52 protein-coding genes, 1 pseudogene and 1 riboswitch (1 of these 54 running past the window's edge) are annotated in these 57671 nt (G+C 60.5%); of the genes and pseudogenes, 29 read left to right on the forward strand and 24 right to left on the reverse strand.

The window, feature by feature from the left end; all coding sequences use genetic code 11:
• The 4 genes and pseudogenes from AC07RZ_RS12825 to AC07RZ_RS12840 all read right to left on the reverse strand — a co-directional run.
• Positions 1-305, reverse strand: a pseudogene (locus AC07RZ_RS12825) (MotA/TolQ/ExbB proton channel family protein); the annotation flags it as partial.
• Positions 306-373: 68 nt separating this feature from the next.
• Complete coding sequence (locus tag AC07RZ_RS12830) at positions 374-1027, reverse strand: energy transducer TonB (protein WP_144739089.1); 654 nt, start codon at positions 1025-1027, stop codon at positions 374-376.
• A gap of 351 nt (positions 1028-1378) precedes the next feature.
• Positions 1379-4090 carry a TonB-dependent receptor gene (locus AC07RZ_RS12835; protein WP_494668177.1) on the reverse strand — a complete coding sequence of 904 codons (2712 nt, stop codon included), beginning with the start codon at positions 4088-4090 and terminating at the stop codon, positions 1379-1381.
• A 54-nt stretch (positions 4091-4144) separates the two neighbouring features.
• Positions 4145-4375 (reverse strand): hypothetical protein, encoded by a 231-nt coding sequence (locus tag AC07RZ_RS12840; RefSeq protein WP_494668178.1) that lies wholly within the window; start codon positions 4373-4375, stop codon positions 4145-4147.
• A gap of 305 nt (positions 4376-4680) precedes the next feature.
• Here AC07RZ_RS12840 and AC07RZ_RS12845 point away from each other — a divergent pair, with 305 nt between their 5' ends.
• The 10 genes from AC07RZ_RS12845 (at position 4681) to AC07RZ_RS12890 (ending at position 19590) form a co-directional block, all read left to right on the forward strand.
• On the forward strand, positions 4681-6354 hold the full coding sequence (locus tag AC07RZ_RS12845) for an ABC transporter substrate-binding protein (RefSeq protein ID WP_494668179.1): 1674 nt from the start codon (positions 4681-4683) through the stop codon (positions 6352-6354).
• A 336-nt stretch (positions 6355-6690) separates the two neighbouring features.
• A complete protein-coding gene (locus tag AC07RZ_RS12850) occupies positions 6691-8487 on the forward strand; it encodes an ABC transporter substrate-binding protein (RefSeq protein WP_494668180.1) in 1797 nt (598 codons plus the stop codon).
• Between the two features lie 157 nt (positions 8488-8644).
• On the forward strand, positions 8645-10387 hold the full coding sequence (locus AC07RZ_RS12855; RefSeq protein ID WP_494668181.1) for an ABC transporter substrate-binding protein: 1743 nt from the start codon (positions 8645-8647) through the stop codon (positions 10385-10387).
• Between the two features lie 72 nt (positions 10388-10459).
• The gene (locus AC07RZ_RS12860) at positions 10460-12475 is read left to right on the forward strand and encodes a M3 family metallopeptidase (RefSeq protein WP_494668182.1); all 2016 of its coding nucleotides are present in this window, start codon (positions 10460-10462) and stop codon (positions 12473-12475) included.
• 11 nt (positions 12476-12486) lie between these two features.
• A complete protein-coding gene (locus tag AC07RZ_RS12865; RefSeq protein WP_494668183.1) occupies positions 12487-13425 on the forward strand; it encodes an ABC transporter permease in 939 nt (312 codons plus the stop codon).
• Positions 13426-13434: 9 nt separating this feature from the next.
• Positions 13435-14625, forward strand: a complete 1191-nt coding sequence (locus AC07RZ_RS12870) for an ABC transporter permease (RefSeq protein WP_494668184.1) — start codon at positions 13435-13437, stop codon at positions 14623-14625.
• 8 nt (positions 14626-14633) lie between these two features.
• On the forward strand, positions 14634-16361 hold the full coding sequence (locus tag AC07RZ_RS12875; RefSeq protein WP_494668185.1) for an ABC transporter ATP-binding protein: 1728 nt from the start codon (positions 14634-14636) through the stop codon (positions 16359-16361).
• A gap of 151 nt (positions 16362-16512) precedes the next feature.
• A complete protein-coding gene (locus tag AC07RZ_RS12880) occupies positions 16513-17145 on the forward strand; it encodes a trimeric intracellular cation channel family protein (RefSeq protein WP_494668186.1) in 633 nt (210 codons plus the stop codon).
• 244 nt (positions 17146-17389) lie between these two features.
• On the forward strand, positions 17390-18601 hold the full coding sequence (locus tag AC07RZ_RS12885) for an MFS transporter (protein ID WP_494668366.1): 1212 nt from the start codon (positions 17390-17392) through the stop codon (positions 18599-18601).
• A 38-nt stretch (positions 18602-18639) separates the two neighbouring features.
• Positions 18640-19590, forward strand: coding sequence for an AraC family transcriptional regulator (locus AC07RZ_RS12890; protein ID WP_494668187.1), 951 nt, complete (start codon positions 18640-18642; stop codon positions 19588-19590).
• Here AC07RZ_RS12890 and AC07RZ_RS12895 read toward each other — a convergent pair.
• Complete coding sequence (locus AC07RZ_RS12895) at positions 19587-20969, reverse strand: MFS transporter (RefSeq protein ID WP_494668188.1); 1383 nt, start codon at positions 20967-20969, stop codon at positions 19587-19589. The genes AC07RZ_RS12890 and AC07RZ_RS12895 overlap by 4 nt on opposite strands.
• A gap of 129 nt (positions 20970-21098) precedes the next feature.
• Here AC07RZ_RS12895 and AC07RZ_RS12900 point away from each other — a divergent pair, with 129 nt between their 5' ends.
• Entirely contained in the window at positions 21099-21818 is a 720-nt protein-coding gene (locus AC07RZ_RS12900) for an ArsR/SmtB family transcription factor (RefSeq protein WP_494668189.1), read from the forward strand.
• Between the two features lie 6 nt (positions 21819-21824).
• On the opposite strand, the gene AC07RZ_RS12905 is transcribed toward AC07RZ_RS12900, so the two are convergent.
• On the reverse strand, positions 21825-22742 hold the full coding sequence (locus tag AC07RZ_RS12905; protein ID WP_494668190.1) for a LysR substrate-binding domain-containing protein: 918 nt from the start codon (positions 22740-22742) through the stop codon (positions 21825-21827).
• Between the two features lie 143 nt (positions 22743-22885).
• Between AC07RZ_RS12905 and AC07RZ_RS12910 the strand changes: the two genes are divergently transcribed.
• The gene (locus AC07RZ_RS12910; protein ID WP_494668191.1) at positions 22886-24181 is read left to right on the forward strand and encodes an MFS transporter; all 1296 of its coding nucleotides are present in this window, start codon (positions 22886-22888) and stop codon (positions 24179-24181) included.
• A 49-nt stretch (positions 24182-24230) separates the two neighbouring features.
• On the opposite strand, the gene pdxR is transcribed toward AC07RZ_RS12910, so the two are convergent.
• Positions 24231-25658 carry a MocR-like pyridoxine biosynthesis transcription factor PdxR gene (gene pdxR / locus AC07RZ_RS12915; protein ID WP_494668192.1) on the reverse strand — a complete coding sequence of 476 codons (1428 nt, stop codon included), beginning with the start codon at positions 25656-25658 and terminating at the stop codon, positions 24231-24233.
• Positions 25659-25773: 115 nt separating this feature from the next.
• Between pdxR and AC07RZ_RS12920 the strand changes: the two genes are divergently transcribed.
• The 6 genes from AC07RZ_RS12920 (at position 25774) to AC07RZ_RS12945 (ending at position 29673) form a co-directional block, all read left to right on the forward strand.
• Positions 25774-26211, forward strand: coding sequence for a carboxymuconolactone decarboxylase family protein (locus AC07RZ_RS12920; RefSeq protein ID WP_144739101.1), 438 nt, complete (start codon positions 25774-25776; stop codon positions 26209-26211).
• Positions 26212-26282: 71 nt separating this feature from the next.
• Complete coding sequence (locus AC07RZ_RS12925) at positions 26283-27038, forward strand: SDR family oxidoreductase (RefSeq protein WP_494668193.1); 756 nt, start codon at positions 26283-26285, stop codon at positions 27036-27038.
• 77 nt (positions 27039-27115) lie between these two features.
• Complete coding sequence (locus AC07RZ_RS12930; RefSeq protein WP_494668194.1) at positions 27116-27568, forward strand: GNAT family N-acetyltransferase; 453 nt, start codon at positions 27116-27118, stop codon at positions 27566-27568.
• Positions 27565-28176 carry an FMN-dependent NADH-azoreductase gene (locus AC07RZ_RS12935; protein ID WP_494668195.1) on the forward strand — a complete coding sequence of 204 codons (612 nt, stop codon included), beginning with the start codon at positions 27565-27567 and terminating at the stop codon, positions 28174-28176. Before AC07RZ_RS12930 ends, AC07RZ_RS12935 begins: the two co-directional genes overlap by 4 nt.
• A 315-nt stretch (positions 28177-28491) precedes the next feature.
• On the forward strand, positions 28492-29307 hold the full coding sequence (locus tag AC07RZ_RS12940; protein ID WP_494668196.1) for a polysaccharide deacetylase family protein: 816 nt from the start codon (positions 28492-28494) through the stop codon (positions 29305-29307).
• 60 nt (positions 29308-29367) lie between these two features.
• Positions 29368-29673: an NIPSNAP family protein gene (locus AC07RZ_RS12945; protein WP_494668197.1), complete on the forward strand. Its 306-nt coding sequence runs from the start codon at positions 29368-29370 to the stop codon at positions 29671-29673.
• A gap of 13 nt (positions 29674-29686) precedes the next feature.
• Here the strand turns inward: AC07RZ_RS12945 and arsH are convergent, their stop codons facing one another.
• The 6 genes from arsH to AC07RZ_RS12975 all read right to left on the reverse strand — a co-directional run bounded on the left by arsH (position 29687) and on the right by AC07RZ_RS12975 (position 33859).
• Positions 29687-30409, reverse strand: a complete 723-nt coding sequence (gene arsH / locus AC07RZ_RS12950; protein ID WP_494668198.1) for an arsenical resistance protein ArsH — start codon at positions 30407-30409, stop codon at positions 29687-29689.
• Positions 30390-30821, reverse strand: a complete 432-nt coding sequence (gene arsC / locus AC07RZ_RS12955) for an arsenate reductase (glutaredoxin) (RefSeq protein WP_494668199.1) — start codon at positions 30819-30821, stop codon at positions 30390-30392. Before arsC ends, arsH begins: the two co-directional genes overlap by 20 nt.
• Before the next feature lie 45 nt (positions 30822-30866).
• A complete protein-coding gene (arsB, locus tag AC07RZ_RS12960) occupies positions 30867-31934 on the reverse strand; it encodes an ACR3 family arsenite efflux transporter (protein ID WP_494668200.1) in 1068 nt (355 codons plus the stop codon).
• A 23-nt stretch (positions 31935-31957) separates the two neighbouring features.
• Positions 31958-32299, reverse strand: a complete 342-nt coding sequence (locus tag AC07RZ_RS12965; RefSeq protein ID WP_494668201.1) for an ArsR/SmtB family transcription factor — start codon at positions 32297-32299, stop codon at positions 31958-31960.
• A gap of 97 nt (positions 32300-32396) precedes the next feature.
• A complete protein-coding gene (locus tag AC07RZ_RS12970; RefSeq protein WP_494668367.1) occupies positions 32397-32858 on the reverse strand; it encodes an SRPBCC family protein in 462 nt (153 codons plus the stop codon).
• Positions 32859-32923: 65 nt separating this feature from the next.
• The gene (locus tag AC07RZ_RS12975) at positions 32924-33859 is read right to left on the reverse strand and encodes a LysR family transcriptional regulator (RefSeq protein ID WP_494668202.1); all 936 of its coding nucleotides are present in this window, start codon (positions 33857-33859) and stop codon (positions 32924-32926) included.
• Positions 33860-33970: 111 nt separating this feature from the next.
• Between AC07RZ_RS12975 and AC07RZ_RS12980 the strand changes: the two genes are divergently transcribed.
• Complete coding sequence (locus tag AC07RZ_RS12980; RefSeq protein ID WP_494668203.1) at positions 33971-34828, forward strand: NmrA family NAD(P)-binding protein; 858 nt, start codon at positions 33971-33973, stop codon at positions 34826-34828.
• 187 nt (positions 34829-35015) lie between these two features.
• On the opposite strand, the gene AC07RZ_RS12985 is transcribed toward AC07RZ_RS12980, so the two are convergent.
• A complete protein-coding gene (locus AC07RZ_RS12985) occupies positions 35016-35462 on the reverse strand; it encodes an Lrp/AsnC family transcriptional regulator (protein WP_144739111.1) in 447 nt (148 codons plus the stop codon).
• 142 nt (positions 35463-35604) lie between these two features.
• On the opposite strand from AC07RZ_RS12985, the gene AC07RZ_RS12990 reads away from it, so the two are divergent.
• Positions 35605-36765: a saccharopine dehydrogenase C-terminal domain-containing protein gene (locus AC07RZ_RS12990; protein ID WP_144739112.1), complete on the forward strand. Its 1161-nt coding sequence runs from the start codon at positions 35605-35607 to the stop codon at positions 36763-36765.
• 101 nt (positions 36766-36866) lie between these two features.
• Here the strand turns inward: AC07RZ_RS12990 and AC07RZ_RS12995 are convergent, their stop codons facing one another.
• Together AC07RZ_RS12995 and AC07RZ_RS13000 are read right to left on the reverse strand one after the other, a co-directional pair.
• A complete protein-coding gene (locus tag AC07RZ_RS12995) occupies positions 36867-39593 on the reverse strand; it encodes an autotransporter domain-containing protein (protein ID WP_494668204.1) in 2727 nt (908 codons plus the stop codon).
• Between the two features lie 529 nt (positions 39594-40122).
• Positions 40123-40821: a glutathione S-transferase family protein gene (locus tag AC07RZ_RS13000; protein WP_494668205.1), complete on the reverse strand. Its 699-nt coding sequence runs from the start codon at positions 40819-40821 to the stop codon at positions 40123-40125.
• A 122-nt stretch (positions 40822-40943) separates the two neighbouring features.
• Here AC07RZ_RS13000 and AC07RZ_RS13005 point away from each other — a divergent pair, with 122 nt between their 5' ends.
• The gene (locus AC07RZ_RS13005; protein ID WP_494668206.1) at positions 40944-41894 is read left to right on the forward strand and encodes a helix-turn-helix transcriptional regulator; all 951 of its coding nucleotides are present in this window, start codon (positions 40944-40946) and stop codon (positions 41892-41894) included.
• Positions 41895-41898: 4 nt separating this feature from the next.
• On the opposite strand, the gene AC07RZ_RS13010 is transcribed toward AC07RZ_RS13005, so the two are convergent.
• Positions 41899-42615: a DsbA family protein gene (locus AC07RZ_RS13010; protein ID WP_494668207.1), complete on the reverse strand. Its 717-nt coding sequence runs from the start codon at positions 42613-42615 to the stop codon at positions 41899-41901.
• Positions 42609-43493: an MBL fold metallo-hydrolase gene (locus tag AC07RZ_RS13015; protein ID WP_494668208.1), complete on the reverse strand. Its 885-nt coding sequence runs from the start codon at positions 43491-43493 to the stop codon at positions 42609-42611. Before AC07RZ_RS13015 ends, AC07RZ_RS13010 begins: the two co-directional genes overlap by 7 nt.
• A gap of 114 nt (positions 43494-43607) precedes the next feature.
• On the opposite strand from AC07RZ_RS13015, the gene AC07RZ_RS13020 reads away from it, so the two are divergent.
• A complete protein-coding gene (locus AC07RZ_RS13020; protein WP_144739118.1) occupies positions 43608-44516 on the forward strand; it encodes a LysR family transcriptional regulator in 909 nt (302 codons plus the stop codon).
• 105 nt (positions 44517-44621) lie between these two features.
• A complete protein-coding gene (locus tag AC07RZ_RS13025) occupies positions 44622-45866 on the forward strand; it encodes an MFS transporter (protein ID WP_494668209.1) in 1245 nt (414 codons plus the stop codon).
• 50 nt (positions 45867-45916) lie between these two features.
• Here the strand turns inward: AC07RZ_RS13025 and folE are convergent, their stop codons facing one another.
• Entirely contained in the window at positions 45917-46537 is a 621-nt protein-coding gene (folE, locus tag AC07RZ_RS13030) for a GTP cyclohydrolase I FolE (RefSeq protein ID WP_092400472.1), read from the reverse strand.
• A 229-nt stretch (positions 46538-46766) separates the two neighbouring features.
• Here folE and AC07RZ_RS13035 point away from each other — a divergent pair, with 229 nt between their 5' ends.
• Positions 46767-47348, forward strand: a complete 582-nt coding sequence (locus tag AC07RZ_RS13035) for a DJ-1/PfpI family protein (protein ID WP_494668210.1) — start codon at positions 46767-46769, stop codon at positions 47346-47348.
• 66 nt (positions 47349-47414) lie between these two features.
• Complete coding sequence (locus AC07RZ_RS13040) at positions 47415-47735, forward strand: ribbon-helix-helix domain-containing protein (RefSeq protein WP_061541128.1); 321 nt, start codon at positions 47415-47417, stop codon at positions 47733-47735.
• A gap of 5 nt (positions 47736-47740) precedes the next feature.
• Here AC07RZ_RS13040 and sugE read toward each other — a convergent pair whose 3' ends face one another.
• Both sugE and AC07RZ_RS13050 read right to left on the reverse strand, forming a co-directional pair.
• A complete protein-coding gene (sugE, locus tag AC07RZ_RS13045; RefSeq protein ID WP_494668211.1) occupies positions 47741-48061 on the reverse strand; it encodes a quaternary ammonium compound efflux SMR transporter SugE in 321 nt (106 codons plus the stop codon).
• 103 nt (positions 48062-48164) lie between these two features.
• The gene (locus AC07RZ_RS13050) at positions 48165-49169 is read right to left on the reverse strand and encodes a sodium:calcium antiporter (RefSeq protein ID WP_494668212.1); all 1005 of its coding nucleotides are present in this window, start codon (positions 49167-49169) and stop codon (positions 48165-48167) included.
• Positions 49170-49299: 130 nt separating this feature from the next.
• Positions 49300-49472: riboswitch (yybP-ykoY riboswitch) on the reverse strand.
• Between the two features lie 194 nt (positions 49473-49666).
• Between AC07RZ_RS13050 and AC07RZ_RS13055 the strand changes: the two genes are divergently transcribed.
• The 4 genes from AC07RZ_RS13055 to AC07RZ_RS13070 all read left to right on the forward strand — a co-directional run bounded on the left by AC07RZ_RS13055 (position 49667) and on the right by AC07RZ_RS13070 (position 52212).
• Positions 49667-49984 (forward strand): hypothetical protein, encoded by a 318-nt coding sequence (locus AC07RZ_RS13055; protein ID WP_494668213.1) that lies wholly within the window; start codon positions 49667-49669, stop codon positions 49982-49984.
• Positions 49985-50007: 23 nt separating this feature from the next.
• Positions 50008-50253 (forward strand): hypothetical protein, encoded by a 246-nt coding sequence (locus tag AC07RZ_RS13060; RefSeq protein ID WP_494668214.1) that lies wholly within the window; start codon positions 50008-50010, stop codon positions 50251-50253.
• Positions 50254-50531: 278 nt separating this feature from the next.
• Positions 50532-50813, forward strand: coding sequence for a hypothetical protein (locus AC07RZ_RS13065; protein ID WP_494668215.1), 282 nt, complete (start codon positions 50532-50534; stop codon positions 50811-50813).
• A gap of 481 nt (positions 50814-51294) precedes the next feature.
• Positions 51295-52212: a hypothetical protein gene (locus tag AC07RZ_RS13070; RefSeq protein ID WP_494668216.1), complete on the forward strand. Its 918-nt coding sequence runs from the start codon at positions 51295-51297 to the stop codon at positions 52210-52212.
• A 184-nt stretch (positions 52213-52396) separates the two neighbouring features.
• Here AC07RZ_RS13070 and AC07RZ_RS13075 read toward each other — a convergent pair whose 3' ends face one another.
• The 3 genes in view from AC07RZ_RS13075 to AC07RZ_RS13085 are tightly spaced (at most 46 nt apart) and all read right to left on the reverse strand, a layout consistent with a single transcriptional unit that may run on beyond the window.
• Positions 52397-53317 carry an alpha-amylase family protein gene (locus AC07RZ_RS13075; protein ID WP_494668368.1) on the reverse strand — a complete coding sequence of 307 codons (921 nt, stop codon included), beginning with the start codon at positions 53315-53317 and terminating at the stop codon, positions 52397-52399.
• A 46-nt stretch (positions 53318-53363) separates the two neighbouring features.
• Positions 53364-55589: a bacteriophage N4 adsorption protein A gene (locus tag AC07RZ_RS13080; protein WP_494668217.1), complete on the reverse strand. Its 2226-nt coding sequence runs from the start codon at positions 55587-55589 to the stop codon at positions 53364-53366.
• Positions 55586-57671 carry the 3' portion of a glycosyl transferase family protein gene (locus AC07RZ_RS13085; protein ID WP_494668218.1) on the reverse strand. Its footprint extends 38 nt past the window's final position, so the window shows 2086 of its 2124 coding nt (coding positions 39-2124); its start codon lies off the right edge, out of view — the gene reads right to left on this strand; the stop codon is at positions 55586-55588. The genes AC07RZ_RS13080 and AC07RZ_RS13085 overlap by 4 nt, the downstream gene beginning before the upstream one ends.

Consider the following 57671-nt stretch of genomic DNA (forward strand, 5'->3'; position numbering starts at 1 on the left):
ATCGACATCAGCACCAGGATGATCAGGGTGCCGCGGGCGACGAAGTCGCCGCCTTTCCACAGCGCGTCCAGGCCGTATGGGTTATCCACGGTTTCCTTGGCTGCCGGCTGTGGCGGCGGGGTTGGGGTGTCTGCCAGCGATGCCGCTGCAGCAGTGTCGGCCGCTTTCGGCGCATCTGCAGCTGCTGCTGGAGCCGACGCTGCGGCTGGTGTTTGGGCGATTGCTGCCAGTGGCGCTGAGATCGTCGCGGCGGAGATCATCAGGGCGGTGGCAAGGGCGGATAAGCGGTTACGAGTGATAGACATACTAATACTCCAAATTTTATAAATTAGATTGCTAGGATAACGGACAAGGTAGTGGTTCTACACTTTGATTATTCCAGCTTCCAGACATACTGCATTGTTGTCGTAGACTGCACAGGTTTGCCGTCAGCCATGGCAGGGGTGAAATGGCACAGGCTCCACGCTTTTACCGTGGCCCGGTCCAGATCCTTGAAACCGCTGCCCTTTTGCACAGTGGAATCGACCACGTTGCCGTCGGCTCCGATCGTCAGCTTGACAGTGACAGTACCCTCTTCTTCATTACGCAGCGAAGTTCTCGGATACTCCGGCTTTTCGCAATTGCCAGCAATTTTTGCACTGGTATGCGAAGGCCCTGCCTCACCGGTGGTCGATGGCTGCGCTACCGAAGTAGGCAAGTCATTGGTCGGCGGCTTGACGTTTGTTACAGCTGCAATCACGTTATCTTGTGGCGGCGGCGTTACTTTTACCTCTGGTGGAGGTACGAAAGGCGGCGGTGGCGCAACCGATTTTGGCGGCGGCGGTACTACCTGTTTCGGTGGTGGCGGCGGCGGTGGCGGCTTGATCTCCTCGATGATCTTGGTTTCGACCGGTTGTTGAATGACTTCGACAACTTTACGGGCTAGCCCTGTAATCAACGCATAAACTAGAGCTACATGCAGAAGAACCACCACGCTGATGCCAACTATATTCTTGGAAGGGTTTCTCCCATCCTGCGTGAAATCCATGCCTCTTTCCTCCGATACTACATTATTCAATTGCCAAAACTACATGCAATCTGATGAGTGAACTGCTAGCCTATTTACCTAACGCAAAAAATGTACCAATCAATCAGCGCCTGCTTTGCAAAATGATTTGGCACCGGGATGAACAATCAGACTTCCTTTCATTGCTAATCAAACAAAAGGATGACTGGTCATTCTCCCCTAATTAGTGCGTGCCTGTAAATACTACATCAACGACTTATAAAACAGCAGAAAGATCTTGCAGCTTACTCCATTCGGAAAAGCCAAAACCACCTGGAAAACTTCCCAGGTGGTTTGCTTGCGAAAAGAACTTAAGCCAATCGATTCCTGTGATTAAAAGAATTGATAGTTGGCGCGAACGAAGAACGCACGGCCAATGGCGTCGCCATAACGGGCATCGTAACCATACTGGAAGTTGTCGGTCACGTTGGAAGCCGGCGGGTCTGTGTTGAACAGGTTCTTGATGCCGGCGGTCAAGGTCAGGTTCTTGATGCCGGTATAGCTGCCCGACAGGTTATAACGTGTGTAAGAGCCGACATGATGGTTTTTGTAGGCATCTACAACGTTAGGACCGTTCTGGTCTTGGTAGCCTGTTGTATAGACCTGTTGCAACGCTGCACTCCATGGGCCTTGGCTCCAGTTGAGTGTAGCAGTATGGCGCCAGCGGAAAATCACGCCGCCGGAGGTACCGACGCCGCCGCCGTAGACAGCCAGGTTGTTCAGGTATTCGCCGCCGACTGCAGTTTGATAGTCGTACTGGGTGATGTAAGTGCCATCCAGCGACAGGCCGAAGTTACCCCATGGAGTCTTAGGCACGCGCCATGCAAAGCCAAGGTCGAAACCTTGTGTATGGACATTGCCCAGGTTGACGTTGGTGTTGAGGATATAGTTCAGAGAACCGTCGGCATTACGCACGTAGTCAGCTGCGTACTTGACTGGATCGTTGAAAATATCGGCTTCGGAAACCGTCGAAATCTGGTTCTTGATCTTGATGTTGAAGTAGTCGACAGAAGCTGTCACCGAAGGAATCGGCTCGATCACCATGCCCAGCGTGAAGGAATTCGATTTTTCCGGCTGCAGGTTCTTGTTGCCGCCTTGCAGCTTGAAGAATTGCTGGCCGCAATCGCGCGCTTCAACACCGCCTGCTGCAACAGTACCGCCTGGGCACAAGACTGGATCGTTATATGCGCTGTTGGTAAATGTCTTCGAGTTTGGATCATTCAGCTCGTACAGGCTAGGTGCGCGGAAACCAGTGCTGTACGAAGTACGGAACATGATTTCTTTAGCTGGCTGGAAACGCAGGCCAACCTTAGGATTGAGCGTGCCGCCGACATCGCTGTAGCGGTCGTAGCGTGCTGCCAGTTGCGCTTCCAGGCTCTTGAAGATAGGTACGCTCAGCTCGGTGAACAACGCTTTCACGTTACGTGTGCCGGAGGACGACTGGGCATCTTGCGAACCGGTGCTGGAATCCAGGTCGGCCAGTGCGTGGTCGACGTTGAAGTTTGCCTTTTCCTTGCGGAATTCGCCGCCGATCGCAAAGCCGACTGGACCAGCAGGCAATTGGAACAGCTCGCGGCTCGCAGTGAAGTCGACCGACGTTGTTTGCGTGCGCGCATCTTCATACGTGCCGTACAGCTGGGCGCTGTTCATGAACGCGGTGCCGGCTGCATTTTGCGGGCCGAACGGATTGATGATGCCGTTCAGCAAGCCAGTCTTGATCATGTCGTTGTTCAGGTAGCCGCCAGCCAGGTTGTCTTCCGCCTTGCTGACCGAGTAAGACACGCCGGTCTTGTAGTCCCAACCGAACTTCGTGCCTTCCAGGCTCAACAGCAAACGGTCGGTGCTGTTCTTCGATTCAGTCACGCGTTGACCGGCAGCTTGCGAGCGCCAGTTGAGCGACAACGGGCCGCCGCTGGCGGTAGCGTTGGCTGGCGTAATGCCATTGCCCGGGTAGTACGGGCTGCTGCTGGTGATGTAATAATCGCTGCTGGTGCCGCTGACATCGCCGGCGAACACGTCGCCTGCAACATAGGTCTTGACCTTGCTTTGCGAGTGCAGGTATTCAATCGATGCCGTGTTGTCCGCATCCAGTTTGAAAGAACCCTTGCCGATCAATGCAATTTCTTCGGTTTTCGGAATGATGCCGATATTTGCCTGGCTGTTGTAACGGCAAATGCTGTTCCGGTTAAATGCAAACGGGGACACGCTGCTGCAGTTGCCTGCATAGGGATTGCCGCCGTTGCCGGAGTTGATATCGGTGAAGTTGGCCGGATAGGAATTGCCGCTGCTGGCGTTCAGGCCGACATTCGGATTCTGGCCGCCCAGTTTCGAAAAGCTGCGGTCGCTGGCTTTCACGCCGTTCTGGGTGTGGTAGTCGATCACGCCAAAGAAGTTGTAGCGATCCTTGTCCAGGTCGCCGATACCGCCCGACAGGTTCACACGCTTTTCGGCGCCGCCGGCTTGCTGCGGCAGGATGCCTTCAGCGCTCAGGTTCAGGCCGGTATATGAACGCTTGGTGATGAAGTTGATAACGCCGCCGATAGCGTCGGTACCGTAGATCGCGGAAGCGCCGTCGCGCAGCACTTCAACGCGGTCCAGCGCAGCAATCGGGATCACGTTCAGGTCGACGGCAGAGCCGTCGAACGCGCTGTTGGCCAGACGACGGCCGTTCAGCAGCACCAGTGTCTTGTTCGAGCCGAGGCCGCGCAAGTCAGCGGCTGCGCCAACGGTTTTACCGGCGCCGACGTTGGATGATGTATTGAATTGTGTCTGGTTGCCCGAGATATTGGACAAGACTTCGGCCGCTGTCGTCGATCCCATTTTGGTGAAATCGTCGGCCTTGATTACGGTGATCGGCGATACGCCTTCAGCCGCAAGCCGTTTAATCGATGAGCCAGTAATTTCGACCCGTTGCATTTGTTGTGGAGCATCGTCCGTCTTCGTCTCCTGCGCCTGCACTGAGTGGGCCAACAGACCTAGCCCCACAGCAACGCCGCCTGAAAACATCAGTCGCAGCGAACGTGGCAATCCCCGTTCCTTCATCATAACCAAACTCCCTATGGGTAAAAGTTAGAGTTGAAATTTAAGTTTTGTAATAAATCAAACACGATTTGTTAATCGCCTTCTGAGCGATGCGTCAAAAATCTTTTCACAACAACGACCAAAAAGCAGATTTTCTTTCGCGTGTAAAACCGTACTGGCAGTTACTTTTCCGGGCCCAATTTGTGATTGTTTGCCAGAAATATTTCCACCGACACCTACAAGCAAAAAACATGCCACATGATGTAATGCAGCTAAAATAGTGTATCCTAAAAAAAATAAAAGCTGCATTTAATTTGGTAACGCCTGCGATACTGTTGCTTATATACGCCAAATAACAAATACGCATAGCTGTATAAGAAAAAATGTATAGGCCGGTTTAACGGCGTAACTACGCCATTTCTGACATGAAAATACGAAACAGCGGGAAACAATCCGCTGCCAAAAAGACAAAAAATTAAACTGAACCCATGTGGAACTTTAAACAATTCAATCGATCGTGCATTGCACCAATATTGCTCGTTTTTGGTGTTGCGGGCGCCGCAACTTCAGTGCAAGCGGGCAATAATCCAGCGGACCCGTCCAAAGTGGTGCGCGTGGCTCTCGAAGCGCCCGACGATGGCTTCGACCTGGTCCGCACCTACAATGCCTATTCAAACTGGATTGCCGAGGCAATTTTTGAGCGCTTGCTGACGTATGACTATCTGGCACGCCCCGCCAAGCTGGTGCCGCAAACCGCGGAAGCCATGCCCGAGGTGAGCGATGGCGGAAAAACCTACGTGTTCCATATCAGGAAGGGTATTTATTTCGCCCCCGACCCTGCCTTCAAGGGCGTACGTCGCGAGCTGACCGCCCAGGACTATGCTTATTCCTTCAAGCGCTTTCTCGATCCCAAGAACCGTTCGCCATCGGCCAACGTACTGGAAGGCAAAATCGCCGGCATGGACGAAGCGGTAGCAAAAGCGAAGAAATCCGGCCGCTTCGATTACGATGCGCCGGTAGCCGGCCTCCAGACGCCTGATCGCTACACCCTGAAGATCACGCTCACCGCCCCCGATTACAACTTCCTTTACATCATGGGATTCAACGCCTTGGGCGCCCAGGCGCGCGAAGTGATCGACGCCTATGGCGAACAGAGCGGCGCCCATCCGGTCGGCACCGGCGCCTATATGCTGGAGCAATACGTACCGCGCAGCAAGATCGTACTGGTCGCCAATCCTGAATACCGCGGCTATACCTGGGATTTCAAATCGACCGGCAGCGCCTGGGACGAGCAGCTGGTGCACGACATGAAGGGCAAGAAAATGCCGCAGGTCGGCCGCGTCGAGGTCAGCATCATCGAGGAAGAGCAGTCGCGCTGGCTGGCGTTCCAGGGCAAGCAGATAGACTTCGACTTCCTGCCCCAGGCCGCAGCGCCGACGGTACTCGACGGCACGGCACTGAAACCGTCGTTCAAGGCTGAAGGGATTCGCATGAATACCGTGATCGAGCCTGGGCTAGCCTACGTCATCATGAATTTCAGAGACCCCTTGCTCGGCGGCGACAGCCTGGAAAAGAATGCCTTGCGGCGCGCGATCGCCATGTCTTACAACGTCCAGGATGAAATTTCCCAGGTGCGCATGGGGCTTGCAGTAAAGGCGGAAATGGTGATTCCGGAAGGCGTGGTGGGCCACGACCCCAACTATCGCAGCAGCATCGCCTACGATCCGGCGCTGGCAAACAAATTGCTTGACCACTTCGGCTACAAGCGCGGGGCCGACGGTTATCGCACCCTGCCCGACGGCGGCCCGCTGGTTATCAAGATGGCGACCGAGGCCAGTGCGAAAAACGTGGTTTTCTCGGAAATCTGGAAGCGCGGGCTGGACAAGATCGGTATCCGGGTCGATTTCAAGGTCAGCAATTACGCCGACAACCTGCGGGCGGCGACCGAGTGCAAGCTGATGATGTGGAACGGCTCCTGGTCCGCGGATTACCCGGAAGGCGACAATTTCATGCAATTGCTGTACGGCCCCAATGCGGGGCAAGGCAACAACGGCTGCTATAGCTCGCCGGCCTTTGACGCGCTTTACGTCAAAGCCAAGGTTTTGCCGCCCGGCCCGGAACGCAACCAGCTCTATATAGCCATGAGCCGCCAGATGGAAGCTGACACTGCCTGGGTGATTACCGTGTCGCGCTCGCGCAACTGGCTGATCAGGCCCTGGATCAAGGGCTTCAAGCGCCACCCCATCCTGCAGGCTGACTGGCAGTACCTGGATGTTGAAAAACACTAGAGAAGCTGTAATTTTTGCAATAACATCGATTTGATTATCTATCTTTTTACGCCGGATTCTGTACTATGCCGCCTTGACCTCGAACGCGCGCAGACCGTCAGGCATAAAAATCAACGACAACGAAGGAGACTAACGAAATGAATGAATTCCACCTTGGCGCCACGGGCGACGCACTCCGGCTTTAATGGATTTTTAGTGGGAAACAGAAACTATTGATCGCCTGTCCGCTTACCGGCGGAGAATGCGATGTCATCGGAGATGACGCTGTTTTGTGATCAGGATAAGCAATCTTGACCGCAGATAGAAAATAACCACTTGCTCAAAAGGCATAAAAAAATGATCCGTAAAACGTCGAATTTCGTCAAGTTCAAGCATTTATTCCTGGCGCCCGTACTGGCGCTGGCTACCTTCGCCGGCAGCGCCGAAGCCAATCCGGCGGATCCCGCGAAAGTGATACGCACCGCATTCGAAGCCGCAGACGATGGCTTCGACATGGCCCGCACCCAGAATTTCTATTCGGGCTGGGTCAGCGAAGTCATCTTTGAGCCCTTGGTTAGCTACGATTACCTGGCCCGCCCGGCCAAGCTGGCGACCAAGACGGTGGAAGCGATGCCGGAAATCAGCGAGGATGGCAAGACCTACACCTTCCACATCAAGAAGGGCATTTATTTCGCTCCCGACCCGGCTTTCAAAGGAGTACGGCGGGAATTGACCGCCGAAGACTACATTTACACTTTCAAGCGCGTCCTTGACCCGAAAAACCGCTCGCCGTCCGCCAATTTCCTGGCCGGCAAAATCGCCGGCCTTGACGAGCTGGCGGCGCAAGCCCAGAAAACCGGCCACTTCAACTACGATACGCCGATAGCCGGCTTGCAGGCGCCTGACCGCTACACCCTCAAAGTCGTCCTGAACGCCAAGGACTACAACTTCCTGAATGTGGTCGCATACAGCGCTTTCGGCGCCATGGCGCGCGAAGCCATCGACGCCTATGGACAGCAAACCGGCCAGCATCCGGTGGGAACCGGTCCCTATATGCTGGAACAGTATGTCCCGCGCAGCAAAATCGTCTTGGTCGCCAACCCTGAGTACCGCGGGTACACCTGGGACTTCAAGCCTTCCACCGACGCCGTCGACAAACAGGTAATCAAGGATATGCAAGGCAAGAAAATGCCGCAGATCGGACGTGTCGAGATCAGCATCATTGAAGAAAACCAGTCGCGCTGGCTGGCGTTCCAGGGCAAGCAGATCGATTTCGACAAGATGCCCGATACTGCAGCGCTAAGCGTGCTGGACGGCGACAAACTCAAGCCGGCTTATGCTGAGCAAGGCATCCAGCTGCAACGGGTGGTCGATACGGGAATTACCTATACCGTCCTGAACATGAAAGACCCCGTCATAGGCGGTTACAGCAACGAAAAAATTGCATTGCGGCGCGCCATAGCAATGGCATATAACAACAAGGAAGAAGCCTCCCTGTTGCGCAACGGCCAGGCCATGAAACTGGAAATGATCATTGCGCCCGGCGTCGGCGGCTACGATCCGGCGTACCGGACCAGCATCGATTACGATCCCTCGCTGGCCAACAAACTGCTCGACCACTTCGGCTACAAGCGCGGCGCCGACGGCTACCGGACGATGCCCGACGGCTCGCCGCTGCTGCTCAAGTACACCTCCAACCAGGGCGGGATCGGCCAGGAAATGTCCGAGCTCTGGAAGCGCGGACTGGACCTGGTCGGCATCAAGACCAAATTCATCGTCAGCAATTTCGCCGACAACCTGAAGGCAGCCACCTCCTGCGAACTGACGATGTGGGGCGCCGCCTGGATGGCCGACTATCCGGAAGCAGAGAATTTCCTGCAGCTGCTGTACGGGCCGAACTCCGGCCACGGCAACCACGGCTGCTACCAGTCCCCCGTTTTCGACGCGCTCTACGCCAAGGCCATGGCCTTGCCGCTCGGCCCCGAACGCAACCAGATATACCTGCAGATGAACCGGCAGGTCGAGGCTGACACAGCCTGGGTCCTGAACACGACCAGGATCCGCAGCTGGCTGGTGCGGCCATGGGTCAAGGGCTTCAAGAAGCACCCTATCCTGCACGCCGAGTGGCCATACATCGATGTCGAAAAACACTAATTCATCACCTATTCAGTAACAGACAATCCAGCTGCGGCAAACATTGCCTGCCGCAGCTCCAGTTTATTTAGCTAGAGATATTTAGAAGGAGACACATGGTATGAACTCGCTTTGGTTACGCGGGATATTGGTTGCGTGTTTGGCGTGCGCCCTGCCGATGAAGGCATCGGCAGCCGCGCCAACTTCACCGGCTGATCCCGACAAGGTATTGCGCTTCGTCTTCGTGGCGCCGGAAACCGGCTTCGACCCGGCTGTAACGCGCGACCTGTATTCGCAACTGGTGAACCAGTCGGTATTTGAAACGCTGTTCGCCTACGAATACCTGGCTCGCCCAGCCAAGCTGATGCCTTCGGCAGCGGCAGCCCTGCCGGAAGTCAGCGCCGACGGCATGACTTATACGATCCGCCTGAAAAAAGGGATCTACTTTGCCGATGATCCGGTGTTCAACGGCAAGAAGCGCGAACTGACCATGGCCGATTTCGTCTATTCGTGGAAGCGCCTGTTCGATCCGCAGCTGGCTTCGCCGCAAACCTGGCTGCTGGAAGGCAAAGTGGTCGGACTCGACGAAATTGCCGCAACAGCCAAGAAAACCGGCCATTTCGACTACGACGCCAATGTTCCCGGTTTCGAGCTGCTGGATCGCTATACCCTGCGCATCCACCTGAAACAGCCCGATTTCAACCTCGGCATGATCCTGGCCCACCAGCCGACCAGCGCCGTGGCGCGTGAAGTGATCGAAAAGTACCGTGACGCCCAGGGCACCGTGATGGGGCATCCGGTTGGCACCGGCCCTTACATCCTGAGCCAATGGATACGCGGCTCACGTATGGTGTTGACCGCCAACCCGGACTTCCGCGGTTACACATGGGATTTCCAGCCTAGCACCGATGCTGGCGATGCTGCCATCGTGGCCAAGATGAAAGGCAAGCGCATGCCGCAGATCGGCCGCGTTGAAATCAGCGTGATGGTGGAAGACCAGTCCCGCCTGCTGGCGTTCGAAGGCGACGAAGTCGACATCACCGAATTGCAAGGCCCGCTGGCGCCGCAAGTCATGACCGGCGGCAAGCTGAAACCGGAATTCGTCAAACGCGGCGTTCAACTGTCGCGTATCGTCGACCCTGAAATCAGCTACTTCTACTGGAACATGAAGGACCCCGTACTGGGCGGCCTGAGCAAGGAAAAGATCGCGCTCCGACGCGCGATCGCCATGGCGCATAACGTGCGCGAAGAAATCAAGGTAGTCTGGAACGACGAAGCAATCCCGCTGGAATACCCGATCCCGCCAGGTGTGGTCGGCTACGACCCTGAGTACAAGAGCAGCATCCAGTACGAACCGGAAGTCGCCAATGCCCTGCTCGACAAGTTCGGCTACAAGATTGGCAGCGATGGCTACCGCACCCTGCCAGACGGCAAACCGCTGACGGTACGCTATTCCGCCCGCGCCGACTCGAACGGTCAGCAGCAGTCGGAAATGTGGAAAAAAACCTATGACACCATCCACATCCGCATGGTCGGCGACCTGAAAACCTTTCCCGACCTGCTCAAGGCAGAAAAAGAATGCCAGCTGCAAACCCGCACTGCACCATGGATCGCCGACTATCCTGACGGCGACAATTTCATGCAGCTGTTTTATGGACCGAATATCGGCCAGAACAACAACGGCTGCACCAAGATCCCTGAATTCGACACACTCTACGCCGCCTCGCAAAAGCTGCCGGACGGTCCCGAACGCGACCTGCTTTACCACAAGATGGCGCGCATCCTGGAAGTCTATTCGCCATCGCGCATCGGTTATGCGCGTTACCGCAACATGATTGCGCAGCCACGGGTGATCGGCTACAAGAAGCATCCGGTGATGCCTACCGAATGGATGTATTACGACATCGAAAAAAGACAATAAAACCAGCGGACGGCGGCACGTCGTCCGCCCTTTTTCCCTATAACTTCACTCAGCCATTATTTGAGGAAATGCATGAAACCATCATCATTTTTCTTGCCGGTCGCTACGACGTTATTCACGTTAATGCTGAACCAGGCAGCCGCCCAAGGCACGCAACGCCCGTTGATCCCGTTGCTGAAAGCGGACGACATCCCCACCCTGTGCGACAGCACGCTGGCTACCCTGCGCAAGCGCGTGTCGACACTGGAAAAGCTGCCGCCGGCGCGCGCCAAGGACAGCAGGAAAGTACTCACCGAATGGAACGACCTGCAGATCGCCTTCGAAGACTTGCAAGGCCCGGTCGACATCCTCAACAATGTCTCGCCTGACGCCAAGGTCCGCAGCACCACCGAAGCCTGCCTGATCGACCTCAACAAGCTGTCGACCGAACTGTTCCAGAACGAAAAGCTGTACGCCCGCTTCAAGGCCATCCAGCCGACCGATCCGGTGGAAAAAAAGCTGCGCCAGGATGTCCTCTACAGCTTCGACGATACCGGTGTCTCGCTGGCGCCGGAAAAACGGGCGCGCATGAAAGCCATCCTCGACAAGCTCAACGAGCTGAGCCAGGAATTCGCGCGCAACATCCGCGACAACAACCAGAAACTGACATTCACCCCGGCTGAAGTGCAAGGCATGCCGGAAGCCTACCTGGCGCGCGCCAAGCGCGACGACAAGGGCAACTACCTGCTCGGTTTCGATTACCCCGACTACAAACCCTTCATGGAATCGGCCGACAACAGCGATGCGCGCCGCCGCTACCAGATCGCGTTCGCCAACCACGGCACGCCGAAGAACCTGCCGATCCTGAAAGAGGCGATGGACCTGCGCCATGAAATGGCGACCCTGTTCGGCCTGCCTAGCTATGCCGACCTGGTGACCCGCCGCCGCATGGTCAAGAATCCGCAGACCGTGGACAAATTCCTGACGGAAGTGCAAACCGCCGTCACCCAGCTGGAAATCAAGGAAATCGAAGAACTGCGCGTGTTCAAGTCCGAGACGCTGAAAACGCCGCTGGCAGAAACCAAACTGGAACGCTGGGATTCCGAATACTGGCAGCAGAAAATCAAGCAGTCGCGCTACAAGGTCGACCAGGAAGCCTTGCGCAAATATTTCCCGACCGATGCCGCCGTGCCCTGGATCCTGAACGTTTCCAGCACCCTGTACGGCGTCGAATTCAAACGCGTCGAGGTGCCGGTATGGCATCCTGATGTGCAGTACTACGACGTCATCGACAGCAGCAGCAAGAAGCGTATCGCCGGCATCTACCTCGACCTGTTCCCGCGCGAAGGCAAGTACGGCCATGCGGCAGCCTGGGCTACGCGCGGCGTCAGCACCCTGGCCCGCCGCACGCCGGTTTCCACCCTGGTCACCAACTTCGACCGCAACGGCCTGAACAGCGACGAGCTGGAAACCCTGGTGCACGAATTCGGCCACGTCCTGCATGGCGTGCTGTCGAACACCAGATATGTCACCCAGGCCGGCACCAACGTCGAGCTGGATTTTGTCGAAGCGCCATCGCAGATGTACGAAGAATGGGCGCGCCGCAAGGAATCGCTGACGCTGCTGGCCGGCTTCTGCAAGAGCCCCTGCCCGACCATCGACGACGCCCTGCTGCAGCGCCTGACCGCAGCCCACAACTACGGCCGCGGCATACGCTATGCCCGCCAGCTGCTGTACGCGGGTTACGACATGGCCATCCACAACGACAAGGCCGACCAGGAACAGCCGCTCGCCGTCTGGCAAAAGATGGAAGGCGCAACGCCCCTCGGTTATGTGGCAGGCACCGAGTTCCCAGGCCAGTTCGGCCACCTGATGGGCGGCTATGCAGCCGGCTACTACGGCTACATGTGGTCGGAAGTGCTGGCGCTGGACATGCTGTCGCGCTATAACGACAAGCTGATGAACCCGGAAGTGGGCCACCTGTACCGCCAGGACATCCTGTCGCGCGGCGCCGAAAAGCCGGCTGGCGAAATGGTCAGCAGCTTCCTCGGCCGCGAGCCTGACAGCAAGGCATTCTTTGCCGAAATTTCAGGCCAGCGCCTGCACTGAGGAGAGTTTCCATGACCGCTTATATCCTGCGCCGCCTCTGGCAAATGCTGCCGACCATGCTCGGCGTTATCGTCCTGGTGTTTTTCCTGTTCAACTGGGTCGGCGGCGACCCGGCCTACATCCTGGCCGGGAAGATGTCGAACCCGCAACAGATCGCCAACATCCGCACCCAGCTGGGGATTGACCAGCCTTACTACATCCAGCTGTGGATCTTCATCAAGCAGATCGTCACCTTCAACTTCGGCAACAGCTGGAGCACCGGCGAATCGGTTGCCAATGTCATCACAACCCGCCTCGGGCCGTCCATGACCGTGCTGATCCCGCTGACCATCCTGGAAACCCTGATTGCCGTCGCGCTGGCGCTGGCCGTAGCCTTCATCCGCGGCTCCAAGGTCGACCGCATGGTGATGGTGGCTTGCACCGTCGGCATGTCGATCAGCATCCTGGTCTACATCATCCTGTTCCAGTACTGGTTCGCCTACAAGCTGAGCCTGTTCCCGGTACAGGGCTGGGGCAACAGCTTCTGGGAAAACCTGTTCCACTATTCGGCGCTGCCGATCCTGATCATGCTGGCAGTCAGCATCGCTCCCAGCTTGCGCCTGTACCGCACTTTCGTGCTGGACGAAGTCAACCAGGACTACGTCCGCACCGCGCGCGCCAAGGGCGTCAAGGAACGCCGCATCCTGTGGGTGCACGTCTTGCGCAATGCCGCGATTCCTATCATCACCAACGTCATGTCGAACCTGCCGGCGCTGCTGATCGGCGCTTTCCTGATCGAGCGCTTCTTCTCGATCCCAGGCATTGGCCGCGAGGTGATCCTGGCGGTCGAACGCAGCGATTTCCCGGTGATCAAGGCGATCACGATCTACGTCGCTGCCGCCACCATGATATTCAACCTGCTGACCGACTTGCTGTACCAAGCAGTCGATCCACGCGTTCAACTGAAGTAAGGAGCCGCCATGACTCAAAGTATAAATTCGGCCCCTGCCCAGGCGGCGCCTGAAGCAACCGCAGCAACCGTAGCCCTCAACGGCGCTCCCGGCGCCACCCATTCGCCAGGCTTGTGGGCCCTGGCCTGGCGGCGCTTGCGCGCCGACCACGTCGCCATGGCTGCCATGGCCGTGGTCGGCCTGTACCTGATCATGCTGGTGCTCTCAGCCAGCGGCCTGCTGGCCAAGGACTGGGCCAAGGAAATCGGCGTCAACTATGCGCCGCCTACTTTCATGGGCGCCCAGACCGACGCCGAGCGCGGCTTCAGCGACAACGACGCCGTCACCGCAGCGCCGCCGCCGGAAAACCCGGTCGATCCGCTGCGCGACATCTTGCGCGACTTGCGCAAGAGCGGCACGGTAGCCATCGCGCCGCCGGTGATCGCCAACGACTACGGCATCGCCGATCCGCTGGCCGCGGAAATGGCTGAAATCCGTGCCGAGCTGGCCAAGAAAGGCGGCAGCGTAGTGCAGGCCCGCCTGCCTACCCTGCCGTTCGGCGCCGACAAATGGGGCCACGACATCATCAAGAAAACCATCAAGGGCGCGGAAACCTCGATCATCGTCGGCCTGGTTGCGGCGCTGCTGGCGGTTGCCCTCGGCACCATCTTCGGTGCGGTGTCAGGCTACTTCGGCGGCTGGATCGACGACGCCTTCAACTGGTTCTACAGCATCTTCACTTCCATTCCCTACCTGCTGCTGATCCTGGCGGTTGCTGCGGTGCTGCAGCAAAAGGGCGTGATGGCGATCGTGCTGATCCTCGGCCTGACCGGCTGGACCGGCACCTACCGCCTGATCCGCGCCGAATACATGAAGCACAAGTCGCGCGAATACGTGATGGCGGCGGACGCCATCGGCGCCAGCCACTGGAGCAAGATGTTCGGCCATATCTTCCCTAACGTCAGCCATGTGTCGCTGGTGCAGCTGTCGATCTCGGTGGTCGGCTTCATCAAGTCGGAAGTGATCCTGAGCTTCCTCGGCTTCGGCGTGCCGGTCGGCGTCGTATCCTGGGGCAGCATGCTGAACGAAGCGCAAAACGAATTAATCCTTGGTAAATGGTGGCAGCTGGCGGCTGCAAGTATCGCCATGGCGATCCTGGTGACGGCGTTCTCGCTGTTCACCGATGCGCTGCGCGACGCCCTTGATCCGAAGCTGAAATAGGAGACATCATGCAATCGACCAACCAGAACCAACCCGCGGCCGGTCAAAGCGGCGCGCCCCTGCTGCGCGTGCGCGACTTGCGCGTCAGTTTCCGCACCGACAAAAAGACCATGGTGGAAACCGTCAAGGGCATTTCCTTTGACATTCCGCACAACACCACCGTCGCCCTGGTGGGCGAATCGGGCAGCGGCAAGTCGGTCAGCTCGCTGGCCGTGATGGGCCTGCTGCCGAAGGACAACTCCAGCATCGCCGCTACCAGCGTCATCGAGTTCGAAGGCCGCAACCTGCTGGCCATGACGCCCGATGAACGGCGCGACATGTGCGGCAAGGAAATTTCGATGATTTTCCAGGAACCGATGACCTCGCTCAACCCGGTGTTCACCGTCGGCTTCCAGATCGCCGAAGTGCTGCGGCTGCATATGGGCATGAACGCCAAGCAGGCGCGGGCCCGGGCCATCGCCTTGCTGGAAGAAGTCGGGATTCCTTCGCCGGCGACCAAGATCGACGCCTATCCGAGCCAGATGTCGGGCGGCCAGCAGCAGCGCGTGATGATCGCCATGGCGATCGCCTGCGAACCCAAGCTGCTGATCGCCGACGAGCCGACCACCGCGCTCGACGTCACGATCCAGAAACAGATCATCGACCTCATCGAGGCCCTGCGCAAACGCCACAAGATGTCGGTGCTGTTCATCACCCATGACCTGGCGCTGGTCGGTGAAATCGCCGACGAAGTGATCGTCATGCGCCACGGCGAAGTACGCGAAAAAGGCGACGTGCGGCAAATCTTTGAAGCGCCGCAAGATCCGTACACCAAAGCCTTGCTGATGTGCCGCCCTTCGCTCGACACCCGCCCATGGCGCTTGCCGGTGATCAACGATTACATGAACGGCAACAACGGCGCCGACCTCGACCTGCGCGAACGCAGCCGCGGCTGCAGCGGCCAGGAAGATACCTTGCTGGAAGTGCGCAACCTGGGCAAGAGCTTTTATTTCCGCGAAGGCCTGTTCGGCCGCAAGGAATTCAAGGCGGTGCAAGACGTCTCGTTCAAGCTGGCGCGCGGCAAGACGCTGGGCGTGGTGGGCGAATCCGGTTCCGGCAAGACCACCGTCGGCCTGACCCTGATGCGCCTGCACCAGGCGACGTCAGGACAGGCGCTGTTCGAAGGTAAGGACATCATCGGCATGTCCAACAGCGAGTTCATGTCCTACAAGCGGCGCATCCAGATCATTTTCCAGAACCCCTACGCCTCGCTCAACCCGCGCTTCACCATCGGCCAGATCCTGCTGGAGCCGATGCGCATCCACCAGATCGGCAGCGACGACAGCGAGCGCACCGAGATGGCCATGCAGCTGCTGCAAAAGGTTGGCCTGCCGCCTGTCGCCTACCATCGCTATCCGCACGAATTCTCGGGCGGCCAGCGGCAGCGGATTGCGATTGCGCGCTGCCTGACCATGCGCCCGGAAATCCTGGTGTGCGACGAATCGGTCTCGGCGCTGGACGTTTCGGTGCAAGCCCAGGTATTGAACCTGCTGCAGGACTTGCAGGAAGAGTTCGGCATGAGCTACATCTTCATCTCGCATGACCTGTCGGTAGTCAAATACCTGGCCGACCAGGTGATGGTGATGCACCAGGGCAAAGTGGTGGAGCTGGCCAATTCGGATGAGCTGTACCACAACCCGACCCATCCTTACACTCGCCAGTTGCTGAGCGCGATCCCTCGCGGTTTGCAAAACTGACGGACAGGCGGCTGCGGCAAGCCGCAGCCCGCGCTTCAACCACGGGGTACCGCGTGAGCTGTGCCCCGTTCTCGTTTACGCCGCGGATTGACGTCCCGGATATTTCGATATAGCTTGCCTGCACCCATCACAAAAACAGGCGCCGCCGTCAATGAACAGGATAAAGCTGAAGACCGAAACCATCGTGCTGGCAGCCGACCTGGCAGGCACCCTGGTGTTTGCAATCGAAGGCGCCCTGAGCGCAATGCGCGGCGGTCTCGACTTGCTTGGGGTGATGGTGATTTCCTTCGTCGCGGCGCTTGGGGGCGGCGTCATACGCGACCTGCTGATAGGCGCCACGCCGCCGAACGCCATCCGCGACTGGCGCTACCCGGTGCTGACCTTCCTGGCCGGCCTGCTGGCCTTTGTTTTCCATTCGACGGTGCAGGGTTTCCCGGCGACGCTGGTCCTGGTGCTGGACGCCGCCGGCCTGGCCCTGTTCGCCGTGGCGGGCGTGGAAAAGGCCATCCTGTTCGGCATCCGGCCATTCGTCGCCATGCTGATGGGCACGGTCACCGGCGTGGGCGGCGGCGTAGTGCGCGACATCTTGCTGGCGCGCGTGCCGGCTGTGCTGCAAACGGATATCTACGCCACCGCGGCTTTCTTCGGCGCTTTTTCCGTACTGGCCGCCCGCCGCCTTGGCATGGCCCCAGGTCTCGCCGCCTTGCTTGGCGGAGCCGCCTGCTTCACCCTGCGCCTGGTCGCGGTCTCATACGGCTGGCATCTGCCGAAAGCCGTGCCGTGACAAATACAGTCGGCTGCCCTGCTTGCTGCCGACCTTGCGCACGACCCTACCCGCCGGCCCTGGCTCCTCTTTGACGTGGGCATCATTTTTGGTTGCATTTTAAAACCAGAAACCTTAGACTCCAATTGGTTTTAAATTAAAACCAGATTAAAAGGACTCTATTGTGGCCAGTCATGAAAACCACCGGATTTCCAGCCCGCCCCGCAGCCTGGGATTGAGCATGGCGGAAAGCGCCGCTCCCGGCCTGGCGCCGGCATCCCAGAACCAAGGACTGGTGCTGCTGTTTGCAGTGGCCTGCGCCCTCAGCGTGGCCAACGTCTACTATGCGCAGCCGTTGCTGGATGCATTTGCGGCAGGCTTCGGCTTCAGCCAGGCCGCGGTCGGCATCGTCATCACCGCCACCCAGGCCGGTTGCGCGCTGGCGCTGCTGTTTGTGGTGCCGCTGGGAGACCTGATGGACCGGCGGCGCCTGACCTTGCTGCAAGCATTCCTGCTGTGCCTGGTGCTGGCAGGGGTCAGCCTGGCGTCGTCGCCCGCAGTCCTGCTGGCCGGCATGCTGGGCCTTGGCCTGCTGGGCACGGCCATGACGCAAGGATTGATTGCCTATGCCGCCAGCTCGGCGGCGCCGGCCGAACGCGGCCGGGTGGTCGGCGTGGCGCAGGGCGGCGTGGTGATCGGCCTGCTGCTGGCGCGCACCCTGGCCGGATGGATCGCCGACCTGTCCGGCTGGCGCGCCGTCTACTACGTGTCGGCTGCCATGGCGCTGCTGATGCTGATGGTCTTGTCGCGCGTGCTGCCGGTGCAAGCGCCGCCCGCCAGGCACCTCTCTTACGTGCAGCTGCTGGGCTCGATGTTCAGCATGCTGGCGAACGACCGCGTGCTGCAGGTCCGCGGCATGCTGGCGCTGCTGATGTTTGCCGCCTTCAGCATCTTCTGGAGCGCACTGGTCCTGCCCCTGAGCGTACCGCCCTACTCGTTCTCGCACACCGCCGTCGGCGCGTTCGGACTGGTCGGCGTGCTCGGTGCGCTGGCGGCGGCCCGCGCCGGCCATTGGGCCGACCGCGGCCACGGCCAGCGCACCACCGGCCTGGCGCTGATGCTGTTGCTGCTGTCGTGGCTGGCGCTAGCGCAGATGAACGGGAGCCTGTGGGCGCTGGTGCTCGGCATCGTCCTGCTGGACCTGGGCGGACAGGCGATACACGTCACCAACCAGAGCATGATTTTCCAGTCCCAGCCTGAAGCCCACAGCCGGCTGGTCGCCTGCTACATGATTTTCTATGCGGTGGGCAGCGGCCTGGGCGCCATCGCCTCGACCAGCGCCTACGCCGCCGCCGGATGGAACGGCGTTTGCCTGCTCGGCGCTGCCGTTAGCCTGCTGGCCCTGCTGTTCTGGGCACTGAGCCTGCGCCATATGCCGCGCCAGAAAGCAGTGGCGCCTGGCCAAGGCTCGGACTAAGATTGCGGCTGGGACAAGCAACGGATACCGGACCAGCCATGACATCCCAGGAGAACCAGGCAACCTACGCCAGGCGCATGCACAAGGTGATCGAGCATATCGACCGCCACATCGACCAGACGCTTGAATTGAGCACGCTGGCCGAAGTCGCCCATTTTTCCGCGTTTCATTTTCACCGCCTGTTCTCGGCCTGGATGGGCGAAACCCTGGGCGATTACCTGCGCCGGCGCCGGCTGGAAATGGCAGCGTTGCGGCTGATCGGCCAGCCCGGCGTGCCGGTGCTGGAAATCGCGCTCTCGGTAGGTTTCGGTTCCGCCGAAGCGTTTGCGCGCGCGTTCAAGGCCAGGTTCGGCTGCACCGCCAGCGAGTGGCGCCAGGGACAGGCGGACCGCTGGGCCGCGCAGCTTGCGGCTGGCCGCAACAGCAATCCTGGTCAGCCGCATCGCAAGCAGGATCAGGAAAACAAACGCAGTGCGGACCATCATGGAAACTCCCAAACAGACATGACGGAGATTCCCATGAAAGTCAAAATCGTCCAGCGCCAGGCCGCCAAAATCGCTTACATGCGCTACATCGGCCCCTATGGCCATCCGATCGCGGAATTCTGGGTGGAGACTGTCAGCCCATGGATGGAAACCAATAACCTGTTCGGCCGCCCGCGCTACGGCATCAGCCACGACGACCCGGGCATCGCCAGCTCTGACAAATGCCGCTACGACGCCGGCGTCGAAGTGCCGGAGGATTTTGTCGCCAGCGGCAAATCGTTCACCACCACCGTTCCCGGCGGCAGTTATGCCGTGACCCGCTACAGCGGCACCGGCCGCGACATCGGCGCAACCTGGACCCGCCTGCTGCGCGACTGGCTGCCTGCCAGCGGCATGCAGCTCGACACCCGCCCGTTCTTCGAGTACTACCCGGTCGACGCCGCCTGCGACGGCAAGACCGGCACATTCGAGTGCGATCTCTGCATCCCGGTGACGCCGCTTTAAGCTGGCTGCGATATCCGGCGCCAGGCTAGTGCCGCAGCCAGCGCCAGCACTGCCGAGAACCACAGCACGATGTGCAAGCCGGCCTGGAATGGATGAATTGCGGCGACCAGTCCGCCGAATAAAGCGACACCCAAGGCGGCACCGGTCTGCCGCGCTGAATTGAGCACGCCGGCAGCCACCCCGGCACGCTCCGGCTCGATGGCCTCCATCAAGGCGGCCGTCGCTGCCGGCGTGATGAGGCCGGCGGCAAAGCCGATCGCCGGCATCGGCAGGACCAGCAGCCAATAGCTCGCTGCCGACATCGGCAGCAGCAAACCAAGAAAGCCGATGGCGTAACAGGCAAGCGCGGCAATGACCAGCCGCCGCGCGCCGCATGCAACGGCCAGCCGGTTCGACAGCATGCTGCCGGCGGCCACCAATGCAGTCAGCGGCAGGAAGGCAAGCCCGGTGCGCAATGGCGAATACGCCAGCACTTGCTGGAAATACAGGCTCAGCACAAACACCAGTCCGTAGAAGGTCAGCGCCGACACCATGGAAACCAGGACCGCGCCGGAGAAAGCGCCGTTGCGGAACAAGGACAGCGGCAGCATGGCTTGTGCGCGGCCGCTCTGCAGCTGCAGGAAAACGGCTCCGGCGGCGATGCTCAGCGCCATCCCCGACAGGACCGGCAAGCTGGACCAGCCCCGCACCGGCCCTTCGATCAGCGCCGCGATCAATGCGGCCAGCGCCAGGATCGCTGCGCACTGCCCGCCAGGATCCAGCCGCCTGGCTTGCCGCGGCTTGCGGCCGCCGCCGATACGCCAGGTCAGCCATAAGCCAAGCAAGCCGACCGGCAGGTTCGCCAGGAAGATGCTGCGCCAGTCAAACAGATGTACCAGGATGCCGCCGGCCAGCGGGCCGGCAGCCATCGCCGCACCGCCGCAGCTGGCCCATATGCCGATCGCCGCGGCGCGCTTGCCGGCCTCGGGAAAAGCCTGCTTGATCAAGGCCAGGGAAGCCGGCAGCAACAGCGCCGCGCCGCCGCCCTGCAGCACGCGGGCCGCGACGAGCGTGCCCAGGCCGCCAGCCAGGCCGCACCAGGCCGAGGCCAGCGTGAACACAGCCAGGCCGGCCAGGTAGATATTCCGGGCGCCGAAACGGTCGGCCAGGGTGCCGCCGGTCAGCAGCAGGCTGGCCAGGCTCAGGATGTAGGCATTCACCACCCACTGCAGGCCGGCGATGTCAGTCATCAAGGCGCCGGCGATACGTTCCAGGGCCACGTTCACAATCGAGGTATCGAGGATCACCACCACGTAGCTGAGGCTGGCTGCCGCCAGTACCCGGCTGTCCTGCATGCGCTGGCTGGCCCAGCGCATGCAGGCTGTTGCGCCTTCATCCATGTCGATCTCCGCCTACCGTTGATTGGAGTTCGAGTGTAGCCCCGGCTCTCGGCCTGATGCTTCGTCGCGCGTCGAAGCATACGGTCGGATTCCGGTTCTATACTGTGGAAAAATTGCTGGAGGACTGCCATGTGCCCGCAACCGAATATTTCTTCCGTCGCCTTCCTGATCGCCGATCCGGCCCGTGCCGCCATGCTGATGGCCTTGTTCGACGGCCGCGCGCTGCCGGCCGGCGAGCTGGCCCATGCCGGCGGCGTCACCGCGCAAACCGCCAGCGCCCACCTGGCCAAGCTGCTCGACGGCGGCCTGCTGGCCTGCGAGCGGCAAGGCCGGCATCGCTACTACCGGCTGGCCGATTCCCATGTCGCCGATGCCATCGAGCAGCTGGCCGCCATCAGCTCGGTAGCCACGGTCAAGCGCCGGCCCTTGAATCGCGCAGCCCAGGAATTGCGCTTCGCCCGCTGCTGCTACGATCACCTGGCCGGACAGCTGGGAGTGGCGGTGACGCAGGCACTGCAGCAGCGCCGGCTGATTGTGCCGGGCGATGGCAAACGGTTTGAATTATCGGCCGCCGGCAATGCCTGGTTCACCGCCATCGGCGTCGATGTCGCCGCGCTCAGGCCGACGCGCCATGGACTTGCGCGGCAATGCCTGGACTGGACCGAACGCAGCCATCACCTGGCCGGTCCGCTCGGCGTGCAGCTGATGCGCGCCTTGTGCGCGGCGGGATGGCTGCGGCGCTCGCCATCGTCGCGCGCGGTGCAGGTCACGCCCAAGGGATGGGCCGGCCTGAAAGCGCAACTCGGCATCGACCGGGATTCGGCTGCGCTGGCCGCCCCGCAAGCATAAAACAGCTCAGGCCGGCGCGACCCTGCGGATGGTTTCGTGCACTGCCTGCAGCAGCAGTTCCTCTAGCCGGTTCACCGCCGGCCCCGCCATCGTTTGCGCCCGGTACAGGGACAAGCCGATCCGCGGCAGCGCAGGCAATCCCGCCGCTTGCGGTTCGATGATGCGCAAGCTGGCAGGCAGGCCGACCGGCGTGCGCACAGTCAGCCCCAGTCCCGCCGCCGACGCCGCCCACAGCGCGGACAGGCTGGCGCTGGTGAAGGCGTGGCGCCAGGCGATGCCGGCGGCGTCTAGCGTATTCGAGGCGATATCGCGCAGCATGCAAGGCGCATCCAGCAATACCAGCGACAATGGCGAACCGGCGTCATGCTGGCCGCCCGCTTGTCCGTTCCAGGCCAGGCCATCCTGCGCGGGGCCGATCCAGCATAGAGGCAGGTCGGCGACCCGCTGCGCATTCAGCGCCGGCGCCCCTCCCTCCCACAGCAGCGCCAGGTCAATCCGGCCCAAGGTCACGCGCTCGCGCAATTCCGAGCTGCGCGCGACGCAGACTTCGACCCGCACCTTCGGATGGGCGCGCATGAAGCGCCCCAGCACATCCGACAGCACCGCTTCGCCGAAATCTTCCTGCAAGCCCAGCTTTACCTCCCCTTCCAGCTCGACCCCGCGCACCGCGCTGGCGGTTTCGTCGTTGAGGTCGAGCAAACGGCGCGCATAACCCAGCAAGGTCTGGCCAGCTTCGGTCAGCGCCAGGCCGCGCCCGGCTTTGCGGAAAATCGGCGCGCCGGCCTGCTCCTCCAGCTTCTTCAGCTGGGCGCTCACGGCCGAGGTGGAGCGGCCCAGGCGATCGGCGGCCTTGGCGTAGCTGCCGAGGTCGATACCGGTGATAAAGGTACGCAGCACATCGAGGTCAAAACTGATTTGTCGCATGACAACCATCCCATTTTTCAAAACTGTTAGTTCGAAACTATCTGATATTCAAAAGTATCGCGCAAAGCGATACTCGCTGCAAGCGCTTAAGCCGACACATAAACGGCACATAAGCCAGCCCATATCGTTACAGGAGAATCAAGATGGCCTCATCCGCCGTTGCCGCCAATGCAACACTGAATAACCGCCGCCATCGCTGGAAAGTGCTGGGCGTCGGCGTCGCCGCCAACGCCAGCTTTTCAGCCGCCTTCAGCGGCATTCCGACAACCGCCGTCCTGATACGCTCGGGTTACCACCTGGGCAATGCAGAACTGGGACTGGTGCTGGGCCTGATGGGCCTCGGCATCGCTTTAAGCGAGCTGCCCTGGGGCTTGCTGACCGACCGCTGGGGCGACCGTCCGGTGCTGTTGTCCGGCCTGGCCGCTACCGCGGCGGCGCTAGCCCTGATGGCTTTGTTCGTTGCGCCCGTCCAGGGCCATGTGCCCGGCCTGCCGCTGCTTGGCGCCGGCCTGCTGCTGGTCGGCCTGCTTGGCGGCAGCGTCAACGGCTCCAGCGGCCGCGCGGTGATGACCTGGTTCGGCGAAGGCGAACGCGGCATGGCGATGAGCATCCGCCAGACCGCGGTGCCGCTGGGCGGCGCCACCGGCGCCCTGATCCTGCCGGCGTTGGCTGCGCATGCCGGCTTTGCCGCCGTGTACGGCGTGCTCGCCTTGTTCTGCGCGGTAACGCTGTTTTTCACCTGGCTCTGGCTGTACGAACCAGCCGCGACCGGCGCAGGCAAAGCGCATGCGGCCCGGCATCCATCAGCACCGGCGCCGGCGCCATTGAAGGACCGCCAGTTGTGGCGCATCGTCGCCGCCATCGGCATCCTGTGCGCCCCGCAGTTTGCGATCCTGTCCTTCGGCACCGTATTCCTGCACGATTTCAGCCACGCCGGCATCGCCGCCATCACCGTCGCCATGGCGACGCTGCAATGCGGCGCCATGGTCATGCGCGTATGGAGCGGCCGCTGGACCGACCGCAAGCGCAACCGGCGCGAATTCCTGCGTTTCTGCACCATCGCCAGCGCCATCGCCTTTGCTGCGCTGGCGGCGCTGGTGACGCTGGCCGGCCAGTTGCCAAGCGTCGGCCCCGTGATGGCGACGCTGCTGATCGCCATGCTGGTGCTGACCGGCGTCAGCGTCTCCGCCTGGCATGGCGTCGCTTACACCGAACTGGCGACCATCGCCGGCGCCCGCAGCGCCGGCACCGCGCTCGGCATGGCGAACACCAGCGTGTTCGTGATGTGCTTCCTGACGCCGCTGGCGATCCCGCACATCCTCTCGTTCGGCAGCTGGCCGGCGGTGTGGCTGCTGGGCAGCGCTTGCGCGCTGACCGCCTTGCGGTTTTTTCCAAAACCCGTGCAGGCGGCGCCGGCCGGCGTGCCTTGCCCGCAATGACGCCCGTTCGCTAAAATTGAAAAGACCGGTTTCAGGCGCGGGCGCGGCGCTATGCCATGGCCTGTTTAAGTTTCAGCGCCAGGCGCCTCGCATCCTTCTCGTCGACGACATTGGCAAAGCCCAGCAGCAATCCCTGCCGCGGCTTTGCATCGATGTACCAGCGCGACAAAGGATGGACGGCCAAACCGGCGGTGCGCGCATGGCCTGCCAGCGTAACGTCGTCTTCGCGGTCGGCCAGCTGCGCCAGTATGTGCAAACCGCCCGGCTGCAAATCGATCCGTATCCGGTCGCCCACCATTTCCTGGAAAACGCGCGACGTCACCGCGCGGCGTTCCGCGTACAGCAGGCGCATTTTTTTCAGGTGCCTTGAGAAATGGCCTTCGGCGATAAAGTCGGCGACGCCTGCCTGGAACAGGTACGGGCAGCCTGCGTTCAGGTTGTAGGACGCGGCCTGGAAACGTGCAACCGCACTGGCCGGCGCCACCACATAGGCCAGCCTTAGCCCGGGAAACATCGCCTTGCTGAAGGTGCCGCTGTAGATGACGCGATCGTTGCGGTCCAGGCTTTTCAGCGCCGGCAGCGGCCGCCCCTGGTAACGGAATTCGCTATCGTAGTCATCTTCGATAATCCAGCTGCCGGCCTTGCTGGCCCATTCCAGCAGCGCCATCCGGCGTTCCAGCGACAGCGTCACGCCAAGCGGGCTTTGGTGCGACGGCGTGACCATGGCGAATTTTGCGTACGGACTGAGGCGCTTGCCGGCTTCGACCATCAATCCATGTTCATCGACCGGCACCGGCACCACCTTGAGCGCGGTATTTTGCAGGAACAGGCGCGCAAAGATATAACCGGGATCTTCGAGCCATAACGCATCGCCGGCTGTGGACAGGCTGCTGAACGTCAGTTCCAGCGTGTTGCGCAAGCCGGTCGTGATGAACACCTGCTCCGGCAGGCAGGTCACGCCGCGCGAGACGCCCAGGTAAGTGGCGATCTTTTCGCGCAAACGGTCGTAACCGGCAGGGTCGGGATAAGCCAGCCGCGCCGGTTCGCTGCCGCGCAGGCGATGTCCGACCAGCCGGTTCCACACCTTGCGCGGGAATGCATCGAGCGCAGGCAGGCCCATCTGCAGCGGCTTCGGCGCCTTGCCGTCGTGATCGACGATGACCGCATGCGCCTGTCCGGCCATGGCTGCTTGCGGCTTGAGGACAGCCGGCGGCGGCAAGGACGGCGATACCACGGTGCCGGCCGCCCCCCGGACCTGCAGATATCCCTCGTCGGCCAGGATGCGGTAAGCCATTTCCACCGTGCCGCGCGCCAGGTTCAGTTCGGTCGCCAGCGCCCGAACTGCCGGCACGCGGTCGCCAGCATGCAGGTTTCCCTGTTCGATCGCAGTCTTGAAACGCTGGCATATCTGCAGGTACATGGGCAATTCCAGGGTGCGGTCGACATGCAGGTCCAGGTCAGGCTTGGCGGTTTTCATGGACTAGTCCTTTTTCAATTTCTTGGCCCTTCTGATATGTCCATGATTCTCGCATACTACTCCTCAAGCAAACACCGACTCATTCACTTCGACTCACCTGACCAAGGAGCTTCAAATGCAAAACCGCCTCGACTTCTACATTGCCGGCAAAGACGCCATCAAAGCGCTGATGGGTGTTGAAAACCAGATCAGCAAAGGCTCGCTGGACATCCTGCTGAAGGAACTTGTCCGCCTGCGCGCGTCGCAAATCAACGGCTGCGCATTCTGCCTCGACATGCATGTGACCGACGCCCGCAAAGCCGGCGAATCCGAACGCCGCATGGCCACCGTCTCCGCATGGCGCGAAACCCCATTCTTCAGCGAACGCGAGCGCGCCGCGCTGGAATGGACCGAATCGCTGACGCTGGTCTCGCAAAACCACGTGCCGGACGCCGTGTGGGAAGCAGTCCGCCCGCATTTCACCGATGCCGAACTGGTCGAACTGACATTGCTCGTGACCTCGATCAACAGCTGGAACCGCTTTGCCATCGCGTTCCGCAAGATGCCGGAGTAACTACCGGCAGCTTCTGCAATTCGGCTCACCAACCTGTCGCCCGTTGATGGGCACACCTTGAAAGGTATCGCATGAAAATCCTCATCATCGGCGGCAGCGGCCTGATCGGATCGAAAGTCGCCGCCAACCTGCGCCAGCTCGGTTACGACATCGTGGCCGGCTCGCCAAGCACCGGCCTCGACACGTTGACCGGCAAGGGGCTGGCAGATGCAGTCAAAGGCGCCCAGGTCGTGATCGATGTGAGCAACTCCCCTTCGTTCGAAGACGAGGCTGTGCTCGCATTCTTTGAAACATCCGGCCGCAACCTGCTCGCCGCGGAGCAGGCCGCCGGCGTCAAACACCATATCGCGCTGTCGGTCGTGGGCACCGAACGCATGCTCGGCAGTGGCTACTTCCGCGCCAAGATGGCGCAGGAAAACCTGGTCAAGGCGTCGAAGGTGCCGTACACCATCGTGCGCTCCACGCAGTTCTTCGAATTCCTCGGCGGCATCGCCCAATCCGGCACGGTCGGCGACCAGATCCGCCTGTCGCCGGCGCTGGTGCAGCCGATTTCATCGGACGACATCGCGGCCATCGTAACGGACACGGCGCTGATGCAGCCGATCAACGGCACATTCGATGCAGCCGGCCCGGAGAAGGTCGGGCTCGCCGATTTGATGACGCGCTACCTGGACGCCCTGGGCGACAAGCGCATCGTCGTCGCGGATGCCGGCGCCGCCTACTACGGCGCCCAGATCAACGATCAATCGCTGACCCCAGCCGGCGATGCGCGCCTCGGCGACATGGGATTCGCGGCGTGGTTCAGCAAATCGCAAGCAGCGCGATAAACCGCAACGCGCACAGCGGTTCGCCATCGCTCCATCGGCACAACGACAGAACGGCACTAATTTTTTTGGAGAAATGCATGCAATCCCAGGTAGAAATACGACACGTTGAAAGCGACGCCGAGGTGGAGGCGTCGTTCCCGGTGATGAGGGAATTGCGGCCGCACCTGAGCGATCGCGCAACATACAGCGCACAGGTCGCGCAGCAACGCGCGCAAGGATACCGTCTGCTTGCGGCATGGCGCGACAGCGCAATCGTCGGCCTTGCCGGCTATCGGCTGCAAGACAATCTGCTCTACGGCCGTTTCATTTACGTCGATGACCTGGTGGTGACGGCTTCCTTGCACCGCTCCGGGTTCGGCGAACGGCTATTGCAGGCAGCACGGCAGCAAGCCGTCGCATTGCACTGCAAACATTTTGTACTGGATACCGGCCTGCACATGGCGCTGGCGCAACGTTTTTATTTCCGGCAGGGGCTGCTTGCAAAGGGCATGCATTTTGTCGAACCACTCACACCAGGAACAACCACATGACGCGCATCCTGTTATTGAACAGCGGCCCGCACAGCGATGCGAGCCATGGCTACCGCCTCGCAAGGGAAGCGATTGCCGCATCGGGCATCGGCAACGTACAGGTCACCGAACGCGACCTGGTGAAGTCGCCCCTGCCGCCAATCGGCCGCGACTACGCCATTGCCGTCACTTCGCAAGCGGCGCCGGATGCGAAAGAATTCGATTGGTCGGAACGCCTGATCGCCGAACTGGAACAGCACGACATGCTGTTCATCGTCACCCCGATGCACAACTTCACCGTGCCCGCCGCGCTCAAGCTGTGGATCGACCACGTGATCCGCATCAACCGCAGTTTCCACGCGACGCCGCAAGGCAAGGTCGGATTGATGAAAGACCGCGCGACCTTTGTGCTGGTCAGCTCTGGCGGTTTCCATGCGGGAGAACGGGCGAAACAGGCTGACTTCCTGACGCCGTACTTGCGTTATGCACTGGCGTCGATCGGCATCAGCGATGTGCATTTTTTCCCGCTGCAGGGACTGGTATTCGGCTCGGAAGCGGTGGCCCAGGCTGTGGATGAAGCACGCCGGCAAATGTCTGAGAAATTGTCGCTGGCCGGTGCATGCCTATAGGCGCAAGGGTTGCGAGGAGTCACGAGGCAAGGTCCGATGCGTGTACTGCGTGTTCCAGGCGGCCGCCGTAACTGTAGATGTTTGTAACAGCTGGCTGACGGCGCAGGTCGAGGGCGTATCATTGACCCCGCATCACACCCTGATATCAACCATTACCTTACTATCCGCCGCCTCGTGTCTTCGTTTTCCGTTTCGTTAATGCCATTGCGCAGCGTAATTTCCAGCTCGGCGCAGCATGTCAAAAAAATCATTTCCTGTCTGGTCGTGGCTTCCGTCACGATCGGCACCGCAGGTTGCGCCATTGCACCGGTTCCCATGTCGCCTCAAACTGCCGAGCGATTGAAACCCCAGCCGCCGATCCGCTTCCTGTTGACTTTCGACGACGGCCCGGCCAGGCCAAGGAACGACAATCCGACCCTGTCCATACTGGACACGCTTGCGCGCAATCCGCTGCAGCCCGGCATCAAAGCCCTCTTTTTTGTGCAAACCCGTTCGTCGGGCGCCGGCGAAACGGACTTCGGGCGCAGCATATTGCGGCGTGAAATCGACGAAGGTCATTTGCTTGGCTTCCATACCGCCACGCCGCATCACGCAAACCATCGTTTCCTTGACCCCGCCGTATTCGAGCAATCGCTGGACGACGGCGTCGCCGACATTGCATCCATCCAGGGCCGCGCGCCGACGCTGGTCCGCCCGCCGTTCTGGAACTATGACAAGCGCACTTTTGCGATTTACCAACAGCACGGCTTGCATATCTTGCTGACGGACCTGAGCGCCAACGACGGCAAGATATACGGCTTCAAGGCCAGCCCGACCAGACGCTCCCACATGCTGCACCTGTTGGCCGGCGTGCGCGAACGGATTGCCGCGGGCGAGTTGCCGGCGGTCGATGGCAGCATCCCGGTGGTGGTGACTTTTCACGATATCAACAGCTACACCGCCGGCCACATGGCGGAATACCTGCAGATACTGATGGATTGCGCGCGTGCGGTCCAGCTGCCGACTGCAGCCAAGCCGTTTTACGACGACAAGGGCGCGCTGGAGCGCGCCGCCCTGGCAAGAAGCATACGGGACGGTGCCCAGGCTGCCCCGCTGCCCGGATTCTGGAACTGGCTGTGGGAGCTGATATAAGCAACCGTTGTTAGCCGGCGGCACAGCAGCTATAGTTGCGATTTGCCGACAAGGACTCTCATGGTTACCTGCTACCTGCGTTACGTCATCGATCCATACAAGCTCAAGGAATTCGAGCACTACGGGAAAATCTGGATTCCGCTGGTAGAGAAATTCGGCGGGATACACCATGGGTACTTCCTCCCCTCCGAGGGAAGCAGCAACGTGGCGCTCGCGATGTTCACGTTTCCTTCGCTCGCGCTGTATGAGCAATACAGGACCAAGTCGATGCAGGATGCGGAATGCCAGGCTGCCTTCAGGTATGCCGAGGAAACCCGTTGCATCCTCAGCTACGAACGCAGCTTCTTCCGCCCGGTCTTCAAGTAAGGCCACGCGCTTTTCAAATCTTCTTCTGGCCTACGCGCTTGCCGAGTTCTTCGGCGCTTTCCCTGCGCTCGCTGTAGCGGTCGACCAGGAATGAAGAAACATCGCGGGTAAGCAAGGTGAACTTGAACAGCTCTTCCATCACGTCGACCACGCGTTCATAGTAAGACGAAGGTTTCATGCGGCCTTCGTCGTCGAACTCCAGGAACGCCTTGGCAACCGAGGACTGGTTAGGAATCGTGATCATCCGCATCCAGCGGCCCAGTATGCGCATCTGGTTGACCGCGTTGAACGATTGCGAGCCGCCGGATACTTCCATCAGCGCCAGCGTTTTACCCTGCGTCGGCCGCAGCGCACCAATGGACAAGGGGATCCAGTCGATCTGCGCTTTCATGATGCCGGTCATGGCGCCATGGCGCTCGGGCGAGGTCCAGACCATGCCTTCGGCCCATTGCGCCATCGCTCGCAGTTCCTGGACTTTAGGATGGCTGTCGGGTTCGCCATCGGGCAACGGCAATCCGTGCGGATCGAATATGTGAACTTCGCCGCCCATCGCTTCCAGCAGGCGGGCAGCCTCCTGCGTGAGCAAGCGGCTATAGGATCTCTCGCGCAGCGAACCATATAGCAGCAGGAAACGCGGTGCGTGCGATGAACGTCCGACCTCCTCAAAGTCCGATGCAAGCGGCGTACGAAAGAGCCCTGCGTCAACGTTCGGCAGCTTAATCAGATGTTGTGACACGGCGCCCCTCCGAATCAATGACGACTTCGCCGCCTTCCTTGGTGAACGGTCCCTTTTGCGGCAACGGCAAGATGTCGAGCACCAGTTCGGACGGGCGGCACAGGCGAGTGCCGTTGGGCGTGACCACAAATGGCCGGTTGATCAGGATCGGATGCGCCAGCATGGCGTCCAGCAATTGGGCCTCTGTCAGGCCTGGCGCGTCCAGGCCCAGTTCTGCATAAGGCGTCCCCTTTTGCCGGATCGCCGCTCGCACCGTCAAGCCTGCATCTGCAATCATTTTGGCCAATGTTTCCCGCGACGGCGGCTGCTTCAGGTATTCGATCACTTCAGGCTCGGCACCGGTATTGCGTATCAACGCCAGTGTGTTGCGAGACGTGCCGCATTCAGGGTTGTGGTAAATCGTGATGTGCATGGTTCGACTTTCTTGAAAGCCGGCAGCCGGTCTGCCGGTCGTGGATCAGCGTCCTTCGTACCAGCCTTGGGTGCGGTTCACGATGCCGACAATCAGCAGCATGACAGGCACTTCGATCAGCACCCCGACCACGGTGGCAAGCGCGGCGCCGGATTTGAAGCCAAACAGGCTGATCGCCGCCGCCACAGCCAGCTCGAAGAAATTCGAGGCGCCGATCAACGCAGAGGGACAAGCGACGGAATGCTTCTCGCCGACGATCTTGTTGAGCCAATAGGCCAGCGCGGAATTGAAAAAAACCTGTATCAAGATAGGAATCGCCAGCAATGCGATGACCAGCGGCTGCTCGATGATCGCATTGCCCTGGAATGCAAACAGCAGCACCAGGGTCAGCAACAGCGCCGAGACCGACCATGGCTGGATCCGCTCCATCAGCTTGTCGAAGCTGGCCTGGCCGCGGCGCAACAGGGATTTGCGCCAGATTTGCGCGATGATCACCGGAGCGACGATATATAAAACCACTGAAGCCAGCAGCGTCGCCCACGGTACGGCGATGCTCGAAACACCCAGCAGGAGAGCGACCAGCGGCGCAAATGCGAACACCATGATCAGATCGTTCAGCGCCACCTGCGACAGCGTGAAGTACGGATCGCCGCCGGTAAGGCGGCTCCACACGAACACCATGGCCGTGCACGGCGCCGCCGCCAGCAGGATCAGCCCGGCCACGTAGGCGTCCAGCTGTCCGGCTGGCAGGTACGGCGCGAACCAGTGGCGGATAAACACCCAGGCAAGCAACGCCATCGAGAACGGCTTGACCGCCCAGTTGATGAACAAGGTCACGCCGATGCCGCGCACATGCCCCTTGACCTGGTTCCAGGCGGAGAAATCGATCTTCAGCAGCATCGGGATGATCATCACCCAGATCAGGAGACCGACCGGCAAGTTCACCTTGGCGATTTCCAGCGCACCTATCGCTTGCACCCCGGCAGGGAAAAGCTGCCCGAGCAAAATGCCGGCAACGATGCATGACGCCACCCAGACAGTCAGGTAACGCTCAAAAAAATTCATGGGTACGGGCGCGGCACGTTTGCCGATAACTTCGCATTGGACAGACATCGGCGGCCCTCAGATAAAAACCGTCATGACGAAGCGCCCTCGGCAACGCCGCATGCGGGACTGCAGGTAGCCACGCAGGGATTCCCTCCACAGCAATTTTCGGTGAGAAATGCCAGCAATTGATTCATGGTGGCGAAGTTGGCGGAATAGATCACGAACCGCCCTTCGTTGCGCGACGCCACCATGTCGGCATGGAACAGTTCCTTCATATGGAACGATACGGAGGATGGCGAGATGCCAGTGATTTCCCCGATTTTTCCGGCGGGCAGTCCTTCAGGCCCGGCCTGTACCAAGGCGCGGAAAATCGCCAGGCGAGAATCTTGGGCAAGCGCCGCAAGGGCAGTAACAACAGATTTCGTTTTCATATTTCAATGATAGTTGAAATATTGAATAAATCAAGGGTTTTCTGCTTCCATAAAACAAGCAGACGGACCTTTGCCCGCCCACCTGCTTCCATCCGGACTAGGATGCCGCAACATGCTTTTCGATATTCTTCATCTGCGCGTCCCAACCGCCGCTGTTCATGCTGAACGCTTCCTGGCGACGCGCGGCCGGGATATTGTCAAACCCGGATTCGACCACGCGCAGCAAAGTCCCCTCCTCGACGGCAGTCAGCTCGAACACCACCAGCGTGGTCGGTTCCTGCGAATAGTCGACGGCAGCGTCAACCGCATAAGGATGCCAGCGGAAAGACAGCAAGCCCTCCGGCTCCACGCGGTCGACCAACACGTTCCAGGCCAGGTGTTCGTAGCCTGGATAAGTGATCTGTCCCTGCACGGCCTGGCCGGCCGCGAAAATTTTTCCCTTCAGCGCCACGCCGAACCAGTCGCCGAATTCCTCGGCATTCGATAACGCACGCCAGACCCGCGAACGCGCGGCCTTGAGCACAACTTCTCTTTCAATCCGATCCGTAGAATTATTTATATTCATTTGTCACCTCCTGGCTGCATATTAGTCCAAGCCGGGAAAATGCAGCCATAAAATCGCACTCATTTTTTACCCGGCCTGGCGCTGGTTCCGAGCGCGCACAGGCCAGTCACAAAATCCAGGAAAGCCATCACCTTGGCCGGCGCCAGGTGACGCGACGGATACAGGGCATAGAGGGGAAACGTCTCGTCAGGCCAATCCGGAAACAGTTCGACCAGCCGCCCTGATTGCAGGGCTTGCTCGACCCCGAGTTCAAACACCTGGGCAATCGCATGCCCGGCCTCGCACACGCTATACAGGGTGCCGGCGTCGTTGAGAATCAGCCGGCCGTTGGTGGCAATCGTGACGCGCTCGGCGCCGCGATGGAATTCCCAGGGAAACGGCCTGCCCGAGATGGAATCGCGGAACTCGATGCAGATGTGCTTGCCGCCTTCCAGCTCGGCGGGCGTCCGCGGCCGGCCGTAACGCTCCAGGTAGGCTGGCGCCGCCACCGTCAGGACCCGTGTCTCCAGCAGTTTCCTGGCGACCAGCGACGAGGATGCCGGATAACCGAAACGCAGCGCCAGGTCGACGCCGTCGGCCACCAGGTCGCCGAGCTGGTTGCTGGTGAACAGCTCCAGCCGCAATTCCGGGTAACCCTCCATGAACCGGTCGAGCGCAGGTCCGAGGATGAGGCGCGAAAAATACGGATCGATATTTACCCGCAAGCGCCCGCGCACCGCTTTCGCGCTGGCGGCCGCGCCGTCGGCGGCCTGCTCCAGGCTGGCCAGCAAGGGCGCGATCTCCTGGTACAGGCGGCGCCCTTCATCGGTGAGCGTGACCGAACGCGTGGTGCGGTCGAACAGGCGGATGCCGAGCCGCTTTTCGAGCCGGGCAATCGCTCGGCTGACGCCGGACGGAGTCATGTCCAGCGTCTCGGCAGCCTGCACGAAGCTGCCGCCGTCCACCACCGCCGACAGCACGGCCATGCCGTTGGCCAGACGTCCATCGAAGCTCATTGATGACTCCTAGTCATTTATTCAATGACACTCATGCTATCGGAGAATTGCAGCCTGCGCCGCATACTTCTCGCCAACGCGACAAAAGTCGCCTTCAACGGGAGCAACCAGATGTATGCAATCACAGGAATCACCGGCCAGGTCGGCGGCGCGGCGGCACGTTCTTTATTGGCCGCAGGGCAACCGGTGCGCGCCGTGGTGCGCAACGCCGGCAAGGGCGAGGCATGGGCGGCGCAAGGGTGCCAGGTGGCGCTGGCGGAAATGCATGATGCGGCGGCGTTGCAAGCAGCGTTCACCGGAGTCGAAGGGGTGTTTATCCTGCTGCCTCCGATTTTCGCGCCGTCTCCCGGATTCCAGGAAACGCGCCGCACCGTCGCCGCACTGCACCAGGCACTAGCGGCAGCCCGGCCCGCCAAAGTGGTCTGCCTGTCGACCATAGGCGCGCAGGCTGAACCGGAGAACCTGCTCACCCAGCTGCAGATCATGGAACAAGAGCTGGGGCGGCTGGATCTGCCGCTGGCGTTCCTGCGCCCGGCCTGGTTCATGGAAAACGCCTTGTGGGACATCGCCCCCGCGCGCAGCACTGGCGTGATCCCGAGTTTCCTGCAGCCGCTGGACAAGCCGGTGCCGATGGTCGCCACTGCCGATGTCGGACGGGTCGCCGCCGAATTGCTGCTCGAACAGTGGCAGGGCAAGCGCGTGGTCGAGCTGGAAGGTCCGCAGCGGGTAACGCCGAACCAGATCGCGGCGACTTTTTCCGAGCTGCTCGGCAAGCCGGTGCATATGGAGGCCGTGGCGCGGGATCAATGGCCCGCCGTTTTTGCCGCTCAAGGCCCAGGCAACCATGGGCCGCGCATGCAGATGCTCGACGGTTTCAATCAGGGCTGGATCGAGTTCGCCGGCTCGGCCCGCAAAGGAGTGGTGCCGCTCAAGACGGTTTTAAAGGATTTGCTGGCGGCCGAAGGATAGCAAGTTTTTGCCGGGCAAAAAAAAACCCGCCTGACCTTGCGGTAGCGGGTTGAATCCAAACCTTAGGAGGTGTTGGAGGAGACAGGTGTAACTATATGGCAGCGCAGCATCGGTGTCTGCTTTATTATTCGTATAACTGTTATAGATAAAACACATATCTGCTGCACTGCAATAGTGCTCCTCTGCCCTAAATCGGGCCGCGATCGATGCGCTTGCTGAGGATGATCGAGGTCGAAGTATGGCGCACGCCCTCCATTGCACCGATCTGGTCCAGCAGGCGGTCCAGCTCATCGGTGGACTGGCAGCGCAAGGTCAGCATGTAATCGATCGCGCCGCTCACCGCGCACAGGGTTTCCACCTGCGACATCTGCTGCAGCTGCTGGACCAGCAATGGTGCATTGCGGGAGTCAATCGAGATGCCGACGTAAGCACGCACTGCGGGCTGGTAAAGCCCGAGGTCGAGGCGCACGCCGTAGCCGGCGATCACGCCCTTCTTTTCCATCGCCGCCAGGCGCGCTATGGCGGTGGTCCTGGCAATCCCGACGCGCTTGGCGACGGTGGCCATGGACAGGCGCGCATCATCCATCAGCAGGGCCAGGATTTTATGGTCGACTTCGTCGAGTTTATCTCTCATCGCTACAATCCATGCTTAATGTTCGTCAATATGTATCGTTATTATACATTTTGACGACTATTTACACTCTATTATCTGACTTCACTCGAATTTACAATGGTTGCAGCAGCAACATTGACTAAAACGACAAGCGAGTGACGACATGACTACCAAACTGATCCTTCTGGGCGCCGGCAAAATCGGCGACGCCATCCTCAACCTGCTGTCCCATACCGGCGATTATGTACTGACCGTGGCCGACCGCGATCCGCAACGGCTGGAATACGTGAAGCACGCGGGTTTTCCCAATGTCACCACGATCCTGGCGGACATCTCGCACGCGCCCACCGTGACCAAGCTGATCAGCGGCCACGACGTAACGCTGTCGGCCTGCCCGTATTTCCTGACGCCGGTCATTGCCGCCGCCGCCAAGGCAGCACACTCGCACTACTTCGACCTGACCGAAGATGTCGAAAGCACCCGCTTCGTCAAATCGCTGGCGCTCGATTCCAGCACCGCCTTCGTGCCGCAATGCGGCCTGGCGCCCGGCTTCATTTCGATCGTGGCGAACGACGTCGCGAGCCGCTTCGAACAGCTGCATGACGTCAAGATGCGCGTCGGCGCGCTGCCGACCTTCCCTAGCAACGCGCTCAAGTACAACCTGACCTGGAGCACCGACGGCCTGATCAACGAGTACTGCAATCCTTGCGAAGCGATCGTCGACGGCGTGCTGCGCGAAACCTCGCCGCTGGAAGAGCTGGAACACTTCTCGCTCGACGGCGTCGACTACGAAGCGTTCAACACTTCCGGCGGCCTCGGCACCTTGTGCGAAAGCCTGCGCGACCGGGTGCAGAACCTGGATTACAAGACCGTGCGTTATCCCGGCCATCGCGACATCATCAAGATCCTGGTGCGCGACCTGCAGCTGGGCAAGCTGGAACGCCGTCCGATCCTGAAGGAAGTGCTGGAGACCTCGATCCCGATCACCAAGCAGGACGTGGTGCTGACCTTCGTCAGCGTCAGCGGCATGCGCGACGGCCGCCTCGAACAGGAAACCTATGCTCAAAAGACCTATAGCCAGCAGGTCAACGGCCAGCTGCTGTCGGCGATCCAGCTGACTACCGCGGCCGGCATCTGCGCCATGGTCGACCTGGTTGTCACGGGCGTGCTGCCGCAAAGCGGTTTTGTGCGGCAAGAGCAAGTCACGCTGGCGGATTTCCTGGCCAACCGTTTCGGCCAGTTCTACGCCGGCCACGCACCTGCCCACGGCGGCTTCGCACCAGCCAGCAATACCGATTTCAACAAACTGAAAGCGGTTGCTTAAGCGCACGGCGCGAAGTACCCGGCAAAACGGCCTGCATGACTCGCGCGAGTCATGCAGGCCGTTTTTTTTATCGCTGCCGGATCACGCCGGCGCCGGGATCGTCAAAACGATTTGCGCATGCCGACCGAAAATACATTGTTGACCAGCCCGCCCTTGCCGAACTGCGCATCGTAGTTGCCGTACCAGCTCCAGTTGCTGGCCAGCACGCTGGAGATGCCGATGCCGGCCCAGCCGCTGTTGCGCGCCAATCCTATGCCTTGCACCGAAAACCCGGCAGCCGGAGCACCGACGAAAGCCGCGTTGAAATCCAGCTTGCCATCGTTGAAGCCGTGCTGCCAGGCCGCGTAAGCTTGTACATTTGTATGGCCGCCCAGCCAGTCGAAACCTGTGTCGCCGCGCAAGCCAAGTACGCTCGCAGCCTGGCGGTAGGTGCTGCTGCCGGCGGTGAGGCCGAAGGGGCTGCCGGTTTCCGTAAATGCGCCGCGCTTGAGGCGGTCGTAACTGATGCCGGCAAACGGCGTCAGCGTCGAGGCCGCCGACAGCTTGCGCACGTAGCCGGTTTCGGCATAGGCCGAAATCATGCTGTCGGCATGGTTGGAGGACAGGCTGTCGACCTCGCTGCCGAGGATCACGCTGCGATTGATCTTGCTGGTCACGCGGGCGATGCCGGCGCGGCCGGAAACGTAGATGCCGTCATGGCTGAGCGCATAGCGACCATACAGGGACAGGCCGCTATCCTGGCTGTTCGCGGCGCCGCCGAAACGGTCGAAACTGGCCTTGCTTTCCGAGTAGGACAGCGCCGCGCCGACAATCGCCTGGTCATTCAAATGCGTATCGAAACCGAACTGCCCGCCCCAAGTGGATGTGTCGGCAGACGCATAACCCGATTCGCCCAGCTTGCCGGTGGCGCCGATCACGCTGGCCCACAAACCGGCCTTGGCGCTGCCCGCAACCGGATTGGCCAGCAGCGACAGCCGGTTCGACAGATCGCGGTTGACTGCTTGCGACTGCTGGAAAGTCAGCGCCTGCGAAGAGGCATGGATCTGCCCCGACAGGCTGTCCAGCACCTGGGCGGCGGCGGCGAGATCCGCAGTGCGCTGCAGCGCTGCGGCGCTGTTCAGGAAGGCGCTGTTGCTGCCGCCGGTGTTGCCGCCGGCGGCCATGGCGTCGGCTGCCTTGAGTCCCGTCTCGAGGTTGGCGGCGCTGTTGTTGCGCGTAGGGTCGGCGGCAAACGCTTGCGCCGCCACCACCGTGACATTGTTGCGCGCTATGCTCAGGTCCACTTCGTTGGCGGTATAAGCCAGCGTCGCGTTCAAGAAGGTGCCTGGGTTGAAAACCGTACCGTCGTGTTCGAACGACACATCCTGGAACACGCCAGACACACCGCTGGCAGCAGTCAGCACCTTGCCCTTGACGCCCACTTGCTGCGCCACGTAGCCGGACGGGTCGCTGCTGCCGACGGGCGTGGTCGCCACCAGGTGCGAATTGCCGAGCGCGGCGCTGCCGCCTACGGTCAGGGTCGCATTGAACTGGTTGGCCAGCACCGCGCTGGCCGAGGCCGTGTAGTTGCCGGCAATCGTCATGCCGCTGCCGGTATTGCTGAGGCGGCCGTTGTTGGAGACGCTGCCGCCGATGCGGCCGCCGTCGCCGGACAACACGCCAGCGCTGTCGATGGCGACTGAGGAAGCAACCGACCCGGTCACGTTCAGCGTGCCCTTCACGATTTCACTGGCGCCGCTGTAGGTGTTGTTGCCGGCCAGGGTCAGCGTGCCGCTGCCGTCTTTCTGCAGCCCCGCATTGCCGCCGATGTTATTGGCGAAGGTTGAACTGACGGAATCGAAACTGGCGACGAAATTGCCGCCCAGGGTCAGCCGGGTGTCGAACAGGGCCGGACCGCTGGCGGCTTTGCTGGCGTTCAGCAAACCCCAGCCGTACGTGGCGGTGTCGCCCATGCTGGTGGCGGTCGACAAGATGGTTTGCCGGATCTGGTCGGCGTTCATCCAAGGGTAAGCTTGCTGCACCAGGGCAGCTGCGCCGGTCACCGCCGGCGCGGCGAACGAGGTGCCGTAGACACGGTGGCCAGCCGTGGCGGACATGAAATCCCCCGGCGCCGCCAGGCACCAGTTGGCGGCCTCGCCGCAGCGGTTCGAGTAACTGGAAATCACGCCCGGCGTGGTGTCGCTGCTGCTGTATCCCTGGGCGCCGCCGGCGGCGTTCACCGCCACCACCGCCAGCCAGCCTTTTTGCAGGTCTGGATACAAGGCCGGCAGCCCTGCCGTCAGGCTGGGATGGGCGCTGCCATCGTTGCCGGCGGCCCAGATGAACAAGCTGCCTTTGCTCACGAAAGGCTGGTAGATATTGTAGAAAGTCGGGCCGCTGCCGCCAGGCGCAGCGATCGAACCAAACGTGTTCGACTGGTTGAAGAGGCGCGCGCCCTTGTTGAACAGGTCCTGGTAGACCGAGGCATTCAAAGTGACGTTTTCGCCGCCGGTGCCGACCGCGGCACCCAGCATGCTGACAGCCGGCGCCACGCCGTAGCTGCTGCCGCCCAGCGCTTCCGCCGCTTCGCTGCCGTGGCTGTCGCCGGCGCCGCCGCTGGAATACACGGTCTTGCTAAGGCGTCCGCCAAATTCAGGATCACCGGCATTGAAATCCGTATCGACCACCGCCACCGTTACGCCGGCGCCGGTAATGCCGCGTGCATGGGCCGCGCCGGCATTGCTTGGATCGTTGGGATTGAGCGCAGGGGCTGCGCTGCTGGTCGATACCGGCGGCGAGCTGGCTGGCCCGCTGGAGCCGCCTCCACCGCCGCCGCATGCGGATAGCATGGTGATGGCTGCGGCAGACATGACGGATAAAGGAAAACGATTTGCAGGTTCTCGGTGCATGGACTTACTCGGGCGGTTAACTTGCAGCAAACGCCTGGCGAGCACAGTCGTAGTCGTTCTTGCGTCAAATTACTGGATTAAAAAGTGAGTGCACAATACTCCCGGCGGCTGGCCGATACAATGCAAGGCCGTCATGAATTGCCAGAAAAATGAACAGATAATTTGTAAATTTCGTGATTAATGGCAAGTAGTTGTCAACAAATGACGGCAGATGAACAACTAAATGCCACCTTGACAACACCCGTCATTCCCGCGAACGCGGGAATCCATTTTCACCGCCATATCGAGTAACCTGGATTCCCGCGTTCGCGGGAATGACCGGGGCGCGTAGCTGGGGTCGCCGAGACGGGGTCGCCTAGACCGGGTCGTCGAGACGAGGTCGCCGAGACGCAACGGTGGAAATTCGCGCCTCCTAACTGAACGGCATTACGCGCAAGCGCAGGCTTTTTTTCGGCCAGCCGCCGCCTGCCTATGCGAGCATCGGCTCAACGTCATCCAGCGTCACATGGCCGCGGAACCGGCCGCCGCTTTTTGCTTCGATCTGCCGTTCGATCGCATCCGCAAAAATCACGGCCGGATCGGTCCGCAGTTTTTGCAGATGGCGCGACAGGTGCGGATGCTGCCGCACATCCAGCACCTTGTGATATTCCGCCCAGCGCGCAATCGCCGCGAAATACGCGTCGGCCACGGTACGCTTGCTGCCGCCGTCAATCCATTCCCGCTCCGCCAGCAGGCCGTCGAGATAGGCGCATGCCTGCTGCACCCGTGGATTTCCGAGATTGCGCAACATCTCTTGCACCGGCGGGTTGGCCGCCATTTCGCAGGCGATCCAGAGCGGCCTGAAGGCTGAGAAAAAATCCGTGTTGAGATAGGCCAGCATCCGGTTGAGGCGATCGTATTCCGGCGTGCCTTGCGCATAACCCAGCAGGTTGTTGCGGCGCGCCGCCAGGTGCAGCAGGATGGCTGAACTTTCGTTGACGATGTTGCGCTCGGCGGTCAGGTAGGCAGGTGTCAGGTTCAACGGATTGATGCGTGCGAACGCGGCCGGCCACGGGTGTTCCAGCATTTCTATGCGAGACAGCCGGTACGGCTCGCCCAGCCATTCAAGGGCGACGATGCTGCCCAGCGAACAGCCTTGCGGTACGCCATAAAACAGTATGGGTTCCATGTTCTTCCTTTGCTTTGACAGGTTTCAGCGGATGCTGCTGCACGACTGCAGCGGCATGGGGAAGAAGATAAAATCAAAGGCGGTCATAATCCGTCCGCATTTACCCGCTCCCCTGAAAAAATATGTCAAAACCAGCCATCCGCATGCTCGCAGTCCTGGAACTGCTGCAAACCCATGACCGCATCTCCGGCGTCGAACTGGCGCGCCGGCTGGAAGTAGACGGCCGCACGCTCAGGCGCTACATCGCCGGGCTGGAGGAACTGGGGATTCCGGTCACGTCGGAACTGGGGCGCCACGGCGGCTATTCGCTGGTGGCCGGTTTCAAGCTGCCGCCCATGATGCTCACCAACGACGAGGCGCTGGCGATGTCGCTAGGCCTAATCGCGGCGGAAAGCATGGGCATGGCCGCAACCGTTTCGGCAGTGGCCAGTGCGCAGGCCAAGCTCGAACGTGTGCTGCCGGCGCAGCTCAAGCAGCGCGTGCGCGCCCTCAGTGAAACAGCCACTATCGATAAGGCAGCTGCCGCTCCCGGCGCCAGCCAGGAAACGCTGGCAGCGATTGCTTCAGGCGCAGAAGCCCGCTGCAGCGTGCGCTTCGCGTATCAGTCAAGGCTGGGAGAAGCCAGCACACGCACGTTCGATCCCTACGGACTGGTGTTCCGCGGCGGCGCCTGGTATGCCAGCGGCATGTGCCAGCTGCGCCGGCAGCTGCGCTCGTTCCGGCTCGACCGCATGCAGCAGGTCGAACTGACCGCGGAGCGTTTCAAACGGCCGGCGGATTTCGATAGTGCCGCCTACCTGACACACAGCATCGCCACCATGCCGCGCGCCCACGCGGTCGAAGTCTTGCTGCACACCGACCTGCAGACCGCGGCAGCCGAGCTGGGACGCAGCGTCGGCTTGCTGGAGCCGTGGCAAGACAGCGTACTGCTGCGCACCAGCACCGACAGCATCCCGTGGTTCGCGCGCCAGCTGGCGCGCTTGCCGTTTTCCTTTGAAGTGCGCGAACCGCGGGAGCTGCTGGCCGCGGTACACGCCCACGGCCAGCAACTCCTGCACACCCGGGCCGGCTGACATGCTAAGCGCTTAATGCAGCTTTCCAGGCTTGCGCCTGGCCAAAGAAACGGCCGGCGTCGAGCACTTCGATTTGCGTTCCACGCTGCAGTGCGAAGGTAGGAAAGCCTTGGCCGCCGACACGCGCCAGCAAGCTGCGGCTGGCGGCGATATGGGTTTGCGTGGCAGCGCCGCCGAGCTCGGCGAACTTGCTGTCGAACAGTGCCGGATCAAGGCCCGCCTCCATTGCCAGCGCATGCAACACTGCGGCATCGGCAACCCGCAAGCCGCGCACATAGTGCGCCGCCTGTATCTGCGCCAGCATGGCCAATCCCTGCCCGGCAACCGCTTCGGCCGCCAGGATCGCGGTAATCGGCGGCGCAGAATCAAAGATCGCCGTGGTGTCCAGCAGCAGGCCGTTGAAGTAATCGTCGCCGAACGGCTGGCCGGTCATTGCCGCGATCCGCTGGTCGTGCTGCATCACATAGTTGCGCAATTGCGGACTGACCTGCCTGCGGTTGCTGCCGGTCATCATGCCGCCGCCGTGCAGCACGATGTGCAGGCCTTCGATCTCGCGGGCAGCCTGCAGCAAAGGCGCTGCGCCGTAGCACCAGCCGCACAGCGGATCGTAGATGTAATGCAGCACCGTACCCTGCGCCGCCGCCGGCGCCGCTGCGTCCTTGCTTTCCGCGGCGGCGGGCAGCGCACAGCTGCTGTCGCCGCAATCGTGGCCGGTTACCATTTCATTTCACCTTTGCTGACCTTGGCGCCCAGTTCCAGCGACGATACGCCTTCCAGGTTCGGATAATGCTTCTTCATCGCCTCGATCAACGCCGCCGAATCCTTGGCTTTGGCGGTTTCCGCTTCATAGGTCTTCAGGTAGTTCTTGGTGAAGCGCACCGATTCGATATTTTGCGGCGCACCGGCGCTGAAATGCCCGGGCACCACCACCTTCGGATGCAGGGCCGCAATCTTGTCCAGCATCTTGATCCATTGCCGGCGCGAAGCCAGGGTCTGGGTGTCTGCGGTCCAGACATGTTCGTTGCCGGCCACCAGCACGCCGCCAACCACCGCTTTCAATGAAGGAATCCAGACGAAGCTGCGGTCCGGGCTGGCGCCGTCCAGGCCGATCACTTCCAGCTTGCGGCCTTCCAGGGTCAGCGTGCTGCCTTCCAGCGGTTCCGGCACGATCAGCTGCCTGGGCGCGTTGGCGCCCAGCTTGGGGCCCCAGAATGCCAGCTTGTCCTGCATGGTGGCCTTGATGTGGGCGATCACCGGCGCCGGCGCCAGCACCTTGGCGTCCGGATAAGCTTCCTTCAGCACTTCCAGGCCGAAGTAGTAGTCGGGATCGCCGTGGCTGATGTAGATCGTGGTCAGCTTCTTGCCGCTGTCCTGGATCTTTTTCAGCAGCTGGCCGGCATTGGCGCGGTCAAACTGGGCATCGATCACGATGGCCTCGGTGCTGCCGGCAACCAGCTCGGAAGACACCGGGAACATGCCGTTGGCGCCGGGATTGTAGACCTCCAGCTGCAAAGGTTGCGGCGCCGCCGCAGCCGAGCCGGCGATCGTCAGGCCGGCAGCGGCAGCCAGCAGCGAACGGAAAAATTTGCGTTTCAACATGGAATCTCCAGGGGTGATGAGAAAGAACCATCATCATAGTTGACTGAAATGAGTCAAAAAACCGCATAATGGTGCCTAGTTAGTTGCACAAATCGATCTAATAGATAACACGCCATGGACAGACTGGTCGCAATGCAGGTATTCGTCGAAGTCGCGGACCGGGGCAGCCTGACCGCTGCCGCCGACAAACTCGACATGTCGCGCGCCATGGTGTCGCGTTACCTGGCCGAACTCGAAACATGGGTGGGCGCCCGCCTGTTCCATCGCACCACGCGCAAGCTGAGCCTGACCTCGGCCGGCAGCGACACCCTGCCGCGCTGCCGCCAGCTGCTGGACATGGCCGGCGGCATCCAGGCCTCCGCCGCCAATCCCGAAAATACTCCGCGCGGCACGCTGCGCCTGACTTGCAGCATGTCGCTGGGACAGGCCTACCTGGCGCCGCTGCTGGCGCGTTTCTTGAAACGCTATCCCGGCACCGCGGTCGACATGCTGCTGGTCGACCGCGCAGTCAACCTGGTCGAAGAACGGGTGGACCTGGCGATCCGCATCACCAACGCACTCGATCCCAACCTGATCGCGCGCAAGCTGGCGGTGTGCCGCTCGGTGGTGTGCGCCTCTCCAGCCTACCTGCAGGAACACGGCACGCCCGACAGCGCGGAAGACCTGGCCCTGCACAATTGCCTGACCTACTCTTACTTCGGCAAGAGCCTGTGGGAATTCGAGAAAGACGGCGCGCCGGTGGCGGTGCCGGTGGGCGGCAACATGAGCGCCAATGAATCGTCGGTATTGCTGGAAGCGGCCGTCGCCGGCGCCGGCATCAGCCTGCAACCGGTGTATGCGGCCACGGGATTGCTGCGTAGTGGTAAACTACGCGCGCTGCTCGGAGAATACCAACCGCGCGAAATGAGCATTTACGGCGTCTACGCTTCGCGCCGCCAAATGCCTGCCATCCTGCGCGCCATGCTCGATTTCCTGGTCGAGGAATTCAGCGCAGACCCAGACTGGGCAACACCAGTCATTTAAATCAAGCAAAGAATCAAGCAAATCCGTCCGTGACACCCGTAGGGCAGCCACTGCCCGCGCGTTAGCCAATGCTTCCGGCCGCCACAGCTTCACCTAGTAAAAAAAATGCAAAAAATCTCGACGCTTACCCGTAATACCCTGATGTTTCCGCTGGCTCTGGTGCTGTTCGAGTTTTCGGTCTACATCGCCAACGACATGATCCAGCCGGGCATGCTGACGGTGACCCGCGAATTCGGCGCCAGCGCGGCCTGGATGGCGTCCGCCATGACCGCGTTCCTGGTCGGCGGCGCCGTGTTCCAATGGCTGTTCGGGCCGCTCTCCGACCGCATCGGGCGGCGCCCTGTGATGCTGGGCGGCACCGTGTTCTTCATCCTGTCCTGCCTGGCGACGCTGTTCTCGCAAAGCATCGAGAGCTTCATCGTCTTGCGCGTGCTGCAAGGCGTGGGCCTGTGTTTCATTTCCTCGGTCGGCTATGCCGTGGTGCAGGAAGCGTTTGAAGAAAAAGCCGCGATACGCGTCACGGCGCTGATGGCCAATGTCGCCTTGATTGCGCCGCTGATCGGTCCGGTGGCGGGTGCTTTCATGATTGAAATCCTGCCGTGGCGCATGGTGTTCGTATTCATCGCCGCCATCGCCACCGTTTCCCTGGTCGGCCTGGCGCGGCACATGCCGGAAACCGTCAAGCAGCGCAAAGAGAGACTGCCGCTGGTGCAGATCTGGCACGACTACCGCGCGGTGGTGGGCAACCGCCATTTCCTGAAGGCCGCTATGTGCATGCCTTTGCTGGCGATTCCGCTGATCGGCTGGATCGCCATGTCGCCGGAAATCCTGGTAGCCGACGGCCACCTGAGCGTGATCGAATACGGTTACTGGCAGATCCCGGTGTTCGGCTGCCTGATCGCCGGCAACCTGGTGCTGGCGCGCCAGGTCGACCGCTGGCGCCTGGGCAGCTCGACCAGGATCGCGCTGTATCCGATCGCCCTGGGCGTGCTGATCATGCTGTTCGGCGCGGCCTTCCTCGACAAGCCCTATTTCCTGGTGGCGGCGATCAGCGTGATTGCTTTCGGCGAAGGCCTGTCGGCGGCGGTGATGATCCGCTTCACGCTGACAGAAAGCACAGTTTCGAAGGCTACCGTGGCTGCCACCATGGGCATGATCAACATGACCTTGTATGGCGTCGGCATCGAGCTGTACAAGGTGTTTTACCAGCACGCGGGCATGATGGGTTTTGCGCTGTTCTCGCTGGCCGTGATTGCGCTGTACTGGCACCTGTCGCGCAGCGTGGTGGCGCGCGCCATGCTGGCCCGGGTTACCGGGCATGAAGAGAAAGAGGATGGACCGCTTATCTGATGGATGCTCCCGTTCCGGCCGGCGCCGGGCCGGGAGCGGCAATGCAGTTGTTATTCGCCGTGTTTCTGGCTGATGATGCTCATGAATTCGCGCCGCGTCGACGGATCGTCGCGGAACGCGCCGAGCATGCGGCTGGTCACCAGGCTGGTGCCCGGTTTATGGATGCCGCGCGTGGTCATGCATTCATGCGATGCTTCGATCACCACCGCAACACCTTTCGGCAGCAGCACTTGCTGCAAGGTGTCGGCAATCTGCACCGTCATTTTTTCCTGGATCTGCAGGCGCTTGGCGAAGATGTCGACCAGCCGCGCCAGCTTCGAGATGCCGACTACGCGCCGGTCCGGCAGGTAAGCCACGTGCGCCTTGCCGATGATGGGCGCCATGTGGTGCTCGCAATGGCTCTCGAAACGGATGTTGGTCAGCACCACCATCTCGTCGTAGCCTTCGACTTCTGAAAACGTGGTCGACAGGATTTCCACCGGATCCTTGCTGTAGCCGGCAAAAAATTCTTCATATGCCCGCGCCACGCGCGCCGGCGTGTCCAGCAAACCTTCGCGGTCAGGATCGTCGCCGGCCCAGCGCAACAGGGTGCGGATCGCCGATTCCGCCTCGGCGCGGCTTGGACGTTCTGACAAGGCGCTAGCCGCCGGCACTGGATCTTTTGAAGCCATCTGTTTACCTTTTTCTGAAAAATTTTACTCGCCGTCGTGCAGCGCTGCGCCGCGGCTGATGCCGACAGTGTAATTCAGCTATCGCATTACTGCAGCGCATTCCTCAAAGGCGGGCGTATTGCGCAACGCAGCATCGAAACCTGGGCAGGTAATAGCCAGCTATTACCTGCCGCATCCCGGCTGTTCCATACTTGACCTTCCCTGCTCCCACTTCACTGAAGGACCTATCATGAGCGCAAAGAAAATCCTGATCCTGGCCGGCGATTATGTCGAAGATTATGAATTGATGGTGCCGTTCCAGGCGCTGCAGATGGTCGGCCACCAGGTCGACGTGGTGTGCCCGGACAAAGCCGCCGGCGCCCAGGTCCGCACCGCCATCCACGATTTCGAAGGCGACCAGACCTATAGCGAAAAACCCGGCCACAACTTTACCCTGAACGCTACCTTCAGCGACGTCGATGTCAGCCGTTACGATGCATTGCTGATCCCGGGCGGCCGCGCGCCCGAATACCTGCGGCTGAATCCGCGCGTGATCGAAATCGTCCAGCAGTTCCATGCCGCCGGCAAGCCGATCGCTGCAGTCTGCCACGGCCCGCAACTGCTGGCGGCAGCCGGCGTGCTGGAAGGAAAAACCTGTTCCGCCTATCCGGCCTGCGCCCCGGAAGTCAAGCTGGCGGGCGGCAAATATGCGGAAATCGACATCACCGCCGCCCACCGCGACGGCAACCTGGTGACCGCGCCGGCATGGCCGGCCCATCCGGCCTGGCTGGCGCTGTTCCTGGCCGCATTGGGAACCCGCATCGAGTTATGATGGATGTGATGCGGCCGGCCGCACGGCGGGCCGCTCACCGCGACTGTTCAAGAAACGAGGTATCCGATGTGTCAGATTTATGCCCAGGCCGATCCCATCCTGTACGAATCGCGCGCCCGTTCGGTGCGCATCATGGGCGTCATCACCACCATCAAGCTGGAAAACCTGTTCTGGCAGACCCTGGCGGAACTGGCGGCGGATAACGATTTGACCACCAACCAGCTGATCGCCAAACTGCACGACGAAGTCACTACGCACCTGGGAGAGGCCAGCAATTTCGCCTCTTTCCTGCGCGTTACCTGCCTGCGCTACCAAGCCTTGAGAGCGCATGCCGGATTCGAATCGAAAGCGGTCAGCGCCGCCACCAAGATCAACGCCGCCGCCTGAAAAGATCAGCCCGCGGTCGACAGTTTCAGTCCGATCAAGCCCAGCACGATCAGGCTGACGCTGGCGACGCGCGCCAGGCTCGCCGCTTCACCCAGCAGCACGATGCCGGCGATGAAGGAGCCGACCGCGCCGATGCCGGTCCATACCGCATACGCGGTACCGAGCGGCAAGGTGCGCATCGCCAACGCCAGCAGCCAGATGCTGACAGCCATGCCGGCCACCGTGATCACGGACGGCCACAGGCGGCTGAACCCTTCGGAATATTTGAGGCCGACAGCCCAGACGATTTCGGCCAGGCCGGCGAGAAAGAGAATGATCCAGGCCATGCGGCCTCCAGGAAGATGGGGTCGTCCCCGGATAAAGATACGGCGCCGGGTCGTCCCGGCGCCGAGATGAAAACAACAACATTATAGGGCGTTTTGCTTCAGCTCAGTGCACGCCGATCCACCCCAGGCCGGCGGCAAATACCAGGTACAGCAAACCGAACACCGCCAGCCGGCCGCCGCTCAGCATGCCTTTGCGCAGCAGCACGTAGAGGCCGAACATCGACATCATCGTCACCGCCGCCGCCCACACCAGCGCCGGGCCCAGCATCCACGGCGTAAAGATCAGCACCAGCGCGGTCGGGATAGTCGCCTGGATCATCATGGCGCCGCTGATATTGCTCAAGGCCAGGTTCTGCTTGCCCTGCCTGACCCAGATCACCGCATTCAGGATTTCCGGCAACTCGGTCGCGACCGGGCTCAGCAGCAGCGCAGCCAGTTGCGGCGAGATGCCCAGCCATGGCGCGATATCGCCCAGCTGATGCACGAACAGCTGCGAACTGAGGAAAATCACCACCAGCGCCACCAGGGTCTGCAGCAAGGCCCAGCCGATGCCCGGCTGGGCATCGTGCGGCCGGAATTTCAAGGGTTCCAGGTCGTTTATCTCGGCATCGGCGTCTTCTTCCTTGCGCATCTCGCCCCAGATATATGCGCCGTAGGCCAGCAGGAAAAACACACCGAGCCAAGGCTTGATCGCAAACGCCACCAGCCCCAGGCCGACCTTGACCACGAAGATCCCGATGAACCAGGCCTGGTCCCGGCTCAGCCGCTGCGCAGCGCTGGCCGACAGCAGCATGCCGCCGATTTTTTTGCGGTTCAGGATGAACATCAGGCCCACCACCGCATAAGCAATGGTCGCCAGCACCAGCGGCCCGCCCAGCGCCGCGCCGACGCCGATTTCCCGGTGCGCCGCATCGCGCCCGAACACCACGGCGACAAATGTCACCACGCTTTCCGGCAAGGCCGTGCCGAACGCCGCCAGTACCGTGCCTACCGCGCTTTGCGCGATGCCGAGCCGGCGTCCGACCCATTCGATGCTGTTGACGAAATATTCACAGGAAAGATAGATCACTACGGCCGAACCGAGCAGCAGAGCGAAACTGAGCGTCATGAGCGTGCCCCCGTCGGATAAACCATGGATGCCGGCAAAAGGAAAAATGAGGGGAGAAGCGGTTTGGCGGAACTGGCTGCGGCAGCATCCTGGCGCTGCCATTGGCGGTGAATAAGCATGTGGACATCCTGAGGGCCGGGCACTGACGAATGGCGCAACGCCTTCGCCCGGCCGGGTAAAGGGAAGCACCATAGGTCTTGCCAAACCGTGCGGTCGCGCATGCCATGGCGTAAATCAGGTACAGCGCCAAGTATGTTGACATGCGCTCTTCGAAAGACGAAGGCGGCTACTCCCCTAAGGAGGTTGCATTATATGGCTTTTATAGCCACTTTAAAAAAATTATTTCCACAATTTACTTTCCATTAAGAAACAAATTATATCGATTTAGCAAATCATAACAATACTGATATATGAAATTGAAAACAATTTTGCTATATTGGACATTGTCTCTGTGTTAATGATTGTAATGTTTAGTACAACATAAGGAGTCACTTGACATGAACACCACCTCCGCCTCCGCCGATCCAGGCAAGAACCAGGTCAACGAGCAGGAAACCTATGATCCAAATCACCTGCTTGATTCTTTGATTGAGAAATTACATTTGAAAAACGATGCGGCCCTGGCACGCGCGCTCGAAGTCGCACCACCAGTCATCAGCAAGCTTCGCCATCATCGTTTGCCAGTCGGCGCGTCGCTTCTGATCCAGATGCAAGAAATCAGCGACCTCAAGATCAAAGAATTGCGCGCCTTGATGGGAGATCACAGAGATAAATTTCGTATGGGCGGCCATCACCTCAAATCAAAGGATGTTTGAAGTCAATTACGCTGGATTTGCGAGTGAACGGGATCCAAGCATGCGGTAACCAGCGCGAAAATGACGTCATTGTCAATTCCCTTCTTCATTCTGCCAAAGCAGTCATAGCCGCCTCTGCTTCTAAAAAAAACCTTCATCAAGTGGCGACGGCGACCGGCATGAAAGAGGAAATTCTGCATTCAAATTTTCTGTCAAGTTTAGAAAAATATCACGTATCCGCATGTATTTTCTGGCATCTCCCGGTAAATTTTGACAATATTCGTCGCTAAACATTGATTAATCCGTTCTGAACGATAGCTAGAATAAATTCCTGAGACGGTAGTGTTAGGTATACTTCGCCCATGGAAAAACAATATGAAGCCCCCTATTGTTCCCAAGGCCGATTTTCGCAAGCTGTCAAGAGGATTATGGGAAATGCAAGCTCTTGTCACGCGGCAAGCGTCACTGTTGTTCGATCTACGAATACAGGGAAGAACGCTAAGTGGCCGGCGGTTGGAACACCTCCCCTGCACTCGCTTACACATTCAACCGTAAAGCAGTTTGTGGCATGACGCGCTGGGATGTTCGCTTCACAGCGCAAACTCGAACTGCAGCCGTGGCCGAGGTGCGCCGAATAGCTGGATTTTCTTCCCTCGCTTCTGACCTAGCCGCGCTTCTTCACCCTCAAGCCAAAGATCTCTGCGGAGACCATCTCGGCAGCGCCAGCCTACTGTTCCATGAGGATCTCAGGGAATTGGCGGGCTATTTTGCATTGGTAAACGATGCAATTTCACTGAAGGCAGCTGAGCCGTCAATCAATCTGAGCACCACAACTGAAGGAAGGAGGTAACGAATGAAATAATCCCAGGCGTTTGCGCTGTGCAGCCTTGATACCCATGCCGTCCATAGACTGTGGCTGTCGCCACGAGCTTGTTCGGTGGCGCTAGCGCGCCCCTGTTTTCGCGGGCATATATTTTGGGGGACGGACCTGGGCTCGCATGCACGCCAGAGTTGTATGCGTCTGCACATCAGGCAGGGGGATAACTATGCCAATCGATCGACCAGCTGCAAGGTCGACCAGGCCAGGCAATGAATTCCGTTTTATCACCCGCAGCAGTGCAAGACGTTTTTCAAGATTTTTCTTCTTCGCCAAGATACCAGCCGTTTCTTGGTCGAATGATGCTGCTCGTTCGGACATGAATCAAGCAGCGATGGTTCACGCTGACCTGAATTCGGCGTATCCGATGCCCCAATGTGGAAAGGGGCTCGCATTGGACACGGCGACTAAAGGTTGTAAATAACGAATTATTTCTCAATCTTATGGAATTGTAATGTATAAATTGAAATCTGTCACCATCATTTTAGGCGCCATGCTCGGTATGGTTTTACATGGCGAGGCGAACGCATGGAGATCGCGGACCCCGGCGCCAGCGCCGACGACAACGACTACCACTACTACTGCAGTCAGTTACGCCAACCAGCAAATGTACGGCATAACCATTGACGACATATCGGGATTGACTGCCACCACCGCCGCCCTGTCCCAACTGTCGAAAAAGCCGACCACTCGCATTGTGTTCGACGAATGGCAGCCTGCATCCGGCTACCGCAACGCGGCTGTAGCGATCAACAAAGTCAGTTATGTGATGGGTGAGATCCTTGACTCGTCGGCGATGGATCAATACACGGTCCAGCAATACCTGAACCGCACAAGCGAATACATGGCAGCCCTTGGCGACGTGGTGAACATCTGGGAAATCGGTAACGAAATCAATGGTGAGTGGCTAGGCAAAAACGCCGATGTGGTCGCCAAGATGACCGGTGCTTACGATCTGGCCAAAGGGCAAGGCAAGACTGCCGCTCTGACGCTGTACTACAACCAGGACTGCTGGTCCAATCCAGCGAACGAGATGTTCACCTGGGCGAATGCGAATATTCCGGCGCGCATGAAAACCGGGCTTGACTACGTGCTGGTCAGCTACTACGAAGAGGACTGCAACGGCCTGGTTCCTGATTGGAATGCCGTGTTCACGAAGCTGTCGGCCATGTTCCCGAACTCCAAGGTCGGGTTTGGCGAAACCGGCACCACCACCACCAACAAGGCAGCCTACCTGACGCGCTACTACACCTTGAAACCACCTGTGAAAAACTATATCGGCGGCTATTTCTGGTGGTATGGCAAAGAAGACTTGGTGCCGTCCACACAACCGCTGTGGTCGACATTCAATAACGTATTGTCGGGCAGTTAAGAACAATCCGCTCTTGCTGCCTTGAAGGACTATCTCAGGCGCGTTCGTTTCAGCGCTCCTGACCAATAATGGCTTCCACAACTTCCATTCCTGGTTGAGGGCACTGACTTGGGTAGTCCTTCATAGCATCTGCGGCAAGGGGCTGAGGCTCAGTCGAATGCCCCTAGCGGCATTCGACTGAGCCTCAGCCCCCATTTTCTGCAGCATTTTCAGGACCGGCCAGCTCATTCACCAGGTCGCGATTCAGGTAATGCGGGCCATCGAACAAGTAAACGGAAAAACCGTCATAGACGGCAAGTTGCGGCTTGAGTTCTGCGGCTGTGGCCGGGCGGAATCCTCCTCCCTGGCGGGGTCGAAACGCTTCGGCGATGATACGTACCCGCTGTTTTCCAAAACGAGCAGCCAGCACGTCTGCATAATGCCGGGCCACGCTTGCCTCGCGCGCGTGGATGCCGACGCCATCCTGAAAGAAAATGCCGACGTCTGGGGGCAGCCAGGAAGCAAGCCATTGCGACAACGTATCGGCGCCGACATTGGCGCTGTCATACACGCTGATCCACAGTGGCCGCGGCAAAGCCGCCAGCAGCGGGCCAAGGCGAGCTGCATCGGACCAGCTCGAATCGACCTCCAGCGGAAAGAACCAACCCGCCACATGCAGCGGCGTCGGCAACGCGGCAAGCTTGCGCGACTCTTCAATGAGCGCGGCAACATTTGCGCGAGCCGCCGTTTCGTCGAACCTGCCTGCCAATCCGACAATCACTTTGTTCGCCCAAGGTTCCGCTGCAATCCGTTGCCAATCAGGAAATCTCGCAGCAGCGCGGCCCTCGGCGCCTGGCAGGTAGTTGACGCCATCCACGGCGGTCCATTGGATGAGCAGCTCATGCGCACCTAGCTTTTCCCAGTTTCCCATTGGATGCAGCGTCTGGTCATCGAGCTGCCACACGATTCCTCGCACCCGCGTCGGCGGAGATTGCTTGAACCTGGCTTGCAGCGGGTCCTGCTGGCAACCGCAGAGCGTTGCCACCACAAGCATGCCTAATATGCGGCGCCGATTGAACCTGCGCAAATTCACCCTCGACTTCACATTGCAAATGGCGAGGTGCATCTTCATGGTTCGCTTCCTTGATCAGGGGCGCCGGCGCATCGCTTGCTCAATACGAGGCGCTGAGCCGGATGAACCAGCCTTCGGCCCGCTTGTCGCCGGCAATGCGCCAGCGGTACTGCAGCGACAGGTCGAAATAGGAGCGCGGCGCGTTATAGTAATCCTGCCGGAACCAGTAACGCATATTGGTTCCGATGCCGCCTCCGATTGCTTTTTTGTCGTGCTCAATGAGGCCGGAATCATAGTCCGCCCCCATCACGAGGTGCGGAAACAGGACCAGGGTCGATCCGCTTTCGCCAAGCCGATAACTACGCCCCAATTGCCCCTCAAGGGTGGCATAACTTTGCGGATGCTGGAAGTAATGCCCAGCTTCAGCATACACATGCGTGCTCAGCCAGCTGGTTTGCTCCGCGTGCAAATCCAGTCCGGCATCCGAAGAGAAGCCAGCCCGGGCAAGCCAGTCGCCGCTGGTAGCGTCCCCCAATGGCACCAGGCGCTCGAGCGCCAGTATGGCGTTGACCTCGCTGAACGGTTTCACGCGTGCGCCAAGCGCAGCCTGGGCGGTGGCAGATCCGGTCGGGACCCCCGATCCACCGCTTAATGTTTCATTGACCCGGCCATAGATCTCCACCAGCGCCCCATTCTGCAATCCAAACGGGCGCCAGTATACTTCCGCGGCGATGTCCTTGCCGTCGATCGTGCCGCCACGCGGCACCCCGATGCCGGCCGCGGCAACGCCTCTATCGCTCAGTGTTGCCCGCATCCCCCAGCGGCGCTCCAGATCAGCGGCTTCGCGTCGCACATCGTAGACCTGCTGCGCATCCAGCGTAAGACGGCCTGCCTGCGCCGCGTCGACGGTCCGGTTGAGGTACCCGATCGCCTGCTCATTGCGACCCTGGCGCGCGGCGGTGTAGGCTGCATCGTGGCGGGCGGCATCGGTGAGCGTGCCCTGCGCCTCGGCACGGTTGAACAGCTCGAGCGCATCCTGGTTATCTCCCGCCTGGAGGGCGAGATAGGCTAACTCAAGTTCGGATCCTTTCTCTGGAGAGCTGGCCGCCGTTGCCAGGCGCGCGCGCGCGTCTTCTTTCCGGCCAAGCCCGATCAGTGCCGCGATCTCGGTCCTGGTGGTTTTGTCCGGCGCGCTCAGCACGGCAGCATAATCAGCCTGGGCAGCATCCGGATTTCCGCGGCGTTTTCGTATATCGGCGCGCGCCAGCAGCATGTCGGCATCGTTTCCGAAGTCCGCCAAGGCAGCATTTGCAGCCTGTTCTGCCTCGGCCAGCGCTCCCTGCGCGCTCAGCGCTTGCACCTGCAAGCGGCGATAGCTAAGGTCGCGAGGAGACAATTGGGCCGCTTCGCCGGCCTTGCTGCTCGCTAGAGCGTAGTTCTTGTCGGCGAACGCGCGATATGCCTGGTCGGCAAGCAGGAATCCCGGATCCGCAGACGTTGCACCGGGATTGATGTCGCATGCCGAGACCAAGTCAGGTCCGGACGTGCAGCTGACAAGCGGGAAGCTGAACGCCAGGGCGGCGTGGCTTGTGCCGGACCGGCCGCGCATGATTGTCGCCAGCGCACGCCGCGCTGCCGCTTCCTTGTCCTCCCTGCCCTGCAGAGGTTCGAGCAGGCGCAGCGCCCGCTGTGGATCGCCATTGGCCAACGCGGCGTCGGCAGCCACCAGCCGGATGCCTCGCTGCGCAGCGGGGCCGGCCTTCGACAGCGCTTGATCGAAGTCTGTTTGCGCAGATTCGACAGCACCGCGTTGCTGGCGTATTGCACCGCGCAGCAGCAGCGCTTCGCTCGATGACGTGTCTGGCTTGATCATGTCGGAGGCAGCTTGCTCCGCTTGCTCAAGCTCCCCGGCCGCGACCAGCGCATTGATCAGGGCGATGTGAAATGCCGGCACGGCGGGCAGATAATCCACCGCCTTGCGCGCCAGCTCTACCGCCTGCGCGAAGTCACGGCGCTCCAGGGCCTGATAAGAAGCCGCGGAAGCGTTGAAGGCAAGCTGCGCCTGCATCGTGCGACGCGCCAGCTCAGCCTTTTGCAGGAGGTCGCGCAGACGCGCGACATCCGGCCGCAAGCGGACCGCCTCGCGCGCCTTTGCCGCCGCGACATCATAATCTCCTTGCGCAAAAGCCTTGTAGGCTTCATCGGCAACTCGATATGCCTGGCCGCTAAGCGGCCGCTCTGCGGCGCCGGCGCCGGTGGCTACAAGCAAGGTGACGGCAGCAAGACTGCTGCCCAGGAAATGCAGCGAAACCGAGTATTTTCTCATGCCACTCCCAATGCTAATCTGAGCAGAGCCATTTGCTGCTGCACAGTTTCTTCGATAACCTCGCGCGACACCAGCCCGCGACCGACGAGATAGTCGCCAATGCGTCCATGCTGCGGAGAGATATAGTGCTGCATCGCCTGCTCCAGCGTTTCCCGCGTGATTTTTCCATTATGGATCAGCAGTTCGCCAAGAAGCGACGCACCTTTAAATTCTCTTTTGATGGATTTTGCATTCATTTCTGCCATGGCCAGGCGCAATCCGGAGACTATTTCGCTGTCCCGCGCAATATGCTGCACGGGCTGCGTGCCAAAGGCTGAGGCAAGCTCCCTGAGCGCATCTTCGGCAAGTGGCTTGCCGACTGCGACAATCGGCTTGCCATTGGCGTCCTGCCCGATCGGCATCGCGCCCAACCGTACACACATATCAAGCGATACCGGGGCGGGCAAGGAGGCCGCGATCCTGATTTCGGCGCGCGACAGGTCGGACTGGAAGGCGATTGCTTCCGCCAGGGTTTCTTCGTCGATATAACCGCGGGCCACTAATATGTGCCCAAGGGGAAGGTGCATCTCCGCATGTTCCTGCAACCCCTTTTTCATGTCCTCCTCGGTGATTGCCTGCCAGGAAACCAGCAGTTCACCGAGGCGTTGGCGCGTGCGCATGAGACGGTCGTCGGAGGGGAAGTCGTGCATGGTCTTGTCCCATGCCAGGCGCTTCCCGAACAGCAGGTGCGCCAGGAACAATTTCCAGGCCCGAGCCACTGCCACGAAGTTAATAAAATTGGCAACCACCATGCGCGGCGCGGAAAGCAATCCATGTACGGGCCCGTACAAGCGACTGACGAAATAGGCGCGTTGGGAGGCGCGCAACGCCAGTGCGGCCAGGTTGGCGTAAAGCACGTAGTGGAGCCATGTTTGCGATTGCAGCACCGACCCGGAGGCGAGTTTCCAGAATCCGAAATGGTCGGCGATCCAGAACGGCATGAATTGCAACAGCAGCAGATAGGCAGGAACGCTGACGAGGGCGGTGACGATGCCCTTGCGGTCCCGAAACAACAGGTATTTGTTTGCAAGCGAGCCGCTCCAGCCGATCTGCGCCCATCCTTGCAGGCTGATGCCCAATACCCATCGCGTTTTTTGCCGGTAGGCCGTCTTGAAGTGGTCGGGAAAATACTCGCGCACGCATAGCGGCATCTTGAGCGTGACCTGGCGCTCTTTTCCGAAACCGAACCATGTTTTGCGATTGACCGAAAAATGGACGGGGAAACGGGCAAATATGGATGTCATCCCGATGCTCGCCAGACGTGCGCCAATGTCATAGTCTTCAGTCAGGGTGTCCGTGTTGAAAGGCTGGTTTTGATTGTCGCTGGCCAGCGCCTGCAGGGCGCGCCGAGAAAAACAGGTCCCGACGCCCGCCGAAGGCACCATGCCGCTGATGCTTTCCCTGACAACGATGTCCTTGGCATGGGACTCCGCGAACTCATCCATATAGGTTCCCGCCACCAATTCGGACCATTTGCGTTCGAGCGACATCACAGGAAGCTGGATCATGTCCTTGCGCGGCAGCAGGTAATTGAAGAATTTGAGTTCGAGAGAATGCAGCACATCTTCGCTATCGTGAAGAATGACGCCGGCAAATTGATAACCGCGCTTCTTCTCATGCAGGAAAATCGCGTTGATGATCCAATTCAGGCAATCCGCCTTGCAGGTAGGACCCGCATGGGGCACTTCGACCCGATGCAATTGCTTGTAGCGACGACGCATCCGCTCCACCTCTGCAATGGTGTGCGCATCGTTGACATAGGTTCCAACGAAAATCACATAGTTGCGGTAGTTGAGAACCGTCACCATGTTTTCGATCATTTGGGCGATCACGTCATACTCTAGCCACGCCGGCACCATGATCGCAAGCGGCTGCTCGGCGTGTTGCTCCAGTTGCTGTTCCGTGACCGGCCGATAGGTGCGCGTTCTGGTCAGCTGACGGTAAGCCTGGCGGATCCAGTACCAGGCATCGACAAACAGGTCGTCAGCCGCCGACACCAGAAACAATACCGCGACAACGCAGGTGGTAAGTTCCAGCAGCGCA

It is taken from the genome of Collimonas sp. GW821-FHT07E08 (assembly GCF_059418905.1).

Coding starts and splice junctions, on each gene's coding strand:
- AC07RZ_RS12830 (WP_144739089.1), bottom strand. CDS start 1,027: ATGGATTTCACGCAGGATGGGAGAAACCCTTCCAAGAATATAGTTGGC.
- AC07RZ_RS12835 (WP_494668177.1), bottom strand. CDS start 4,090: ATGATGAAGGAACGGGGATTGCCACGTTCGCTGCGACTGATGTTTTCA.
- AC07RZ_RS12840 (WP_494668178.1), bottom strand. CDS start 4,375: ATGCAGCTTTTATTTTTTTTAGGATACACTATTTTAGCTGCATTACAT.
- AC07RZ_RS12850 (WP_494668180.1), top strand. CDS start 6,691: ATGATCCGTAAAACGTCGAATTTCGTCAAGTTCAAGCATTTATTCCTG.
- AC07RZ_RS12855 (WP_494668181.1), top strand. CDS start 8,645: ATGAAGGCATCGGCAGCCGCGCCAACTTCACCGGCTGATCCCGACAAG.
- AC07RZ_RS12860 (WP_494668182.1), top strand. CDS start 10,460: ATGAAACCATCATCATTTTTCTTGCCGGTCGCTACGACGTTATTCACG.
- AC07RZ_RS12865 (WP_494668183.1), top strand. CDS start 12,487: ATGACCGCTTATATCCTGCGCCGCCTCTGGCAAATGCTGCCGACCATG.
- AC07RZ_RS12870 (WP_494668184.1), top strand. CDS start 13,435: ATGACTCAAAGTATAAATTCGGCCCCTGCCCAGGCGGCGCCTGAAGCA.
- AC07RZ_RS12875 (WP_494668185.1), top strand. CDS start 14,634: ATGCAATCGACCAACCAGAACCAACCCGCGGCCGGTCAAAGCGGCGCG.
- AC07RZ_RS12880 (WP_494668186.1), top strand. CDS start 16,513: ATGAACAGGATAAAGCTGAAGACCGAAACCATCGTGCTGGCAGCCGAC.
- AC07RZ_RS12890 (WP_494668187.1), top strand. CDS start 18,640: ATGACATCCCAGGAGAACCAGGCAACCTACGCCAGGCGCATGCACAAG.
- AC07RZ_RS12895 (WP_494668188.1), bottom strand. CDS start 20,969: ATGGATGAAGGCGCAACAGCCTGCATGCGCTGGGCCAGCCAGCGCATG.
- AC07RZ_RS12900 (WP_494668189.1), top strand. CDS start 21,099: ATGTGCCCGCAACCGAATATTTCTTCCGTCGCCTTCCTGATCGCCGAT.
- AC07RZ_RS12905 (WP_494668190.1), bottom strand. CDS start 22,742: ATGCGACAAATCAGTTTTGACCTCGATGTGCTGCGTACCTTTATCACC.
- AC07RZ_RS12910 (WP_494668191.1), top strand. CDS start 22,886: ATGGCCTCATCCGCCGTTGCCGCCAATGCAACACTGAATAACCGCCGC.
- pdxR (WP_494668192.1), bottom strand. CDS start 25,658: ATGAAAACCGCCAAGCCTGACCTGGACCTGCATGTCGACCGCACCCTG.
- AC07RZ_RS12920 (WP_144739101.1), top strand. CDS start 25,774: ATGCAAAACCGCCTCGACTTCTACATTGCCGGCAAAGACGCCATCAAA.
- AC07RZ_RS12925 (WP_494668193.1), top strand. CDS start 26,283: ATGAAAATCCTCATCATCGGCGGCAGCGGCCTGATCGGATCGAAAGTC.
- AC07RZ_RS12930 (WP_494668194.1), top strand. CDS start 27,116: ATGCAATCCCAGGTAGAAATACGACACGTTGAAAGCGACGCCGAGGTG.
- AC07RZ_RS12935 (WP_494668195.1), top strand. CDS start 27,565: ATGACGCGCATCCTGTTATTGAACAGCGGCCCGCACAGCGATGCGAGC.
- AC07RZ_RS12940 (WP_494668196.1), top strand. CDS start 28,492: ATGTCGCCTCAAACTGCCGAGCGATTGAAACCCCAGCCGCCGATCCGC.
- AC07RZ_RS12945 (WP_494668197.1), top strand. CDS start 29,368: ATGGTTACCTGCTACCTGCGTTACGTCATCGATCCATACAAGCTCAAG.
- arsC (WP_494668199.1), bottom strand. CDS start 30,821: ATGCACATCACGATTTACCACAACCCTGAATGCGGCACGTCTCGCAAC.
- arsB (WP_494668200.1), bottom strand. CDS start 31,934: ATGTCTGTCCAATGCGAAGTTATCGGCAAACGTGCCGCGCCCGTACCC.
- AC07RZ_RS12965 (WP_494668201.1), bottom strand. CDS start 32,299: ATGAAAACGAAATCTGTTGTTACTGCCCTTGCGGCGCTTGCCCAAGAT.
- AC07RZ_RS12975 (WP_494668202.1), bottom strand. CDS start 33,859: ATGAGCTTCGATGGACGTCTGGCCAACGGCATGGCCGTGCTGTCGGCG.
- AC07RZ_RS12980 (WP_494668203.1), top strand. CDS start 33,971: ATGTATGCAATCACAGGAATCACCGGCCAGGTCGGCGGCGCGGCGGCA.
- AC07RZ_RS12985 (WP_144739111.1), bottom strand. CDS start 35,462: ATGAGAGATAAACTCGACGAAGTCGACCATAAAATCCTGGCCCTGCTG.
- AC07RZ_RS12990 (WP_144739112.1), top strand. CDS start 35,605: ATGACTACCAAACTGATCCTTCTGGGCGCCGGCAAAATCGGCGACGCC.
- AC07RZ_RS12995 (WP_494668204.1), bottom strand. CDS start 39,593: ATGCTATCCGCATGCGGCGGCGGTGGAGGCGGCTCCAGCGGGCCAGCC.
- AC07RZ_RS13000 (WP_494668205.1), bottom strand. CDS start 40,821: ATGGAACCCATACTGTTTTATGGCGTACCGCAAGGCTGTTCGCTGGGC.
- AC07RZ_RS13005 (WP_494668206.1), top strand. CDS start 40,944: ATGTCAAAACCAGCCATCCGCATGCTCGCAGTCCTGGAACTGCTGCAA.
- AC07RZ_RS13010 (WP_494668207.1), bottom strand. CDS start 42,615: ATGGTAACCGGCCACGATTGCGGCGACAGCAGCTGTGCGCTGCCCGCC.
- AC07RZ_RS13015 (WP_494668208.1), bottom strand. CDS start 43,493: ATGTTGAAACGCAAATTTTTCCGTTCGCTGCTGGCTGCCGCTGCCGGC.
- AC07RZ_RS13020 (WP_144739118.1), top strand. CDS start 43,608: ATGGACAGACTGGTCGCAATGCAGGTATTCGTCGAAGTCGCGGACCGG.
- AC07RZ_RS13025 (WP_494668209.1), top strand. CDS start 44,622: ATGCAAAAAATCTCGACGCTTACCCGTAATACCCTGATGTTTCCGCTG.
- folE (WP_092400472.1), bottom strand. CDS start 46,537: ATGGCTTCAAAAGATCCAGTGCCGGCGGCTAGCGCCTTGTCAGAACGT.
- AC07RZ_RS13035 (WP_494668210.1), top strand. CDS start 46,767: ATGAGCGCAAAGAAAATCCTGATCCTGGCCGGCGATTATGTCGAAGAT.
- AC07RZ_RS13040 (WP_061541128.1), top strand. CDS start 47,415: ATGTGTCAGATTTATGCCCAGGCCGATCCCATCCTGTACGAATCGCGC.
- sugE (WP_494668211.1), bottom strand. CDS start 48,061: ATGGCCTGGATCATTCTCTTTCTCGCCGGCCTGGCCGAAATCGTCTGG.
- AC07RZ_RS13050 (WP_494668212.1), bottom strand. CDS start 49,169: ATGACGCTCAGTTTCGCTCTGCTGCTCGGTTCGGCCGTAGTGATCTAT.
- AC07RZ_RS13055 (WP_494668213.1), top strand. CDS start 49,667: ATGAACACCACCTCCGCCTCCGCCGATCCAGGCAAGAACCAGGTCAAC.
- AC07RZ_RS13065 (WP_494668215.1), top strand. CDS start 50,532: ATGACGCGCTGGGATGTTCGCTTCACAGCGCAAACTCGAACTGCAGCC.
- AC07RZ_RS13070 (WP_494668216.1), top strand. CDS start 51,295: ATGTATAAATTGAAATCTGTCACCATCATTTTAGGCGCCATGCTCGGT.
- AC07RZ_RS13075 (WP_494668368.1), bottom strand. CDS start 53,317: ATGCACCTCGCCATTTGCAATGTGAAGTCGAGGGTGAATTTGCGCAGG.
- AC07RZ_RS13080 (WP_494668217.1), bottom strand. CDS start 55,589: ATGAGAAAATACTCGGTTTCGCTGCATTTCCTGGGCAGCAGTCTTGCT.